The sequence below is a fragment of the Streptomyces sp. NPDC054849 genome, from assembly GCF_053610945.1.
Genome location: NZ_JBSGZI010000026.1, coordinates 1 through 57671 on the forward strand (window position 1 = coordinate 1; position 57671 = coordinate 57671).

A 57671-nucleotide genomic window follows, 5' to 3' on the forward strand; every position below is an offset into this window, starting at 1 on the left:
CCTTCCGCGTGGCGGGTCCGCCGCGGGCCCAGCCCGTGTCAGCAGCCGGGGAGCGAGCGTCAGCCGGGGAGGGTGAGGACCGTGCCCGGGCGGAGGAGGTCCGGGTTGGAGCCGACCACGCCCTGGTTCATGGCGTAGAGCTCGCGCCAGCGGGCTTCGTTGCCCAGCTCGCGACGGGCGATCGCGGCGAGCGAGTCGCCGGGCTTGACGGTGTACGTGCGCTTCTCCGCGGTGGCCGGCGGCTTGCGCACCGGGGCCGCCGGCACGGCCTTGTGCGCGGCCGAGTGCGGCGTGGGGGTGTGTACGGCTCCCGGCGCCGTGAAGGAGACGGGGGGCTTCGGCGTCGCGGGCGCCCCGGGGGTGGCGGGCGGCCTGGGGGTGGCGGGCACGGCCTTGTGCGCGGCGGACGAGGGCGTCGGGGTCGCGGGGGCGGGCTTGGGCGGTGCCGAGGCCGCCATCCGATCGGCGGCGGCCCGGGTGGCGGCGGCGGCATCGGCCGCCGAACTCCCGGGAGGCGTCCCCCGCGCGGCCGCCTGCTCCTGCACCTGCTGCTTCACCTTCTCGGCGGCCTCGTCCGCCTTCTTCTTGTCGGACTTCAGGAAGTCGAAGAGTCCCATGTGTGTACGCCTCCGGTGTCGACGCCTCCGGCGTGAGGGTGCCCCCTGGGCTCGGTGCCTTCCCCCACTGTCGGACACCGGGCGCCGGGAGGCCCAGCGACGGGGCCGTCCGGGGGATGCAAGGCCTGTACACCTATCCGGTACCGCAGCGGGAAGGGACCGGGAAGCCCGGGCGACAGCATCGAGGGACACGATGGAGGAGAATGCTGTGATCATCAGACAGGCCGCGGAACGGGTAGTGCTGGTCAGGCCCGGACCCGGACTCGTGAGAGCCGCGGTCGTGGCGGGCCTGGACGTCTGGGTGGTGTCGGATCTCGGACCGTGGCCACCGGACGCGCGGCTCCCGGCCGGACTGCCCCCGCAGCGACTCCTTCGGGTGGACTTCGACGATGCGGACGCGCTGCGCGCCCTGCTGACGGACACGGCCCTCAAGCACGGGATCGGGCACATCCTGTACCTCGCGAGCGATCTGGAGAAGGGTCTCGGATCCGGGTCGGCGGCCGCCGCCGAGGAGGTCCTGCGGGAACTCTCCGCGAGCCGGGAGCAGCCTGCGGGCGGGCTGCCGGACGTCGTGACGATCCGGCGCATCCTCAATCAGAGCCGGACCTCGGCGGTCCGCGCCGAGGAAGCGCGGTCCGTCGCCGAGGCCCGCGCTCTGGCGGAGGACTTCCCGCTGCCTGTGGTCATCAAGTCGGCGGATAAGAGCGGCTGTTGGTGGACCGTACCGGTGCACGACCGGCCCGGACTCGACCGGTGGACCGAACAGGCCGTCACCGCGCGGCACTCGGCCCCGTATCTGGTCGAAGAGCTCCTGACGGGAGCCAAGTTCCACGTGGAGACCCTCACGGTCGACGGCATGCACCTGGTCGCCGACATCACCCCCGAGGGGAACGCGGCACCGCTCCGCGACGCGGAGCAGGCCGGGATCCGCGCGACGGTGCGCGCCCTGCTGGATCTCGCGGGGTACGAATCGGGCACCACGCGGACGGACGTGCTGGTCAGCGCGCGCGGATCGCGGATCGCGGCGGCACGGGAACCGGACCGGGAACGGGGCGGGGAACGGGACCGGGAACGGGGCGGGAACGGCGGTTCCCAGGCCACGGCCACGAGCGGTATCGAGAGGGGAACGGACCGGTAAGGCCCTCGGCCAGTCTTTGTCTTGTCGAGAGCGGCCACCGCACCACACGGGAACCGCACACCGGGTACGCAACCAGGGGGTTCAACACATGCGCAGCAAGCTGGCCGGACTGATCGGGATCTTCGCCACGACCCTGGCGATCGCCGTCGGTGTGACGGTCTCCTCGGTGGACGCCGGTCAGCCCTCCGGCTACCAGGTGGTCGCGGACAACAAGGGTCCGGGGGCCCCCTCCCCGGTTCCCTCCCCGGTCCCCGCCCCGTAAGCCGGCCGTTCGCCGCGCAGGACGTGAATGTGCCCCGCACCGGAGATCCGGTGCGGGGCACATCCGCGTACGGGGTCAGTTCGCCCGGCGGTGCGGCGGCAGGCCCATGTACTCGAATAACTCCTCCGCTGCGGCGCGGTGGCCGGCCGCCGCCTCCGCATCACCGAGCGCTTCGGCCGCCCGGGCCAGCCCCACCAGCGCGAACGCCTCCTCCGAGCGGAAACTCATCGGCGCCGCGATCTTGTAGGCGTGGGCGTGCAGGGCCAGCGCCTCCTCGTACTCCCCCCACGTCATGTGGAGCTGGCCGAGGACGTTCTCGACCTTCGCCAGCCGGATCGGGGCACCGCTCGTGCGGCCGAGGACCAGGGCGCGCTCGGCGAACGCGCGCGCCTGCGAGCCGTCGCCCCGCTGCTCCGCGACCCGGGCGGACAGCGCGAACACGAGGGCGACGTCCCCGGGCGACCTGGTCTCGTCACACAGGTCGCGGGCCCGCTTCAGGCTCTCGTGGGCGTCCCCGTCCTCGCCGAGACCCACATGGGCGAAGGCCAGATCGGTGAGGGCCATGATGTCGTTGACGGGGTCGTGGCCGACCTCGAGCGCCTGGCGGGCGGCGGCGGCAGCTTCCGGGTAGCGGCCCCACCGCTCGTACAGCGTGCTGAGGATGGTCAGGCTTTCGGCCTCCGCGCGCGGGTTGCCCAGTTCCCGGGCCATGGCGACGGCCCGCTCCAGAAGGGGCAGCGCCTCTTCGTACCTCCCGAGCATCGACATCAGCAGCCCGATGGTCGACTCGCTGTGCGCCTCGGTGTGCCGGTCCCCGGCGCGCACCGCGGTGTCGCGCGCCTCCGTGGCCACCTCCAGCCCTTCCTCGAAGCGGCCGAGCTTCCAGCAGGCGGCGCCCAGATTGGCCAGGCTGATGCCCAGGAGCGCCGGATCGTCGAGCCGGCGGGCGGCCGCGACCGCGAGGTGCCCGACGCTCCAGAACTCGTCGAGCTGGCCGTGCGCGTGCAGGTGGAAGCCGACGTTGCGGCTCAGACAGGCCGCGTACCGGTCGTGACCGCACCGCTCGGCGAGCGACACGGCCGCCAGGAGCCCCGCCTGTTCCCGGTCGAACCAGGTCACGGCCTGGTCGGCGTTCCTGAAGGACGGCCGCTCACCCTGGTAGGGCGGGATACCGGTGGGCCGTCGCTCACGGCCGGGGAACATCATCTCGCACGCCGCGTTCGAGGTCGTCAGGTAGTAGCCGAGCAGCCGCTCGACCGCCGCCGCGTCGTCGGCCGCCGTCGCCGGGCCGCGCAGGCTCTGGGCGAAACTGCGCACCAGGTCGTGGAAGGTGTAGAGGCCGATGTCGGGCTGCTGCACGAGATGGACGTCGAGCAGGAACTCCAGGGCGTCCTCGGCGTCACGGACGGCCGTGCCGAGGAGCGCCGCCGCCGAGTGGACGTCCGTACCGGCGCACGGGTAGAGGCTCAGGATGCGGAACGCGGTCCGGTACTCCTCGTCCATCGCCAGGTACGACAGGCGCAGGGTCGCCGCGACGCTGCGCTCGCCCGAGCTCAGCTCGTCCATCCGGCGCGTCTCGTCGCGCAGCCGCTCGACCAGGTAACGCACCGTCCAACGAGGCCTGTTGCGCAGCCGTGCGGTGGCGATCCGCAAGGCCAGCGGCAGGTGGCCGCACAGCTCGGCCAGTTCGGCGGACGCCTCCGGTTCTGCGCCCACCCGGTTCGTGCCGAGCGTCTCGGTCATCAGGCTGGTGCTGTCCTCGGGCTCCATCATCCCGATGGACACCCACTCGACGCCGTCGAGGTCCAGCAGCCGCCCCCGGCTCGTAATCAGCACCAGACATCCGGGCGAGGCCGGCAGCAGGGGCCGGATCTGCGCCGCGTCGACCGCGTTGTCGCACAGGAGCAGCATGCGCCGGCCGTCCAGCTTCGAGCGCCACAGGCCGGTACGGCCCTCCAGGTCCTCGGGGATGAGGTCGCCCGGAGTCCCGACGGTCCGCAGCAGGCTGTCGAGCGCGGCGGCGGGCGTCACGGGCTGGCGGCCCGGGGTGAATCCGTGCAGGTCGATGTGGAGCTGCCCGTCGGGATACCGGGCGGCCAGGTGGTGGGCGGCGCGGACCGCCAGGGTGGTCTTGCCCATGCCGCCCATGCCGTCGATGGCGACGATCCGGGAGTGCCGCTCGCCGTTTCGGCCCTCGTCCTGGGCGTAGTCGAACAGCTCGGCCAGTTCCTTGGCGCGGCCGGTGAAGTCGGGCAGGTCGTACGGCAGGGTGCACGGGGCGTCGCCGGGTGCGGGAGCCGCGCCCCCCGGCGACGACTGCGTCTGCGTCTGGGACTGCGACTGCGGCTGCGGCTGCGGCTGCTCGGGAACCGGCTCTGCGAGGGCCGTGGGCTCGGAGGCCGCGGCCTCCGGGACCGGGTGCACGGGAACCACCGGCTCGGGCACCGGCCGTACGGGGGCGGCCGGTTCGGGGTCCGGTCGGACGGGCGCGGGCCGTTCGGGCGTGGCCAGTTCGGGGCTGTCCCGCAGGATCGCCTCGTACAGCCTGGCCAGCCGGGGTCCCGGATCGATCCCGAGTTCGTCCACGAGGAGCCCGCGGACCTCTCCGTACTCCTTGAGCGCCTCGGCCTGCCGCCCCGAGCGGTACAGGGCGAGCATCAGCTGGCCGCGCAGCGTCTCCCGCAGAGGGTGCCGGGTGATCAGTTCGCGCAGTCCGGCGATGAGTTCACCGCTCTCGCCCAGCGCGAGGCACAGGTCGAAGAACTGCTCGGCGGCGGCAAGCCGGCGTTCCTCCAGCGCCGTCGCCGCGGCCTCGATCACCGGTCCGCCCACGCCCGACAGGACGGAGCCCCGCCACAGCGCGAGCGCGGCCCTCAGCAGATCGGCGGCCTCGGACTGCCGGCCCGCCCTCAGGGACCGGGCCGCGTCCTTGGTCAGTGCATCGAACTGCAGCAGGTCGACCTGGTCGTCCGCCACCACCACGCGGTATCCGGGCCCGTCGGTGACGATCACCCCGGTCCCGTCCGGTATGCGCCGCCGCAGGTCGGCGACGGCCTTGCGGACCTGGTGGGCCGCGGTCACCGGCGGGTCGTTCTCCCAGGTCGCCTCCACGAGCCGGGCGACGGGCACCACCCGGCCGGCTTCGAGGAGCAACATGCACAGGACCCGTTCCTGGATCGCTCCCCCCAGCCGCAGCCGTTTCTCCCCGACCCAGCCCTCAAGTGACCCGAGCACGTTGAACCGCGTCCTGTCCCCCACAGGATCCACGCTCCGTCTCTCCCCGGAATCCGAATCCGCCCCCGGCATCGGGCATCCACCCCCAAGTGAACAGGGCCCCTGGCCAGGCCATGTCACCCGGATCATAGGGGTTCCCCCTAGCGCGCGGTAAGCATCCGGTAGCAGATCAGGAAGGGCGACATCGACAGTTCATGGGCAGGCCGCAGCAGGCAGCACACAGAGCGAGTGCCAAAGGAGCAGAGTCGTGGGAAGACTGGAGAGACCGCTGGCCCCCGATGCCGGACCAGTCACCGCGTTCGCCCGGGAGTTGCGCAGGCTGCGGGCAGCGGCCGGCAGTCCCGGCTATCGCGACATGGCCACACGCGCCATGTTCTCCGCCTCGGTACTGTCCGACGCGGCCGCCGGCTACCGCCTCCCGACCCTTCAGGTGGCCCTCGCCTTCGCGGAGGCCTGCGGTGGGGACCGCGCCAGCTGGGAGCGCCGCTGGCACGAGGCGGCGCGCGCCGAGGGCGATGACGGAACGGCCCGCCCCGCGGCCAAGGCCGTCCAGCAGCACCAGGAGAACGAGCTGCGCGCCGCCGACGTGCGCGCCGTCCTGCCGCCGCCCGCCCAGCTGCCGATGGAGCCCCACCCGCTGGTGGGACGGGGTGCACTGCTCCGGCAGGCCAGGGCCATGACCGCCCCTTCGTACGGCGAACGGGGCCCCGTCGCACCGCTGGTGATCAGCGGTCAGGTCGGTGCGGGCAAGAGCGCCTTCGCCCTGCGGCTCGCCCACGAACTCGCCGTGAACCTGCCCGACGGACAGCTCTACGCGAACCTGGACCCGGCCGCGGACGGACGCAAGGACGCCGCCGGGATCGCGGGCGGCTTCCTGGAGGCGCTCGGCATCCCCGCCGACCGCATCCCGAACGACCCGGGGCAGCGGATCGGCCTGTACCGCTCACTGCTCAACCGGCGTCGGCTGCTCGTGGTGCTGGACGGCGTGCAGCACGAGCGCCAGGTACGGGACCTGCTCGTCGCGGCGCCCGAGAGCCGCATCGTCATCACCAGCCGCTCCCGGCTGCTGGGCCTCGACGGAATTGGCCGAATCCGGTTGCCCGCCCTGGACCGAGACGAGTCGATGGAGCTGCTCGCGCAGCTGCTGGGCGGCGACCGGGTCGGCACCGAGCCGCGCGCCTGCCTGCGCCTCGCCGAGGCCTGCGGGGACCTGCCGCTGGCGCTGAACCTGGCCGGCCGGCGCATCGCGGCCCGGCCCGAGTGGATGCTCCAGGACGCCGTCGCCGAACTGCTCGGTGACGGACGGCAGGAGCCCGGCCGGTTCCTGGGACGGCTGCAGGTCGGGGACGACGCCCTGAGCGCCCGCCTCGACGGCGCCTACCGGCTGCTGAGCCCGTGGGCCCGGCTGATGCTGCGCCAGTTCGCCGGCTCGGACAACCCGCCCTCCGTGGACAACGTCGTGTACGAGTCCGCGGACGCGCTCGCCGTCCTGGTGGAGCGGTCCGCCCAGCCGGTGGAGGACCTCCTCGAACGGCTCCTCGACGCGGGCCTGGTCGACCACTCCGACCTGCCGGGGCAGTACGGACTGACGCCGATGGCCCGGGCGTTCGCGCTGGCCCAGCCGGATCCCACGGAGGAGGCACCGGCGCACGCGGCCCGCCCCGAGGCGCACGCGCAGGCGCGGCTCCCGCGGTAGTCCCGGCCGCCCGCGGGTTCACGTCTTCCTCGCCTCGTAGGTGATCGTGAGATAGAGGTGTTCGTCGAGGATCTTCGACAGGGGTACGTCGGGCCGGCCGAGACGGGCGCACAGGGCCGCCTCGGGCGGACCGCCGGCCTCGGCGAGCGCCGCACGCGCCCAGCTCCGGCCGATCTGCAGGTGGCGGCCGAAAGCGGCCCCGTCCCGTTTCCCGTGGAGGCGGTCGGCGATGGCCGCGTCCCAGGGCATGACCGAGGCGGGGCGCATGGCGTACAGCGCCTTGGAGGCGGCGGTCGGGCCGAGGCTGCGGCGGCCGATCGGCAGAGCCGCCAGTTCCTCGTAGGCCCGGGCGAACCGGGCGATGTCGCGCGGCGTGAGCTCGGCCAGCGGTGCGTCCGGCAGCAGGTGTCGCCCCCACCACGCGGCGAGCCCCGCGCCGAACAGGTCGGGCTCGCCCTCGCGCGGATAGCGGATCCGGCAGCCCCAGGAATTCAGCCAGCGGTGCAGGGCCGTGCGGTGCCCGGCGTCGGAGAGGTCGAGGGCTCCCGCCGTCTCCTCGCGCAGCGCCAGCCAGCTGCGGTCCACGTCGGCGAAGCCGTTGAACACATCGGCCGACGCCTCCAGTTCGGCCAGGGACGGGGCCGGCGCAGGGGCCGGGGCGGCGGGCGGGTCCAGGTGCTCGCGGGCGACGCGGGCCGGCACCACCATCCGCCAGGCCTCGGTCACCAGCTCCGTCAGCTCGTCCGGGTCCAGGGCCGCGAGTTTGGCCTGCGCCCAGTGGAACCGTAGATCGGACGCACGGGGCAGGAAGAACTTCTCCGGCTCGGCGGCGACGAGCGCCTCCCGCTCCTCCTTGGGGAAGGCGAAGCCCAGTTCGCTCTCGTCCCGGGAGAGCGCCAGATAGACGATCTTGCCGATCCGGAACTTCACCCGGTCCCGGACGAGGTGCTCCTCGGTCCTCGGCAGGGCGAGCGCGAGCCGCCGTACGTCGTGCACCGTGACCACGGTGTCCTCCTCCACTCCCGGCCGCCGGCTCACAGACCCGCGAGTTGCGGGGCATGGACGTCCAGCGGTGGCCCGTCGAGCGCACCGAGGCCGATCAGCGACGGACTCCTGCCGGTCAGCCGGTCGGCCAGCGACCGCGCGATGAGCGGCGCGAACTTGAAGGATGTGCCACCACAGGCCGCGTACGCGTATCCCGCGCCGCCGAGGGAGACCAGCAGCGGGCCGCCGGTCTCGGTGAAGGACGTGTAGTAGGCGTCCTTCGCGGCGGTGACCCAGGCCGGGCCGAAGCCGGGCAGCAGGTCGCCGAACTCCTTCTCCAGCCGGCGCTGCCAGTACGGGTCGGTGCCGTGGTCGGTGAGCTCGTCCACCACCCGGCAGGCGGTGGCCGAGGTGAGCTTGAGGGCCGTGCCCGCCACCGGCGGGATCAGCCAGGCTCCGCCCTTGGTGCCGAGGGCCGGGATGGCCGGGGTGGCCGCCCAGGCCTGCGCCTGGCCGCGCGGCACCCGGCAATACAGGAGGGACTGCCGGTACAGGGTCAGCCGCTCGGCGACTCCCTGCGGCAGCAGGTCCCGCGACCAGGGCCCCACCGCGACGAGCACCGCGTCTGCGCGCAGCACCCGTCCGTCCACCAGCCGTACGCTGCCGCTCTCGCCGTCCACGGCGGTCACGGCCCGGTGCTCGATCAGCTCGATGCCCCGCTGCCACTTCAGCCAGCCGACACAGGCGGCGAGGACGCGTTCGGCGAGCAGGACCCCCGCCTCGTCCTCGAGCACCGCGCCGAGACCGCCGTCCACGTGCAGGTGCGGATAGCGGTCCGAGAGGCCGGCCGCCGTCAGCTCCCTCGCGCTGCCCCCGGCGTCGCCGAGCATCGCCGCCCCGTCTGCGGCCGCCGCGGGCGGCAGGACGGTGAGGGCGCCGACCTGCTCGTAGAACCGCGTGAGGAAGAGCTCTTCCAGTTCGACCCAGCGGCGGTGCGCCCGCAGCGCGGCCGCCGTGGTCTGCGGATCCGCGGGGTGCAGGGCCCGCAGGATCCGGTGCTGGTCGAAAGAGGTGGCTCTGCTGTGCGGAATGGGGCCTTGGTCCACGACCGTGACCGTGTGTCCTTCGAGCACGCACTCGACTGCCGTGAGCAGGGCGATCACACCGCCGCCCACTACCGTCACCTTCGCCGACATCACACACCTCCTTTCAGTTTTCCGATGACCGACGGGTCAGCTGTCCAGGACGATCGTGGTCAGTGCTTCCGCCTTGGCGAGGGACTCCTCGCAGCTCAGCAGGTCCTCGCCGGCGCAGATCACGTTGGCGTACCGGCTGAGGTATCCCTCCGGCGGCAGCAGCAGCGAGGCGCCGGGCCGGACCATGACGTTCGCCTCCAACAGCCCCGGGCTGTCCGGGACGGAGGGCACGTCGACCGAGCGGACAGTGCCGTTCCGGGTCGGGTAGAGGAAGCGGATGCCCACCGTGCGGGCCCTGGCCGGCGTCCGTTCGGGACGGGTGCCGGTCGCCACCTCCACGGCCACCTCTCCCGGCTCGATCCCGGTGGCGAGACTGCCGAGGTACGGGATGAGGTCGCCGCCCAGCCGGGCGTTCACCTCGATGATCACCGGGCCTCGGGAGGTCAGCTTCACCTCCGTGTGGGTGATCCCGTAGCCGACTCCCAGCGCGCGGTGGGCGTCCTTGAGGACACCGAGCAGCTCCTCGTCGGCCAGCAGCGGATCGGTGGCGCTGACGATGTGCCCGGTCTCCTCGAAGTAGGGCTCCAGGCCCACTTCCTTGTGCGCGAGGAAGAGCGGGGTCCAGCCGCCGTCGAAGACCACTCCGTCGATGCTGATCTCGGGGCCCATGACGCATTCCTCGACCAGCACCCCGCCCTCGTAGGCGCTGTTCCCGCCGTGGCTGGCGGTGTCCGCGACCTCGAAGGCCGCGCGGACCGCCTCGGGTCCGTCGACCCGGATGACGCCGATGCTCGCCCCCATGCCACGCGGCTTGAGCACGACCGGGTAGCCGAAGGAGTCGGCCGCCGCGAGCGCCTCCTCGGCGTCGGTCACATAGGCGAAGTGCGGCTGGGGCAGCCCGGCGGCGGTCAGCAGCTGCCGGGTGTTGTGCTTGTTGCGGCAGTTGTCCGCGCCCCGCGAGGTCAGCCCGGGCAGTCCGAGCCGTTCGGCTATGAGCGCGGTGGTCACCACGAGGGTCTCGTCATAGCTGAACACCCCCACCACCCGGTGCTCGGCGGCCACCGCCTCGGCGGCCGCGATCAGCGCCTCCTGGTCGGGCACCAGGCGTTCGCGGTCGAGCAGTTCGACGGTGGTGGAGCCGATGACGTAGTCCGTCTGCCAGGTCGGCGCTGCCGCGTCCAGGATCCAGACGGGGCGTCGGCGGGACGCCCCCGCGAGCAGGTACTCGCGGTAGGCCTGCTGCCCGCTGCCGACCAGGATCACCACGCCGTCATCGGTCGTGTGGGCGTCTTCAGTCATGTTCGTCACCTCGCGGAGTGGGTCAGGACCCGGTCCCCGGCCGCCGCGATCGCCGCGACCTGCGGCGTGGCGATGGCGAGGTAGTCGGGGGTGGACAGGGCCACGGAGCGGTCCAGGCGGGCCGCGTTGAAGTAGATCTCTTCGGTGAGGATCAGACCCTCGTCGACGACGAGGTGCAGATCGGGATGGAAGCTCAGCGGCATCACCGTGCCGCAGACGCTGCCGGCCAGCCGCTCGGCGATTTCGGGGGTGGCGAAGGCCGTGCGGCCCCCGCCGAACAGTGCGGCGACCGCCTCCAGGTCGACCTGCCGGTCGCCGGGCACCACCGCGAGCACGTACTTGCCGACCCGCTTGGTGATGCTGACGCGGACGATGATGCACTTGGCGGCCTGCTCCAGCGGGTGACCGCGCAGGACGCTCGCCAGGTCCGTCCGGCCCTCGGCCGGGTGGTCGATCAGGCGGTAGCGGGCCTGGTGCCCGTCGAGGAGGTCGATCAGCCGCTGGTACATCACCGCACCTCGCCGACGTAGTGCCAGTCCTCGGGGTTGATCAATCCGAAGGGGTTGACCGGGGCCACGCCCTGGAGGTTCTTGGCGACCTCCAGCAGTCGGAAGGGGAAGTTCGGCATCCAGATGACCGGGACCTGCTGTGCGATGTAGTCCTGGTAGGCGTAGAGGTCCTCCAGGTCGTCGCTGACCACCGTGCGGGCGATCAGCTCGTCCGCCTTCGGGTCGCTGTAGCTGCCGAAGTTGACCGAGGAACCCGTCGAGTAGAGGGCCTCGCCGGTCGGGTAGAAGCCGGGGCCGTAGCCCCACCCGCCGTTCCAGTCGCTGAACTCCCACAGGCAGGGGCTGTCGGGGCCCGGCGTGCAGGTGGTGTCCTCCAGGACCAGGACGCTCGCCTCGACCTCGGTCAGCACGATCTCGATCCCGGCCTCGGCGGCGTCGGCGGCGAACTTGCGCATGACCTCGGTCAGCGTCTCGTGCCCCTTGGCGTACCGCATCGAGAACCGCAGCGGGGTGCCGGCGGGAATGCCCTCGCCCGCCTCACCCGGTCCGGTGCCCTCCCGGACGCAGACGCCCGGGGTGGAGCCGATGTCCCAGCCGTTCTCGCTCAGGAAGCGGCGGGCCGCGCCGACGTCGAAGGGGTACGGGTCCCCGTGCGCGGCGGGCGAGAGCAGCGGGCTGTCCGGCAGCGCCGGGATGGGCCCGGTGGTCGGGTAGCCGTACCCCTTGTAGACGTCGCGGATGGCGCCCCGGGAGTCGAGGCAGGACTGCAGGGCCTGGCGGAAGTAGAGCTGCTTGAAGATCTTTCCGGCGACCGTCGGGTTGTTGAAGTTGATCGGGAAGTAATGGATCTTGTAAGTGAGCTGGGGCACGAGGTCGTAGTGCTCGCCGAGCGGGTTGGGCCCGCCGAGCTGCGGGTCCTCGGCCGGCTCGGTGACCTCGTCGAAGGGCAGGAACCCGATCTGCACGCCGTCGGCCGCGTCCGGGCCGCGGCGGAGCATCTCGTACTGCTCGGTGTCCGAGGCGGTGGGCACCAGCCGGAACTCGTCCAGGTAGGGCTTGTTGGGGCCGGAGTAACTTTCGTTGGGCACCAGGACGGCCTCGCCCGAGACGCCGTCGATGGTGTAACTGCTCAGCTTCCAGGGTCCGTTGACAACACTCCAGACGGGGCTGGTGTCCCAGCTCTTGCGCTCGTCGTTGCAGGCCCGAAGGTAGGCGTAGACAGCGGAGGCCTGGGCCGGGTCGTGCGTGGCGTCGGCCGGCCGGTCGTCGCCGGTGCGGTCCCAGGCCCTGGGCAGCGGGGTGATGGTGCTGAACTGGTTCATCAGCACCCAGTTGTGCGAGTAGGCGCGGTCGAAGGTGAAGCTGACCTTGTCCTCGGCGACCTTCTCGTAGCCGGCCAGGTTGTCCGGGAAGAAGCCCGGCGTGTAGCCGCCGAAGCTGTCCTTCTCGGCCTCCAGGAGGTGCATCCACAGCATCACGTTGTCGGCGTTGACCGTCTCGCCGTTCGACCACCGGTAGGGCTTGACCGTGATCGTCGCCGTGAGGCCGTCCTCGCTCCACACCGGGGGCTCGGCGAGGCTGCGCTCGTAGTCGACCGTCGGCTGCCCGCCGCTGCCGTACCAGTACAGCGGGCGGTACATCAGCGTCTGGAACTCGTGCAGGTTGGCCACCCCGTAGTACTCGCCGGGGGTGAACGGGAAGATGAAGACCGGGCTGAAGCCACTGGTACAGGCCCAGGTCACGCTGCCCCCGCGGAGCGCGGTCGTGGTCGTCGTGGTCGTCGTCGTGGTCGTCGTCGTGGTCGTGGTCGTGGTCATCTCGGTACCTCCTCCAGTGCGGATTCGCCGCTGTCCGCATGGGCTCCGTAGCGCTCCCAGCGCTCGTTGAGCCGGATCCGTCCGTCGTCCAGGAACTCGGGGGTGCTCCAGCACCGCCCGGCGACCACCTCGCCGTCCGCGAGGACCATCGTGTAGGCGAATTCGAGGTTCCCGTCGGGCTCCACGCGCCCGTTCAGCGAGCCCCGGCGGACCGGGCCTCCGTCGAAGTCCGCCCAGAGCAGGTCGCCTTCCTGCCGGTAGTGGCCGACGGGGGCGTCCTGGTCGGACGGGTAGCCGGTGTTGCGGAAACTTCTGCCGTCGTAGTCGATCACCGGTGTCGTATCTCCTGAGTGCAGCATTTGACCGCGCCGCCGGCCTTCAGCAGTTCCGACATGTCCACGCCGTGCGGCTCGAAGCCGCGGGCGCGCAGCTCGTCGATCAGGTGCGTGGCGGTCTCCGTGATGACCACGTTCAGTCCGTCGCTCACCGCGTTCAGACCGAAGGCCTCGGCGTCGTCCCGGGTGGCGAGGATCGCGTCCGGGTACAGCTCCCGCAGCACCTCCTGGCTCTCGTCGGAGAACGCGGCGGGGTAGTACGCCACCAGGTCGTCGTCGAGAACGCAGAGCGCGGTGTCCAGGTGGTAGAAGCGGGGGTCGATCAGCTCCAGGCCGACCACCGGCAGACCGAAGAACGCACCCAGCTCCTCGTGCGCCACGGGGTCGCTGCGGAATCCCGCGCCGGCCAGGACGCGCCGGCCGGCCGGGGCGAAGTCCCCCTCGCCCTCGTTGACGTGCTCCGGGACGAGCACCTCGGTGTAGCCGTGGCCCTCGAACCAGGACCGGTACGCATCGGCCTCGGCGGCCCGCTCCCGGTGGCGGAACTTCGCGATCAGCACCTTGTCGTCGATCACCGTGGCGCCGTTGGCGGAGAACACCATGTCCGGCAGGCCCTCGACCGGGTCGATGTACGAGACCTCGTGTCCGAAGCCGAGATACAGGTCCCGGATCCGCTCCCACTGGGCCAGCGCCAGCCCGGCGTCCATCGGCTTGTCCGGGTTCATCCACGGGTTGATCGCGTAGCTCACCTCGAAGTGGGTGGGCCGGCACATCAGGTAGTGCCGCTTCGTGGACCGCCGCTTCGTGGACTCAGCCATGCTCCGGCCTCATCTCCGTACGGATGCGGGTGGCCAGGACGTGGGCCGTGGTCAGCGCCTCCGTCAGGGAGGTGCCGGTGGCCCCGAGGAAGCCGAGGATGGTGTTGCCCGCCGGCGGCCGCTTGACGACGGTCCCCGGCCCGGCCGTGATCTTGAGGAAGAACACCGCGGGGTCCTCGGTGACATCGGCCGGCACCTCGATCGACTCGACCGTGCCCGCCCCGCTGATCAGGCACATCGCGGCGGTGTGCACGGACGTCGGCGAGTAGTGCGAGACGTCGGGCCGGGTGCCCCGGGCCACGTCCACCACGCACTGGATGGGGTCGTGGCCGGCGCTGATCCGCGCCATGTGGTCGAGCCCGCCGCCGCCGGGACGGATCGCGATCTCCAGGATGAACGGCTTGCCCTGGTGGAACCTCACCTCGGCGTGCAGCACGGACCGGCGCAGTCCCTGGGCGTGCGCCGCGTCCCGGACCACCGCGTGGACGGCGGCCACCTGCTCGGGGGTCAGGGAGCTCGGCGCGTGGTGGACGTCGTCGTCGAAGGTCCCGCTCTCGACGGTGATCCGGTCCACGATGGAGCCGAGGTACACCTCGTCGTCCCAGGCCAGCGCCTCGATGAGGTGCTCGTGCCCGTCGAGGTAGCCCTCGACGATGATCCCGTTCGGCCCCAGGTCCAGGCCGTCCGCCTCCATCAGCGCCCAGGTCATGGTCTCGATGCCCCGGGTGGCGTCCTCGAAGCGGGCCCGCATCTCCTCGGCGTCGTCGACCTTGAACACGAAGTTGCTGGCCGCGCCCAGCGTGGGCTTGAGGATCAGCGGGTAACCCAGCTCCGCGCCGGCGGCCAGCGCGGCCTCGACGTCGGGGGCGTGGCGGAAGCCGGGGTGCGCCGCGCCGCCGCGCTCGTGCGCCTGGCGCATCAGCAGCTTGTTACGGCTGGTCCGGGCGGCTTCGAACCCGATGGTCGGCAGTCCCAGCGCGTCGGCGACGACCGCCACCGTGACCACCCCGGACTCCGAGAAGGTCAGGACCCCCTCGAACTCCTCCTCCGCGTGCCAGACCTTGGCGGCCGTGACGATGTCCTCGATGTGCTTGGATCCGGCGATCCGGTACCGCTCCGCGTCCCAGAAGTCCTCGGTGCCCATCCCGTTGAGCACGTAGACCTGTGCTCCGCGGTCCTGGATCTGCTGGTAGCGGGAGATGTAGTAGGTGGCGTTCTGGCTGGCTTCGATGGCGAGCAGCTTCATCGTGGCTTCCCCCTCAGACCTTGGCCGGGACGGGCTCGGCGGCCTCGGTCTCGGAGATGGTCGCGGCGACGGGCTCGGGCTGGGCGGCGGCCGCCGCGGCCGCGGTCTCCCGGTCGTGCTGACGGAGCGAGATGACGGTGACGGTCGCGAGGACGGCGACGAGCACGCCCAGGGCGTAGAAGCCGTTCCGTACGTCGGTGGCGTCGACCAGGAGCGAGATCAGCACCACGGCGACGGTGCCGGCGGCGAGGCCGAAGGCGTTGGTGGCGCCGAACACGAAGCCCGTACGCTCCTCCGGCGCCGCGCTCATCAGGGCCGTACGGGCCGAGATGCGGGCCATGCAGAAGGCGATCGCGGCGAACGGGATGACGGCCATCATCATGTAGAGGTGGACCGACTCCAGGACCAGGAGGACGGAGAACGCCAGGTAGCCGATGAGAGCCGTCTTCAGCATGGTGGCCTTGGAGCTGACCTTCTTGAAGACAGCCGCGGCGAACAGCGCACCGATGCCGAACAGCGCGTCGACGATGCCGAGGTAGCCGGCGTTGGACTTGAAGCCTTCGATGACCAGGACCAGCATGATGCTGTTGCCGACGATGATGACGATGTTGCCGATGATGTAGAGCACCGCGAGGCGGGCCAGCGGGGCTCGGCTGCCGGCCAGCTTCGCTGCGGCGGCCGCCGCGGCCTTGGCCGCGGCCTCCGGGGCGCTGAGGACCACGTCGGCGGGACGGCGTCCCATGAAGAACAGCAGGGCGGCCGAGAGGAGGAACGTGATGGCGTTGAAGTAGAACAGCGAGGTCGTGCCGACCCAGACGATCACCCAGCCGCCGAGGGCCGCCGAGGCGAGCGTGCCGCCCTGGATGGCGATCTCCGCGTTGCCGTTGAACTGGGCGAGCCGGGACTCCGGGATGCGCTCCTTGATCAGCGCGTTGCTCGCCGGGAAGAAGAGCGCCGCCGAGATCGACAGCACGAAGCTGGCGACGTAGCTGACCGTGGACGGGTCACCGCCGAAGGCCAGCCAGATCGGCAGGGCGATCGCCGCGGCCGCGCTGACCAGGTCGGAGACCATCGCCAGCGTCCGGCGGTCGAAGCGGTCGGCGAGCTTGCCGAAGAAGAGGGAGAGCGCCACCTGCGGGATGGTGACGGCGATCATGAGCCAGCTGACCGCGAGCATGGTGTTCTCCTCGGAGAACACCAGGTACGAGGCGGCGGTGAGCTGGATGCCGTTGCCCAGGTTGGTGATGAACGTCGCGGGGATGAGCAGGCGTTCTGCCCGATTGGGGCGGTGTGGGGCGATCGTGGACACAGTTGCTCCTCGGAGGTCAGGCTCGGATGTCGACCGGCACGGCCACGGACTCGAAGGCCCCGACCTCGGTGGACAGGAGGGGAAGTCGCAGGGGAGCGACGGGGCCGGCCGCGACGGGGCCGGCCGGAAGGGTCAGGTCGACGCCGGCCTGCTCGGCACGGGCGGCGAGGTCGACGAGCAGCGGGGCGGCGCACGCGGTCAGCGTCCTGACGGCGAGGAGCAGGTCCCCAAGGTCGCCAGGTGCGGTCGCCGCGAGGCGGTCCGCCTGCTTGACCAGCCGGTCGAGGTGGACGACCACCAGGTCAGCGGCCCGGTGGAGGCTGAAGCTCTCCAGCTCGTAGTGGGACCGGAAGCGCTCGACGACGACCGCCGCGTGGGCGGCGCCGGTCTCGGACACCGGCAGCAGCGCGTCCGACGGGACCGCGGCCTGCAGCTCGTCCAGACGACCCGCGAGCCGGTTCCACGGCTCGACCAGCCGGGAGAGCGCCAGGGTGTCGAGCGCCTCGCGGCTGAAGTTCGTCCGGGAGTGCTCCGGCGCGGTGAGCGCCAGATAGAAGCGGACCAGGTCGCGTGGTACCTCGGCCACCAGATCGGCGGCCCAGACCACATGGCCCTTGCTCGTGGAGAACTTCTGGTTCTCCAGCTCGTAGAACTCGTTCGACACGATGGCGTGCGGCTCGACGTACCGGTCGCCGTGCGCCATCAGCAGGGCCAGGTGCGTCATTCCCCAGAAGTAGACGTTGTCGAAACCGAGGAAGTACACGAGCTCGATGCCGTGCTCGGACAGCCAGTGCTCGTCGAACCGGTCCGCGTGCTCTCCGAGCTGCTCGGCCGCGTACCAGGTGCAGTACATCGAGGCGGCCATGCCCTCGGCCCAGGCGTTGAGGACCTGCCCCGGGGTCTCGGTGAACGGCGCCGGGATGCCCCATCCGGTGGGGTAGGTGATCGGGAAGTCCGGCAGCGGACGCTCCAGCGCCTCGCGGACCAGCTGTGCGGTGTGCGGCCGCAGCACGTCCCGGTGCCGGACGTAGTAGTCGGCGAGGCGGTCGCGGTACTCCTCCATCGGCAGCACGAGGATCTGCGCCTCGCGGTGCGTGACCACGGCGTCCGGGTCGACGGTGGAGCGCGGGTGCAGCAGCTCGTCGAAGTTGTTGGGGTGACCGCACGACTCGCAGAGTCCGCCGCGGCTCTCCAGAAGGCACACCGGGCAGTCGCCGGCGACCAGGCCCTCCATGAGGTACTCGTCGGTGGCCTCGACATACGGCAGGCGCACGGTCTTGAGCCGGAAGGCGCCGTCGCTGTGAAGGTCGGTGACGAAGTCGATGACGGTCTGCCGGTAGCCCTTGTCGAAGGGGGCGAAGCCGTCCACGGAGATCCCGGCCGCCTCCAGCGTGGCGCGGATCTGCGTCGCGGAGCGGAGCGCCAGCTCCTCCGGCGTCAGACCGGCGCGCGCCGCGCTGGACACCACATAGGTCTGGCTGTCGTCGGTGCCGCTGGTGAAGATCACCGGACGGCCGGACGCCCGCAGGTAGCGTGCGTGGACGTCCCCGGCCAGGTACGGGCCTGCCAGGTGCCCGGTGTGCAGGTCCCCGTTGGGGGTCGGCGGCGGCGCGATGATGACCGTACGGCGTGTCATGCCTGGGCTCCTTCGTGTCGTGCTGCGAACCGCTGGGTCATGTCGAGGTCCCACCACACGCTGTACATCTCGAAGTCCTCCGCGGACTCGTTGATCACCCGGTGCTCGGAGCCGGGGGTGAAGTGGACGATGTCCCCGGTCGTGAAGGGCCTGCGGACGCCCTCCGATTCCAGGACCGCGGAGCCGGCGACGGCGATGAAGATCTCGTACTCGTGATGGGCGTGCGCCGTCGACGCGGTGCCGGGCCGGATCACGCACCAGGACCCCTCGAAGGGGGCGTTGAGCTCGGGCCAGGGCAGCAGGCGCTGGGCGTCCAGGCCGTTCTCGTGTGTCAGTCCGTCGCGGTCGAGTTGCTTGGTGAGCATGGGGGTCGTTCTCTCCTCGTCAGGCTGGTACGGCTCGTGAGGGGTACGCGGCGGCGGTGCTCAGACCGCGCCGGCGAGCGCGAGCTCGCGCTCCGGGGCCGGGATCTCCACCGCTCCCGCGCGGCGGTGCGCGACGATGTCCCGGGTGATCTCGGCGGAACGGCCCGCGAGCACGCTGAGCAGCGAGTCGGCGATGCCGTGGGTGGCCTCGTTGACGCCCTGCAGGTAGCAGGCGGCGGTCGCGGGGCGGCCCAGGTCGAGCCGGTAGTGCCGGCTCACGTTGATCTCGTCCAGTCCGATCGACTCCGCGAGTGCCTTGACGGCCCACGGCATGTCACGGACGAAGCCGGTGCCCAGCAGCACCAGGTCGGTGCGCATCTCCCGCTCTGCGCCCGTCTTGCGGTCGGCGAGCGTGAGGACGATCTCCTCGCCGTCCATCCGCGCGGCCCTGACGTCGGTCATGGCGTGGAGCGCCAGGCGCTCCTGTCCGGTGCGGCGGTCCTGGTAGAACTGCCGGTAGAGGGCGTCCAGGGTGGCGGGGGACAGGCCACCGTAGTTGGAGCGGTACATCTCGCCGAGCAGCTGCTGGCGGGCCTCGGGCGACGCGTCGTAGAACTCGTCGATGAAGGACGTGTAGTACAGCTCGTTGGTGAACTTGCTGCTCTCGTAACCGTTCAGGCCGATGGAGCGCATGATCATGGTCGGCTTGCACTCGGGCAGGTCCCGCAGCGCGGCGCCGAACAGTTCGGCCGCGCTCTGCGCCCCGCCGATCACAGCGACCCGGTGCGGCAGGTCGGCCCGCACGTCGGCGATGCGCTGCGTGTACTGCGTGCTGTGGATGACGCGCTCCGCCGGCAGACCGTCGAACACCGCGGGGACGTGGGCGTCCCGGCCGGCGCCGATCACGAGGTAGCGGCAGCCGATCGTGTCGCCGTCGGCGAGCGTGACCAGCCAGCCGGCGACCTCGCCGTCCTCCCCGATCGTCGCCTCGACGGCGGTGCACTCGCGGCCGTATTCGACCTGGACCGTCGCGAGTTCATCGGCGACCCACTGCAGGTACTCGGATATCTCGCTGCGGTATGGAACGAAACTGGCCAGGTTCACGAAGGCGTCGAGGCGTTCCTGGGCGTGCAGGAAGTTGACGAAGGAGAAGCGGCTGCACGGATTGCGCATGGTGACCAGGTCCTTGAGGAAGGAGACCTGGCTCAGCGCGTCGGGCAGCAGCATTCCGCGCTGCCACACGATGTCCTGCTCGCGCTCGATCAGCAGGGTGTCGCCGGCCAGCTCGGGAGCGAGCTCCTCGACGGCGACCGCCAGGGCGAGGTTCGCCGGACCTGCACCGACTGCGAGCAGTTCGACGTTGCGATGCGCCATGGAAGTACCTCCAGATGGAACAGGTGGACGGGTTTGTACGGTCGTTCAGGACGGTTCTCGCCACTGTTCCCGTACTTGCGTTGCCTCCCGAAAACCGGGTGATGACCACATTCGACGGGAGCGCCCGATTGCCCGGAAGGCGTCTCGGACACGAACAATCAACTCGGCCCCGGACCCTGGTCAGGGGGTTGATTGGCCGGTGTCCCGCAGTGCTTCCGGTCAATGCGGAGCGCCCTTTCCATGGGGCCTACGTGATCAGTTGCGTCACACGCATCCGGCCCGCCCGAACCATCCCCCGGGCGGCCGGGCTTCCATCGAAACCCCATGAGAAGGAGCCCTCGTGCCGCTCACCGAGCCCATCACCCCTGCCGGCGCGCTCTACCGTTCCGACAGCCCCACCCGGGTCGCCACCCGCCGCCGTCTGCTGATGTGCCGGCCCCGGCACTACGACGTCACGTACTCGATCAACCCGTGGATGAACCCGCAGCACAGCACGGACAACGCGCTCGCCGTCAGCCAGTGGGAGGGTCTGCGCGACCTGTACCTCGAACTCGGCCACGTGGTCGAGGAGATAGATCCCATCGAGGGCCTGCCCGACATGGTGTTCGCGGCCAACGGCGCCACCGTCGTCGACGGCAAGGTCTTCGGCGCCCGCTTCCGGCACGCGGAGCGCACGGCGGAGGGCCCCGCGTACCTGCGGTGGCTGGAGGGCCGCGGCTACAAGGACACCCTGTGGCCCGAGTACGTCAACGAGGGCGAGGGCGACATCCTCACCGTCGGCCGCCGCCTGCTCGCCGGCACCGGTTTCCGCACCGACCCGCGCTCACACGCGGAGGCCCAGGAGTTCTTCGGCCTCCCGGTCACCTCGCTGACGCTGGTGAACCCGGACTACTACCACCTGGACACGGCCCTGTCCGTGCTGTCGGACGACGAGATCATGTACTATCCGGCCGCCTTCTCCCAGGGCAGCCAGGCCGTGCTGCGGACCATGTTCCCCAACGCCGTCCTGGCCTGCGCCGAGGACGCCGCCGTCTTCGGCCTCAACGCCTTCTCCGACGGCCGCCACGTCCTGCTGCCCGCCGCGGCCACCGGCCTGCACGCCAAACTGCGGGCGCGGGGCTTCGAGCCGATCGGGGTCGAGCTCTCCGAACTGCTCAAGGCCGGCGGCAGCGTCAAGTGCTGCACGCTGGAGCTGCGCGACCGCTGACACGGCAGGATGGCAGCCGGCAGTCGGCAGCGAGCAGCACGGCGGCGCCAGCAGCACCAAGGCAGAAAAAAGACCCTCCCGACCGCGTTTCCGCAGGTCAGGAGGGTCTTATCTGTGGAGCCTAGGAGATTCGAACTCCTGACATCTGCCTTGCAAAGGCAGCGCTCTACCAACTGAGCTAAGGCCCCATGGAACTGGACGCACCCCTCCCGCGCGGGAGAGTGGTCGTTCCGCAGAACAGAGTACCGGGTGTACCCCCTCATCTCGCAAAATGATAGGGACTCCCGCGGTGCGACCACTCTCCGTAAGATGCTCGCGAGGTTCGCACCAGCGAAGGGGAGTAGTAAGAGTGGACGCAGTACAGCAAGAGGCCACGGCCAGAGCCAGAGAGCTTCAGCGCAGCTGGTACGGGGAGCCGCTGGGGGCCCTCTTCCGCCGGCTCATAGATGACCTCGGCTTGAACCAGGCCCGCCTCGCTGCCGTCCTCGGACTGTCGGCGCCCATGCTGTCCCAGCTGATGAGCGGCCAGCGCGCCAAGATCGGCAACCCGGCCGTGGTACAGCGTGTCCAGGCCCTCCAGGACCTCGCCGGCCAGGTGGCCGACGGAAGCGTCAGCGCGGCGGAGGCCACCGACCGGATGGACGAGATCAAGAAGACCCAGGGAGGCTCCGTCCTCAGCAACAGCGGCCAGACCACCACCAGCTCCGGGGCGCCCACGGTCAAGCGGGTCGTCCGCGAGATCCAGTCGCTGCTGCGCTCGGTCTCCGCGGCCGGTGACATCATCGACGCGGCGAACAGCCTCGCCCCCAGCCACCCGGAACTGGCAGAGTTCCTCCGGGTGTACGGCGCGGGCCGCACCGCCGACGCGGTCGCGCACTACGAGGCCCACCAGAACTGACACGTACGAGGGCGGACGACGGGTGACGGGGGACGGGCGCAGCGATGGGTGAGGTCTTCGCCGGTCGGTACGAGTTGATCGATCCGATCGGGCGCGGTGGCGCGGGTGCCGTGTGGCGGGCCTGGGACCACCGCCGCCGCCGGTACGTCGCCGCGAAGGTCCTGCTGCAGAGCGATGCCCACACGCTCCTGCGGTTCGTGCGCGAGCAGGCCCTGCGGATCGATCACCCGCACGTGCTGGCCCCGGCCAGCTGGGCGGCCGACGACGACAAGGTCCTGTTCACCATGGATCTGGTCGGCGGCGGATCCCTCGCCCACGTGATCGGGGACTACGGGGCCCTGCCGCCCCGTTTCGTGTGCACGCTGCTCGACCAGCTCCTGTCGGGGCTGGCGGCGGTGCATGCGGAGGGGGTCGTCCACCGTGACATCAAACCGGCCAACATCCTGATGGAGGCCACCGGAACCGGGCGGCCGCACCTGCGGCTGTCCGACTTCGGCATCTCCATGCGCAAGGGCGAGCCCCGGCTGACCGAGACCCATTACGTGGTCGGTACTCCGGGCTATTTCGCCCCGGAGCAACTGCTGGGCGCCGAACCCGACTTCCCCGCCGACCTCTTCGCCGTCGGGCTGGTCGCCCTGTACCTCCTCCAGGGGAGGAAGCCCGATTCCCAGGGCCTGGTGGAGCATTTCCTCGCCCATGGGACCCCGAGCGCCCCGGAAGGCGTTCCCGCACCGCTCTGGGACGTCATCGCAGGCCTCCTGCAGCCGGACCCGCAGAGCCGGTTCCGCACGGCCACGGGGGCGCGCAAGGCCCTCGCCGAGGCCGTGGAGCTGCTGCCGCCGCCCGCCCCGGACGAGGATCCGGTGGAGGTGTTCGACCAACTGGGCCCGCTCCCGCCCGGATTCGGTCCGCAGGGCCCGGTGACCGCCACCGCGGCTGCTCCGCATGCGCCCGGCATCGCCGCGGCGGCGCCGCCGCAGGGTCCGGCCTCGGTGACGGTGACAACGGAGCCCACCCGTACGGATCCGCGCGGTACGGCTGCGACGGCGCCGATGGCCCCGGGCGCGACGACGACCCCCGGTACGACGACGACCCCGGGCGCGACGACGGCCCCCGGTACGACGACGACCCCGGGCGCGACGACGACCCCGGTGACGTCGGCGGCCCCGACCCCGTACCCGGCGGTCCCGGCCCAGGTGTCCGCGTTCGGGCCCTCGGAGACGGGCAGCTTCCACCTGCCGCCGCCCACGGTGCCCACCGCGCCGGCTCCGCCGGTCCCCGCCGCCGCCCCGCCCGCCCGGGCGGCCGGCGGGATCGCCCCGCCTCCGGCGAAGGCGGTGGCCTCGCTCCTCGCCGCGGCGCTGCTCTGCTTCGCGGTGGGAGTCTGGGCCCTCACGCAGATGTAGCGCCGCGTCCCCGCCGGCCGAGCAGGATCCAGCCGCCCAGGACGAGCAGCAGCAAGGTCCCGGTGCCGAGGCCGGCGCCCGCCACGACCCGCATCACGGAGCGGTGCCCGGCGGCCTCGGCGGCCTCAGGGGCGGTGAGCCCCTCCTCGGCGGCGGTCCGGTCCTCGGCGCCGACGCCGAAGCCGCCCGCGGCGAGGCTCCCCTTGTACGCGGGCGCCTCGGCGGGGGAGCCGGTGACCTCCATCCGCAGGGTCAGCGGCACGGGCGTAGCGTCCTCGGTGAACTCGGCGACCTTCCCGCCCATGGTCACCGCGACGTAGTACCAGCCGGCGATGGCGACCGGCTGGACCGCCCGGTCGGCGGCGAAGCGGTTCTCATAGGCGACGGGCGGGGTCTTCCCCAGGGTGATCCCGGCCTGCTTGCCGTCGTACGAGGTGTCCTTGTCGGAGATCAGGCCCCGGTAGGGGTTGTAGAGGGAGACGGTGAGACCGCCCGACGCGGAGCCGAACGTCTTGGTCATCTTCGCGGCGGAGAGCTCGGCGCCGAACCCGAGCTGCTGCCCCCAGTCCAGCGGGACCCGGTAGAAGCGGGTCTGGCCGGGCCGCATCTCGTCGCGCCACACCCCGGCGCCCAGGGCACGCGCGTCGTTGAAGCCGGTGCCCCCGGCGCGGGGCACCGCCTCGGTCCCGGGCAGGGACGGGGCCCCCGAGGGCCAGGTGGCGGGCGCGGTCGTCGGGACGGCCGCACTGCGGCCGGGTTCCCGCTGGACCTTGATCTCCAGCGGCCAGGGGCTCTGGTCGTAGCCCTTGGCCGACGTGCGGGTGACCTTGGCGTAGTACACGCCGGCGGGCGCGCAGTCCGTGTCCTCCGCTCCCCAGCGGACGCCGGCCGCGCTGATGGGATAGGCGTCGTAGCCGAAGTTGGCGCGGCCGGTGCTCCCCGGGCAGGAGCGGCCGGCGGTGGTCATGAGCTCCACCTCGACGCCGTCGCCGCCGGAGACCTTCGCACCCGGTGCGGGCCGCACCACGGCGGACACGTAGACGTTGGACTCGTCCTTGTCGAGGACGAGCCGGTACACGCGCTCCCCCGGGGCGAGCGTGTCCGTGTAGACGCTCCCCGCCTCGATCTGCGGGGCGTCCGCCGTCGAGGGCTTGCCCTCGACCGGCTTCGCGCCGTCGGCGGCGCGGTACGTCGGGACGGGCGCGGGCGCGGCCCCTTCGGCGAGCGCCGCCCCCGGCAGGACCGCCACGAGACCCAGGGCCGCCGCCCCCGCCACGGCTCCCGTCCGCACTGTCGTCCGTACCCGACCCATCACGTCCACCCCGAGTTTGCTAGCGCAAGCCAAATCTTTGCATAACGTAAGTTTTCGTCACAGAACAGCACAAAGCCCCGGCCGCAGCGGCAGCCGGGGCTTCATGAGATCAGCTTTCGGTCTCACACACCGGAACCAGAGGGCACGGAGTCAGTTGCCTCCGTCCACAGGTCCTGCTCGGCGCGGTCCGCCTGGATCTGGCGGTACACGAGGAGCCCGCCGATGGCGGCCAGTGCGACCAGGAGCAGCTTCTTCACCGCGCGACCTCGTCTTTCATTGACGTAGGGGACTTCTGGCAGCCAACAATACACACCGACCGATACCGATCGGTGACCTCACGGCTCCCCAACTGGCCCTATGACAAAGACCCCCAGGCCTGTGGCCTGGGGGTCTTCGACACTGTGGGGCTAACAGGATTTGAACCTGTGGCCTCATCCTTATCAGGGATGCGCTCTAACCAACTGAGCTATAGCCCCATCCGCGCTGCGCGCTGACTCCTGAAGATTAGCGCACAGACCCGGTCAGGCCAAAATCCGTTGCCGGGCGACGTCTGCGCAGGTCATCCGACCTCGTCCGAGCGTCACTCGTCCTCGGCGAGCGTCAGCTCCACACCGCCGACGAAGCCCGCCGACAGGTTGTAGATGAACGCGCCCAGCGTCGCCAGTGCCGTCGCCAGCACCACGTCGATGACCGCGATCACCGACGTGAACGTCAGCACGCGCGGCAGCGACATGAACGACTGGAGGTCGAAGCCGTTGCTCTCGTTCGAGCCGGTCGCCTCGCTGATGGTGCCGCCGACGGTCGAGAAGACGCCCATCGCGTCCATGACCATCCACAGCACCGCCGCCGCCACGATCGTGCAGATGCCCAGCGCGATCGACAGCAGGAAGCTGACCTTCATCACCGACCAGGGGTCGGCCTTGGCGACCCGCAGCCGCGCCTTGCGCGTCCGGGGGGCCGTACGGACCCCAGGACGCGGCTTGCGCTGCGCTGTGGCTCCGGTGCCGCCCCGCGGCGACCCCGGGCCCGAGGGGGCCGCGTAGGCCTGCGGCGGGTGGTACGGCTGCGCCGGCTGCGCGGGCCGGTCCTGGCCGGCGTCCGCGTCGGCCGACGGCTGCGGTCCTCGGGTGTCCGTCACGGTTCCCCCCTGGGAGTCCGCGGCGGGGCCACGGGCACCGTTCGCTCCAGTCTTGGCCGGTCCGGCGCCCGTGGCTCCACTCACGACTTACTCCTCGTGCTCCCCGGCCGAAGGCTGCGTGCCCTCGGCGGCCTCGGCGGCCTGTCCGTCGGCCACCTCGGTCTCGTTCTCGTCGGCCTCGACCTCGTCAGCTTCCTGACCGGCCTCGGCGTTGCGGGCGATGCCGACCACGGCATCCCGCTTGCCCAGGTTGATCAGCTGGACGCCCATGGTGTCACGGCCGGTCTCCCTGACTTCGTTGACGCGCGTACGAATCACACCACCGCTGAGCGTGATGGCGAGAATCTCGTCCGTTTCGTCCACCACGAGCGCCCCTACGAGCGACCCGCGGTCCTCCACGATCTTCGCGGCCTTGATGCCCAGACCGCCACGCCCCTGGACGCGGTATTCGTCCACCGGCGTCCGCTTGGCGTAGCCGCCGTCGGTCGCGGTGAAGACGAACGTACCGGGCCGGACGACGCTCATGGAGAGCAGTTCGTCTCCTTCGCGGAAACTCATGCCCTTCACGCCCGACGTCGCACGGCCCATCGGGCGCAGCGCGTCGTCGGTCGCCGTGAAGCGGATCGACTGCGCCTTCTTGCTGATCAACAGCAAGTCGTCCTCGGCGGACACCAGCTCCGCGCCGATCAGCTCGTCGTCGCTGCCATCCCCCGTCTCCCTGAGGTTGATGGCGATCACACCACCTGAACGGGGCGAGTCGTAGTCCTTGAGCGCCGTCTTCTTCACCAGGCCGCCCTTGGTGGCCAGGATCAGGTAGGGCGCCGCCTCGTAGTCGCGGATGGCGAGGATCTGCGCGATCTTCTCATCCGGCTGGAAGGCCAGCAGGTTCGCCACGTGCTGCCCGCGCGCGTCACGGCCGGCGTCCGGGAGCTCGTACGCCTTGGACCGGTAGACCCGGCCCTTGTTCGTGAAGAACAGCAGCCAGTGGTGCGTGGTGGACACGAAGAAGTGGTCGACCAGGTCGTCCTGCTTCAGCTTGGTGCCGCGCACGCCCTTGCCGCCGCGCTTCTGCGAGCGGTAGTCCTCGGTCTTGGTGCGCTTGACGTAGCCGCCGTGCGTGATCGTGACGACGATGTCCTCTTCGGCGATCAGGTCCTCGATGGACATGTCACCGTCGAAGGGCACCAGCTTGGAACGCCGGTCGTCGCCGAACTTCTCGACGATGGCCGCCAGTTCCTCGCTCACGATGGAGCGCTGACGCTCCTCCGAGGCCAGGATCGCGTTGTACTCGTTGATCTTGGACTGGAGCTCGTCGTGCTCGGCGACGATCTTCTGCCGCTCCAGTGCCGCCAGGCGGCGCAGCTGCATCTCCAGGATCGCGTTCGCCTGGATCTCGTCGATCTCCAGGAGGCCCATCAGGCCCTCGCGCGCGATCTCGACGGTGTTGCTGCGCCGGATGAGGGCGATGACCTCGTCGATCGCGTCCAGCGCCTTGAGCAGGCCGCGCAGGATGTGGGCGCGCTCCTCCGCCTTGCGCAGGCGGAAGCGGGTGCGCCGGACGATGACCTCGATCTGGTGCGTCACCCAGTGGCGGATGAAGGCGTCGATCGACAGCGTGCGCGGCACGCCGTCCACCAGCGCCAGCATGTTCGCGCCGAAGTTCGTCTGCAGATCGGTGTGCTTGTAGAGGTTGTTCAGCACGACCTTGGCGACGGCGTCGCGCTTCAGCACGATCACCAGGCGCTGGCCGGTCCGCGACGAGGTCTCGTCACGGACGTCGGCGATGCCGCCGACCTTGCCGTCCTTCACCAGATCCGCGATCTTCTGCGCGAGGTTATCGGGGTTGGTCTGGTACGGAAGCTCCGTGACCACCAGGCACTGGCGGTTCTGGATCTCCTCGACCTCCACCACCGCGCGCATCGTGATGGAGCCGCGACCGGTCCGGTACGCCTCCTCGATGCCCTTGCGGCCCACGACCAGGGCACCCGACGGGAAGTCAGGACCCTTGATCCGCTCGATGAGCGCGTCCTGGAGCTCCTCGTGGGAGGCCTCCGGGTGCTCCAGCGCCCACTGCGCACCGGCCGCGACCTCACGGAGGTTGTGCGGCGGGATGTTGGTCGCCATGCCGACCGCGATGCCGGCGCTGCCGTTGACCAGCAGGTTCGGGAAGCGCGCCGGCAGGACCGTCGGCTCCTGGTTGCGGCCGTCGTAGTTGTCCTGGAAGTCGACGGTCTCCTCGTCGATGTCCCGGAGCATCTCCATGGCCTGCGGCATCAGCTTGCACTCGGTGTAGCGCATCGCGGCCGCCGGGTCGTTGCCCGGAGAGCCGAAGTTGCCGTTCGAGTCCACAAGCGGCATGCGCATCGACCACGGCTGGGCCAGGCGGACCAGGGCGTCGTAGATCGAGCTGTCACCGTGCGGGTGGTAGGTGCCCATGACGTCGCCGACGACGCGGGCGCACTTGTAGAAGCCCTTCTCGGGCCGGTATCCGCCGTCGTACATCGCGTACAGCACGCGGCGGTGCACCGGCTTGAGGCCGTCGCGCACGTCCGGCAGGGCGCGCGAGACGATGACGGACATCGCGTAGTCGAGGTAGGAGCGCTGCATCTCCGTCTCGAGCCCGACGGGCTCGATGCGCAGCACGGGCTGCTCCTCCGCGTTGTTCTCAGCGGTGGGGGTGGTTTCGTCGGCCATTGCTGGTCAGAAGTCCTTTCAGGCGGCCATCAGAGCCGACTCAGATGTCGAGGAAGCGGACGTCCTTGGCGTTGCGCTGGATGAAGGAGCGCCGCGCCTCGACGTCCTCACCCATCAGCACCGAGAACAGGTCGTCGGCCTGCGCCGCGTCGTCGAGCGTGACCTGGCCGAGGACGCGGTGGTCCACGTCCATGGTGGTGACGCGCAGCTCCTCGGCGTTCATCTCGCCCAGACCCTTGAAGCGCTGGATCGAGTCTTCCTTGATCCGCTTGCCGTTCTGCTTGCCGAGCTCCACCAGCGCGTCGCGCTCGCGGTCCGAGTACGCGTACTCGAAGTCGTCCCGGCCCCACTTGATCTTGTAGAGCGGCGGGCGCGACAGGTACACGTGACCGGCCTCGACCAGCGGCCGCATGAAGCGGAACAGGAAGGTCAGCAGCAGGGTGTTGATGTGCTGACCGTCGACGTCGGCGTCCGCCATCAGGATGATCTTGTGATAGCGGAGCTTCTCGATGTCGAAGTCCTCGTGCACACCGGTACCGAAGGCACTGATCAGCGCCTGGACCTCGGTGTTCTGGAGGATCTTGTCGATGCGGGCCTTCTCGACGTTCAGGATCTTGCCGCGGATCGGCAGGATGGCCTGGTACATCGGGTTGCGGCCGGACTTGGCCGAGCCGCCGGCCGAGTCGCCCTCGACGATGAAGATCTCGCACTGGGTCGGGTCGTTCGACTGGCAGTCGGACAGCTTGCCCGGCAGCGAGGCGCTCTCCAGCAGACCCTTGCGACGGGTGAGGTCACGGGCCTTGCGGGCCGCGACGCGCGCCGTGGCCGCCTGGATCGACTTGCGGACGATGTCCGCGGCCTCGTTCGGGTTCCGGTCGAACCAGTCGTTGAGGTGCTCGTGCACGACCTTCTGGACGAAGGTCTTCGCCTCGGTGTTGCCCAGCTTGGTCTTCGTCTGGCCCTCGAACTGCGGCTCGCCCAGCTTCACCGAGATGATCGCCGTCAGACCCTCGCGGATGTCCTCGCCGGCGAGGTTGTCGTCCTTCTCGCGCAGCAGCTTCTTATCGCGCGCGTACCGGTTGACCAGACCCGTCAGCGCCGCACGGAAGCCCTCCTCGTGCGTACCGCCCTCATGCGTGTGGATCGTGTTCGCGAAGGAGTAGACACCCTCCGTGTACTGCGAGTTCCACTGCATCGCGATCTCGACCGAGAGCATGCGCTCCTTGTCCTCGGCCTCGATGTCGATGACGGTCGGGTGGATCATCTCGCCCTTGCGCGAGTTGAGGTACTTCACGAAGTCGACGATGCCGCCCTCGTAGTAGTACTTCACCGTGCGCGCCTCGGGCTCGGCCGCGTCCGCGTCCGGGTCGTCGGCGCCCACCGTCGCCTTGGCCGACTCGCGCTCGTCCGTCAGCGTCAGGGTCAGGCCCTTGTTCAGGAAGGCCATCTCCTGGAAGCGCCGCGAGAGCGTCTCGAAGGAGTACTCGGTCGTCTCGAAGATGTCGCCGTCGGCCCAGAACGTGACCGTCGTACCGCTCTCGTCGGTCGCCTCGTTCTTCGCCAGCGCGGCGGTCGGGGCGCCGAGCTTGTAGTCCTGCGTCCAGCGGTAGCCGTCACGCCGGACCTCGACCGCGACGCGCGTCGACAGCGCGTTCACGACGGATACGCCCACGCCGTGCAGACCGCCGGAGACGGCGTAGCCGCCGCCGCCGAACTTGCCTCCGGCGTGCAGGACGGTCAGCACGACCTCGACGGCCGGCTTGCCCTCGGACGGCACGATGTCGACGGGGATGCCGCGGCCGTTGTCGACGACCTTGACCGCCCCGTCGGCCAGGATCGTGACGTCGATGGTGTCGGCGTGCCCGGCCAGGGCCTCGTCGACGGAGTTGTCCACGACCTCGTAGACGAGGTGATGGAGTCCACGCTCGCCGGTGGAGCCGATGTACATGCCGGGCCGCTTGCGGACCGCGTCCAGACCCTCCAGGACCTGGATGTTGCTGCCGGTATACGTAGACCCACCTGCCTCGGCGGCCTCGCCGTCGGCGGTGGACTCGTTCTTGTCGTTGGGGTTGCCGGAATCGGCCACGAAGCGCCCTTTCTGGCACAGCACAGGCCGTACTCCGGGCCAGCAGGCATGCAAGCAGGAGCGGCTGCGTCGATCTGCGTTGTCAGCGTTTGTCAGCGGGATCCCGCAAGCGGGCGGGATTTGCTTCAGTCTACCGGTACCACCGACATGAATGGGGGTTTGCCGGTACCTGAGTCCGCATGTGCCGCCCTGAACCTCCTCTCTCCGACTCCCCACATCCGGGAAGGGGCTCAAAGAGGCTCACACGGGCACCCAGCGCTTCGGCCTGTCAACCTCCCACTACCGTGAGGGACGCCACCAAAGTCCCCCCGAATCCAGCCCCGCCGCTCGCCGCCGCATGAAGCGCGGAGCCGGGGCCGAAGCCCCGCTCAATCCAGCCCCGCCGCCCCTCCCAGCCCCGCCGCCGCCTGAAGCGCGGTCCGGGGCGGAGCCACACGCAATCCAGCCCCCGTCGGCGTTCGAGGCGCGGGGTCCCGGGCGGAGCCACGCCCAATCCAGCCCCGCCGGCGTTTGAGGCGCGGGGTCCGGGGCGGAGCCACGGGGTCCCGCGGAGCGGGCTGCATGTACCCGCACCCCCGCACCCCACCAGCCCCAGCCCCAGCCCCAGCCCCAGCCCCGCAGGGAACCGGCTCAGCCGTACGTGTCGCCCGGACCCTTACTCCCCGGCGCCCGCCAGGGGCCGTACCCCTTGGGCCGCCCACCCGGCCCCTGCACCTTGATCATCCGCACGGTCCCCTGCCCCAGATCCGCGTTCAGCCGCGCCACCAGCTGTGGAGCCAGCAGCTTCAGCTGCGCCGCCCAGGCCGAGGAATCGCACCGCACGACCAGCTCGCGGTCCTCGTACCGCTCCGGTACGCAGTGCGCCGCGATCTCCGGCCCGACGATCTCCGGCCAGCGCTCCATCACGCCCGCCACCGCCATCGGCATCTCCCAGCCGCGTTCGGTCCGCAGCCGGTCCAGCGCCGCCATCAACGGCATCGGGTCCCGCCCGTCCGCCCGCGCACCCGAGCGCAGCCCCGGCTGCTGCTGGCGCTTCCTGCCGCCCGCCGCATTGCCCCGGGCCCGCGCCTGCTCCCGCGCCGCCGCGAGGGCCTGGCGCGCGAGGTCCACCCCGGAGGCCTCCGGGGCCTTGCGGCCCTGCTCCTGATGCGGGTCCTTGCCGTGTTCGTTCACAGCCGGGTCACCTCACCGCCGGACACCCCGAACCGTGTTCCCGCCAGCACCCCCGGGACGTCGTCGTCCACCGCCGCCGTCACCAGCACCTGCTCGCCCGGAGCCACCAGCTCCGCCAGCCGCTCGCGGCGCCGCACGTCCAGCTCCGCGAACACGTCGTCCAGGATCAGCACCGGCTCGCTGCCCTCCGAGCGCAGCAGCTCGTACGAGGCCAGCCGCAGCGCCAGCGCGTACGACCACGATTCGCCGTGGCTCGCGTACCCCTTCGCGGGCAGCTCCCCCAGCCGCAGCAGCACGTCGTCGCGGTGCGGTCCCACCAGGGTCACACCGCGCTCGATCTCCTGCTTGCGCACGTCGGCGAGCGCTGCCGTGAGCACCTCGTAGAGCGCCTCGCGGGTGCGCGACGCGCCGCTGTCCACCGCCTCGCCGGCGGAGGACTTGTACGACAGCCCCAGCGGGCCGCCGCCGGGTGCGAGCTGCTCGTACGCCTTGTCCGCGAGCGGCAGCAGCGTCGCGATCAGGTCCAGCCGCTGCGCCAGCAGCTCCGCGCCCGCGCGCGCGAGGTGCTGGTCCCACACGTCGAGCGTGGAGAGGTCCCCTCCCGAACTCCGTCCGGCTGTCGCCCCCTGGCGGCCGCCGTGCCGGCGAGCCATCGCCGCCGACTTCAGCAGGGTGTTGCGCTGCTTGAGGACCCGCTCGTAATCGGAGCGGACCGCCGCCATCCGCGGCGAGCGCGCCGTGACCAGCTCGTCCAGGAACCGCCGCCGTTCCCCCGGGTCGCCCTTGACCAGGGCCAAGTCCTCCGGCGCGAACAGCACCGTCCGTACGATCCCCAGCACGTCCCGCGGTCTGACCTGCGAGGACCGGTTGATCCGGGCCCGGTTCGCGCGCCCCGGGTTCAGCTCCAGCTCCACCAGCTGCTGACGCTCGCCCTGGGTGACGGCCGCGCGGATGATCGCCCGCTCCGCGCCCATCCGTACGAGCGGGGCGTCCGAGGAGACCCGGTGGCTGCCGAGCGTGGCGAGGTAGCCGATCGCCTCGACGAGGTTGGTCTTCCCCTGCCCGTTGGGACCCACGAAAGCGGTGACGCCCGGATCGAGGGGAACCTCGGCCCGGGCGTACGAGCGGAAGTCGGCCAATGAGAGATGCGAAACATGCATACGGCGCCGACCTCCCCCGGCTTTCCCACTACTCGCTGTCCTGCTGTCCTGCTGACGTGCCGTGCAGCCACTCCGAGCTGCGCGGCCGTCCTGTCGACTACTTCTTCTCGACCGCGTGGCCGCCGAACTGGTTGCGCAGCGCGGCGATCATCTTCATCTGGGGGGAGTCGTCCTGACGCGAGGCGAAGCGCGCGAAGAGCGACGCGGTGATCGCAGGCAGCGGCACGGCGTTGTCGATCGCCGCCTCCACCGTCCAGCGGCCCTCGCCCGAGTCCTGCGCGAAGCCGCGCAGCTGCTCCAGGTGCTCGTCCTCGTCGAGGGCGTTCACGGCCAGGTCGAGCAGCCAGGAGCGGATGACGGTGCCCTCCTGCCAGGAGCGGAAGACCTCGCGGACGTCGGTGACCGAGTCCACCTTCTCCAGGAGCTCCCAGCCCTCGGCGTAGGCCTGCATCATGGCGTACTCGATGCCGTTGTGGACCATCTTGGCGAAGTGGCCCGCGCCGACCTTGCCAGCGTGCACGGCACCGAATTCACCCTCGGGCTTGAGGGCGTCGAAGATCGGCTGGACGCGGCCGACGTGGTCCTTGGCACCGCCGTACATGAGCGCGTAGCCGTTCTCCAGGCCCCACACGCCGCCCGAGACACCGCAGTCGACGAAGCCGATGCCCTTCGTGGCCAGCTCCGCCGCGTGCTTCTCGTCGTCGGTCCAGCGGGAGTTGCCGCCGTCGACGACGACGTCGCCGATCGAGAGCAGCTCCCCGAGTTCGTCGATGGTGGACTGCGTCGCCGCACCCGCCGGGACCATCACCCACACGACGCGGGGCGCCGGCAGGCTGTCCACAAGTTCCTGCAGGCTGTGGACATCGGCGAGGTCCGGGTTGCGGTCGTATCCGATGACGGTGTGGCCTGCGCGGCGGATGCGCTCGCGCATGTTGCCGCCCATCTTGCCTAGACCGACGAGACCAAGCTCCATCAGGTGGTTCCTTAAGCGTTGTGGCCGTGTTTGCCGGGGTGCCCGTGGATCCCGGGGAACCCCCGGCCCCGAGCCTACGCCGGGCCGCGCCGCCCGGCTCCATGGGGCGCGCGCTGCCGCACCGTGTCCCCGTGACGTGGTGAGGCCCGGTCTCGCGGTCCGCGAAACCGGGCCTGACCTGCGAAGAATCAGCCGGAGAGACGCACCGGCATGATCAGGTACTTGTAGGTCTCGTCCGCTTCCGCGTCGATCGCCGGGCGGCCGCTGAGCAGCGCGGGCTTGGTCGACGTGGTGAAGCTGAGCTGGGCCACCGGGGAGGCGATCGCGCTCAGGCCGTCCAGCAGGAAGGTCGGGTTGAAGGCGATCGAGATGTCGTCGCCGTCCAGCTGGGCGTCGACCCTTTCCACAGCCTGTGCATCGTCGGAGGAGCCGGCCTCCAGGATGAGCACGCCCTGCTCGAAGCTCAGGCGGACCGGGGTGTTGCGCTCGGCCACCAGGGCCACGCGCTTGACGGCCTCCACGAAGGGCGCCGTCTCGATCACGGCGATCGAGTTGAACTCGGTCGGGAAGAGTGTGCGGTACTTGGGCAGGTCGCCCTCGAGCAGCCGGGTGGTCGTGCGGCGGCCGGCGCCCTCGAAACCGATCAGGCCTTCGCCCGCGCCGGAGCCGGACAGCGCCAGGGTCACGGTGTCGCCGCTGGTCAGCGAGTTGGCGATCTCCTGGAGCGTCTTGGCGGGCACCAGGGCCACGGCCGAGGCGTCCGGGTTCTCCGGCTTCCACAGGAACTCGCGGACCGCGAAGCGGTAGCGGTCGGTGGAGGCCAGGGTGACGCGGTCGCCCTCGATCTCGATGCGGACACCGGTCAGCACGGGCAGCGTGTCGTCACGGCCGGCGGCGGTGGCCACCTGCTTGGCGGCGGAGGCGAAGACCTCGCCGGGCACGGTGCCCGTCGCGGTCGGCATCTGCGGCAGCGCCGGGTACTCCTCCACAGGCAGGGTGTGGAGTGTGAATCGCGAGGAGCCGCAGACCACGGTCGCCCGTACACCGTCTGTGGAAATCTCCACCGGCCGGTTGGGGAGGGCGCGGCAGATGTCGGCGAGCAGCCGACCGGAGACCAGGACGATCCCGTCCTCCTCGACGTCCGCCTCGACGGAGACGCGGGCCGAGACCTCGTAGTCGAAGCCGGAGAGGCTCAGCTTGCCGTCCTCGGCCTTGAGCAGCAGGCCCGCGAGAACGGGCACCGGCGGCCGGGCCGGGAGGCTTCGGGCCGCCCAGGCCACCGCCTCCGCGAGTACGTCGCGCTCCACCCGGATCTTCACCGGAACCGCCTCCTGCTGTTGCTCGCTCGTCTGCCGGCCTTCGTCGTCGGCTCGTCGATGCCTCGACCGATGCCGGGGACCAGTCTGACGTACGGCGCCGACAGTCGGTGCGGCCGGCGGTCAAGTCGGGAGCGAGGCGTCGGGGCGGGCGATCGACGAGTTGTGCACAGGACCCGCTTGAAAACCGAAACCGGCCTAACTCTCTATGGGGGTAGTAGTAGGGCCTGTGGAAACGGTGGATAAGCCCGTTTTCGCAGGTCAACCCGCGTTTTTTATCCACCGACCCTGTGGGTGACACCGGTGGACAACACGGTGTCCCTGTGGAGAACGAAAAGTTCTGCACAGGCTGTCCCCAGGGGAGCCCCATTACTCCACAGGTGTGTCCCCAGCTTTCCCCCGGTACTCCACAACCCAAACGTCTACTTCCGTGTGACCGCTTTCACTCCGGGCGGTGAGAGGGGGTGGCGCGTTGCCGAACAGTGGACAAGGCTGTGGAGAAGGCGCCGGATCCTGTGCACAGGACGCGGAAACCTGTGGGGCGGCGGTGGACAACGCCGTGGACAGGCCTGTGGACGAAATATTTGTCCACAGCCTGTGGATGACGCTTGCGCACAAATCCACAGGCACCTGACCTGGCCTGATGAAGCCTCACCCGGCATGCCTGTGGACAGATTGTGGGTGACGGGATCCGTCCCCAGGGTGTGGACGGAAGAAAGTCCGCGAATCTGTGGATGAGTTGGTCCCGAGGGGGCGTATTCGAACAGGTCAGGGGCGCGCGAACCAAGAAGGGCGCCCCCGTTGTGTACCGGGAGCGCCCTCTGACTGGGTGTGAAGGGGCCCTGGCGCGGCCTCCGCCGCGCCCTTTGGGGCCGAGCTCAGGCGTTCTTGATGCGGTTGGTGAGTTCCGTGACCTGGTTGTAGATGGAGCGGCGCTCGGCCATCAGGGCGCGGATCTTGCGGTCCGCGTGCATGACGGTGGTGTGGTCGCGGCCGCCGAACTGCGCCCCGATCTTGGGCAGCGACAGGTCCGTGAGCTCCCGGCACAGATACATGGCGATCTGCCGGGCGGTGACCAGGACCCGGCTGCGCGAGGAGCCGCACAGGTCGTCCACGGTCAGGCCGAAGTAGTCGGCGGTGGCCGCCATGATGTCGGAGGCGGTGATCTCGGGCGCGCTGTCCTCGCCGCCCGGAATCAGGTTCTTCAGGACGTCCTCGGTGAGGCCCAGGTCGACCGGCTGCCGGTTCAGGCTCGCGAAGGCCGTGACCCGGATCAGCGCCCCCTCCAGCTCGCGGATGTTGCGCGAGATGCGGGAGGCGATGAACTCCAGTACCTCCGGCGGGGCGTTGAGCTGCTCCTGGACCGCCTTCTTGCGCAGGATCGCGATGCGGGTCTCCAGCTCGGGCGGCTGGACGTCGGTGATCAGGCCCCACTCGAAGCGGTTGCGGAGCCGGTCCTCCAGCGTGACGAGCTGCTTGGGCGGCCGGTCGGAGGAGAGGACGATCTGCTTGTTGGCGTTGTGGAGCGTGTTGAAGGTGTGGAAGAACTCCTCCTGCGTCGACTCCTTGCTCGCGAGGAACTGGATGTCGTCGACGAGCAGGATGTCCATCTCGCGGTAGCGCTTGCGGAACGCGTCGCCCTTGCCGTCGCGGATGGAGTTGATGAACTCGTTGGTGAACTCCTCGGAGCTCACGTACCGCACGCGGGTGCCGGGGTAGAGGCTGCGCGCGTAGTGCCCGATGGCGTGCAGCAGGTGCGTCTTGCCGAGGCCCGACTCCCCATAGATGAAGAGGGGGTTGTAGGCCTTGGCCGGCGCCTCGGCGACGGCCACCGCGGCGGCGTGCGCGAAGCGGTTGGAGGCGCCGATGACGAAGGTGTCGAAGAGGTACTTGGGATTCAGCCGGGCGGTCGGCTCCAGCGGGCCCGAGGTGGAGCCGCCGGACGGGGCCGGGGGCGCCGCGGGCCGGCCGGGGGCCTGACGCGGCGCGGGCTGCTCGTACTGCTGCTGCTCGTATGGACGCGACTGATGCGGCTGGTGGGACTGGTGGGACTGGTGCGACTGTTGGGATTGCTCGTACTTCTGCTGCTCGTAGGAGCCCTGGTCGTAGTTGCCCTGGTCGTAGCCGGAGGGCTCGGACTGCTGGAGGTAGCCCGGCTGCGGGGAGGCGTACGGGTCGCGCTCGGGGAAACCGCCGAGGCGCTGCTGCTGCCAGCCGTAGTCGTCCTGCTGGCCGCCGCGGGGCCATGCGCCGGGCTCGGGGCGCGGCTGCTGGTAGTCCGGATAGGCGGGGCGGGCGGTGGGGAGCTGGTCGTCGGAGGGGCCGCCGCCGGAGCGCTGGCCGCCGTACGGCTCGTATCCGCCCGGCTGCTGGCCGGTCGGGGCGGGGGGCGCGGGCTCGCCGGCGGAGTCGTCCACGGTGATGGCGATCCGGATGGGGCGGCCGCACTCACGGCTGAGCGCGTCACTGATGAGCGGGGCGAGGCGGCCCTCGAGGACGCGCTTGCCCCATTCGTTGGGGACGGCGAGCAGTGCGGTGTCGGCGACGAGTGCCAGCGGCTGGCACCTCTCGACCCACTGCTTGTCCTTGGGCTCGATCCCCGGCTGTCCCTCCCCGAGGAGCTTTTCCAGCACCCTTGGCCACACTGCGGCAAGATCGGCAGGTACGTCAGCCACAGAGCACGCTCTCTCACAGGGGTCCCACGAATGTGTGGTTCTTTGGGACGGTCGGGACAAAAAATCCGGGATCAGACAACGGTAGTCAGGCCAACGGGTACGGTTCAAGTCGTTGTCCACAGCCTGTGCACAGTGTGGGCCACGTCAGCTCGGTTTGACCGGATGGCGTAGCCGCGCGTACCGTAACGAGGTCGAGTTGTCGATGGCTGCTGCCGCCTGCCTACCGATGGGCGAAGGTCACTGATAGTGATCATTTAGCGGTGCCACTCGGGCGAACACGCGAGTTTCCTCGTGGGCGCACGGTGACAGCCAGGCGATGTCCCGCCACAACGATTCATTCTCTGGAGCCCCCGAGTGAGCAAGCGCACCTTCCAGCCGAACAACCGCCGTCGTGCCAAGACCCACGGCTTCCGCCTGCGGATGCGTACCCGTGCCGGTCGCGCGATCCTCGCGAACCGTCGTGGCAAGGGCCGCGCCGCCCTTTCCGCGTAACAACACGCAGGTCGTGACGTCGTGCTGTCTCCCGAAAATCGGCTGAGGCGGCGCGAGGACTTCGCGAGCGCGGTACGACGAGGTCGTCGGGCTGGTCGCCCACTCCTCGTCGTCCACCTACGTACAAGCGGTGCAACGGACCCGCACGAGTCGGGGGAGATCGATCCCTCGACGCGTGCGGGTTTCGTCGTCAGCAAGGCTGTCGGCAACGCCGTCGTACGGAACCGGGTGAAGCGCCGTCTGCGCCATCTGATCCGCGAGCGGCTCTCGCAGCTGCCCGCCGGTAGCCTGGTGGTGGTACGTGCGTTGCCCGCAGCGGGTGACGCCGGCCCCGACGAACTGGCCCGGGACCTGGATGCCGCTTTGATGCGGCTCCTGGGAGGCGTCGCTCGATGAAGTACCCGCTGCTCGCTTTGATCAAGCTGTACCAGTGGACCATCAGTCCGCTGCTCGGCCCGGTGTGCCGCTACTACCCGTCGTGTTCGCACTACGGGTACACGGCCATCGACCGGCATGGTGCGGTGAAGGGGACGGCTCTGACCGCCTGGCGGATCCTGCGGTGCAATCCGTGGTCCCCGGGTGGCGTGGACCACGTCCCACCCCGTAAACGCCCGCGTTGGCACGAGCAGCTGCGCAGTGCGTTGCGTAGATCTCGCAATGCTCAAGGAGCCTGATTAGTGGACACGATTGCCGGTCTGTTCAGCTTTATCACCACACCCGTCTCATGGATCATCGTCCAGTTCCACAGCCTGTACGGGGCGATCTTCGGGGCGGACAGCGGATGGGCCTGGGGCCTGTCCATCGTGTCCCTGGTGATCTTGATCCGTATCTGTCTGATCCCGCTTTTCGTGAAGCAGATCAAGGCGACGCGGGGCATGCAGGCGCTCCAGCCGAAGATGAAGGCGATCCAGGAGCGCTACAAGAACGACAAGCAGCGCCAGTCCGAAGAGATGATGAAGCTCTACAAGGAGACGGGCACCAACCCGCTCTCCTCGTGCCTTCCCATCCTGGCGCAGTCGCCGTTCTTCTTCGCGCTGTACCACGTGCTGGCGAACATCGCCGATGGCAAGACCATCGGGGTGATGGACCAGCAGCTGGTCGACAGCGCCCGTGAGGCCAAGATCTTCGGCGCGCCGATCGCCGCCAAGTTCATGGACAGCTCGGAGAAGGTCGCGGCCCTGGGGGCCACGCTGACGGACGTCCGGATCGTGACCGCGGTCATGATCATCATGATGTCGCTGTCGCAGTTCTACACCCAGCGCCAGCTGATGCAGAAGAACGTCGACCTCTCGGTCAAGACGCCGTTCATGCAGCAGCAGAAGATGCTGATGTACATCTTCCCCGTGATCTTCGCGGTCATGGGCATCAACTTCCCCGTCGGTGTCCTCGTCTACTGGCTGACCACGAACGTGTGGACCATGGGTCAGCAGATGTACGTGATCAACCAGAACCCGACGCCGGGCAGCAAGGCGCAGGACCAGTACCTGACCCGCGTGCTCAAGCACGTCAGCTCGCACGGTGAGCTCAAGGGTCGGGGCAGGAAGAAGGTTGTCGCGGCGATCGTCGCCAAGGGCCCGGACCGCAACGACAACGAGCGCAAGTTCATCACGGCTCTGTCGAAGCAGGGCATGGCCGCCCAGCCGGACGGCTCCGTGATCAAGAGTGCCGTGGCCACGGCAGACTCGGATGCGGCGAGCGGCGGTGCCGCGAAGCGGCAGCAGCCGAAGCGGCAGTCGAAGTCGCAGCGTCAGACGCCCAGCAAGCCCTCTCCCAAGAAGTAAGAAGGAGTCCCTCCCGTGACGGAAGGCACCACCACCGCCGCCGCTGAGAGTGGCGACACCCTGACCCGCCTCGAGCAGGAGGGTGAGATCGCGGCCGACTACCTCGAGGGTCTGCTGGACATCGCCGACCTGGACGGCGACATCGACATGGACGTAGAGGCCGACCGGGCCGCGGTGTCGATCGTCAGTGACTCCGCCGGCCGCGACCTGCAGAAGCTCGTGGGTCGCGACGGTGAGGTTCTGGAGGCTCTGCAGGAGCTGACCCGTCTCGCCGTGCACCGGGAGACCGGGGACCGCAGCCGGCTGATGCTGGACATCGCCGGTTTCCGCGCGAAGAAGCGCGAGGAGCTGGCGGCGCTCGGCGCTCAGGCCGCGGCGGACGTCAAGGCGTCCGGTGAGCCGATGAAGCTGGCTCCGATGACCCCGTTCGAGCGGAAGGTCGTCCACGACGCCGTGGCGGCCGCCGGTCTGCGGAGCGAGTCCGAGGGCGAGGAGCCGCAGCGCTTCGTCGTCGTGCTCCCGGCCTGACCGCCGACGCGAGTATCCGGCCCCGTCTGTCTCGCAGGCGGGGCCGATGTTTGTCAGCCTGGCATGTGAACGACGCGGCATGTTCGAGACGTGGTTTTCAGAACCATGCGGTACGGAAGGACGGTCCCCGTGACGGAGGCAGCTGAGCTTCCCCCGGCGCCGGAAGAGGCGCGCGCGGTATTCGGTGAGTTTTTCCCGGAAGCTGTGCGGTATGCGGAGCTGCTGGCGGATGCGGGAGTCAAGCGAGGCCTGATCGGGCCGCGTGAGGTGCCGCGACTGTGGGAGCGGCACCTGCTGAACTGCGCTGTGCTGTCCGAGGTGGTGCCCCAGGGTGTCACCGTGTGCGACGTGGGTTCGGGTGCGGGTCTTCCCGGCATCCCGCTGGCTCTGGTGCGACGCGATCTCAAGATCACCTTGCTTGAGCCGCTGCTGCGGCGGACGACCTTCCTCCAGGAGGCCGTGGAGCTGCTCGGCCTGGACCACGTCACGGTGATGCGCGGGCGTGCCGAGGAGGTTCTCGGCACGCTGCAGCCGGTGCACGTGGTGACGGCGCGCGCAGTGGCTCCGCTGGACCGGCTGGCCGGCTGGGGTGTGCCCCTGCTGCGTCCCTACGGCGAGATGCTGGCGCTCAAGGGCGACACCGCCGAGGAGGAGCTGGTGTCGGCGAAGACGGCGCTGGCGAAGCTGGGTGTGGTGAAGACCTCGGTGCTGCAGGTGGGCGAGGGTCTGGTGGATCCGCTGTCGACGGTGGTTCGGGTCGAGGTCGGCGAGAGCCCCGGTGGGGTGAGGTTCGCGGCCAAGCGGGCTAAGGCGGCACGGGTGGGTCGCACCCGTCGGCGTCGTTGATCTTCCGAAGTGCAGGGTTCACGGGGAGATTTCGTCTGCGTTGGGCCCTATAGGTATGGATTTCGGAGTGTCGTAGCGGCCTGAAGACTCCGTCCGGGCATCGTGTTTCACGTGAAACGTCGCTCTCTGCTGCACGGAATCATCAGCCGCGGTCGTGCGGCTGCGACCCCCCTTCACCGCAAGGACGCAAGGGGGACGGAGTTGTCCACAACGGTGGATTCATCCACAGGAGTACGGGCCCCGCTGGTTCGCGACCCGGGTGACATGGGAGGCTCTGTTCATCGCGAGCCTGATGTCGAGGAGAGTGACACCGTGCGGTCCGACGCCAACCTCGCGGGGCCGATGGCCGATCCGGTCCCCGGTCCCCGCTCTGAAACGGCGGGGGAGGATGTTTCACGTGAAACATCGCCTCCGCCCCTTGTAGACAACGACACCCCCATCGGTCGATCCGCCCAGCTGGCGGTCGAGGCGCTGGGGCGCGCCGGTGAGGGCCTGCCCCGGCCGCAGCAGACCCGGGTCATCGTGGTCGCCAACCAGAAGGGCGGCGTGGGCAAGACCACGACGACCGTGAATCTGGCGGCCTCACTGGCGTTGCACGGGGCACGCGTCCTGGTGGTCGATCTCGACCCGCAGGGCAACGCGTCCACGGCGCTGGGCATCGACCACCACGCCGATGTGCCGTCCATCTACGACGTGCTCGTGGACAGCCGGCCCCTGCTGGAGGTCGTCCAGCCGGTGGTGGACGTGGAGGGACTCTTCTGCGCTCCGGCCACGATCGACCTGGCGGGTGCCGAGATCGAGCTGGTGTCGCTCGTGGCGCGGGAGAGCCGTCTGCAGCGGGCGATCCAGGCGTACGATCAGCCTCTGGACTACATTCTGATCGACTGTCCTCCCTCGCTCGGGCTGCTGACGGTGAACGCGCTGGTGGCCGGTGCGGAGGTGCTGATCCCGATCCAGTGCGAGTACTACGCGCTGGAGGGCCTGGGTCAGCTGCTGCGCAATGTCGATCTGGTGCGCGCCCACCTCAACCCGACGCTCCATGTGTCGACCATCCTGCTGACGATGTACGACGGCAGGACCCGGCTGGCGTCGCAGGTGGCCGAGGAGGTGCGCAGCCACTTCGGCAAGGAGGTGCTGCGGACGAGCATCCCCCGGTCGGTGCGCATCTCCGAGGCGCCGAGCTACGGGCAGACGGTGCTCACGTATGACCCGGGTTCCAGTGGTTCCCTCTCCTATCTGGAGGCGGCGCGAGAGATCGCGTTTCGGGGGGTCGGAATGCAGTACGAGGCTCGGCACCCCCATCTGGGACCGGGCATGAACAGCACGCAGAGTGTGGCGGAGGGGATCCAGTGAGCGAGCGACGTAGAGGCCTTGGGCGAGGGCTCGGTGCGCTGATCCCCGCGGCTCCACAGGAGAAGACGCCGCCGGTGATCAATGCCGGGTCGACGTCTCCGTCGGCGGTTCCGGTCATGACGTCGGAGCGCGGGATCGCGGCGGCGAAGCTGGCTTCGCTGGCGCAGGCGGATGTTTCACGTGAAACATCGCTCGCGGTCGTCCCGGTGGCCGAGCCGGAAGCGGTGGTGGCCGAGACCGAGGGAGTGGCGGGAGCAACGTTCGCGGAGCTTCCCATGGACGCGATCACGCCGAACCCGCGGCAGCCGCGTGAGGTGTTCGATGAGGACGCGCTCGCCGAGCTGGTCACCTCCATCCAGGAGGTGGGTCTGCTCCAGCCCGTGGTGGTGCGGCAGTCGGCCCCCGGCCGCTATGAGCTGATCATGGGTGAGCGGCGTTGGCGTGCCTGCCGGGAAGCCGGGCTCGCGGCCATTCCGGCGATCATTCGGGCGACGGATGACGAGAAGCTGCTCCTGGACGCTCTGCTGGAGAACCTGCACCGGGCGCAGCTGAACCCGCTGGAAGAGGCTGCGGCCTACGACCAGCTGCTGCAGGACTTCAACTGCACCCACGATCAGCTGGCCGACCGGATCGGGCGCTCGCGTCCGCAGGTGTCGAACACGCTGCGGCTGCTGAAGCTGTCGCCGTCGGTGCAGCGCCGGGTGGCTGCGGGCGTGCTGTCGGCGGGCCATGCGCGGGCGCTGCTCTCGGTGGACGATTCCGAGGAGCAGGACCGGCTGGCGCACCGGATCGTGGCCGAGGGCCTGTCGGTGCGTGCGGTCGAGGAGATCGTGACGCTGATGGCGTCGGAGCCCTCGAGCGCGGTCAAGCCGAAGGGTCCCCGCGCGGGCACCCGGGTGGCGCCGGCGCTCAGTGAACTGGCGACGCGGCTGTCGGACCGCTTCGAGACGCGGGTGAAGGTGGATCTGGGCCAGAAGAAGGGCAAGATCACCGTTGAGTTCGCGTCGATGGAGGACTTGGAGCGCATTCTGGGGACGCTGGCTCCGGGCGAGGGCCGGGTTCTGGAACAGGGTCTTTCCGGGGAGTGATCCCCGCGCCGCCGAGGGGCGGATCGTACTGGTGCGAACCGGTGCGGTCCGCCCCTTCGCTTTGCTGTCGAAGAACGCTGGACCAGTGGATACGATGCGGTCATGGGTCGTCGGCTGGTACCGCTCACGCTGGACAACCTCCAGGACTTGCCCCGTCGTTGCCGGTCCTGCGTGTTCTGGGAACTGGATCCGGTCAGTGGCGAGGCCGCCGTGAAGGCGGGTAACGCGGCACTGGAGAAAGAGGCGTGGATCTCCGCTGTGCTGCTGGAGTGGGGATCCTGCGGCCGAGTGGTCTATGTGGACGACGTCCCGGTGGGGTTCGTGCTGTACGCGCCGCCGGCGTACGTTCCGCGGGCCACGTCGTTTCCGACCAGTCCGGTCTCGCCGGACGCGGTGCAGCTGATCACCGCGTGGATCATGCCGGGGTATCAGGGGCAGGGGCTGGGACGGGTCATGGTCCAGACGGTGGCGAAGGATCTGCTGCGGCGGGGTTTCCGGGCGATCGAGGCATTCGGGGACGCGCGCTGGGACGGCCCGGCGTGCCTGTTGCCCGCGGATCATCTCCTGGCGGTGGGCTTCAAGACGGTGCGTCCGCATCCGGCGCATCCGCGGTTGCGGCTGGAGTTGAGGTCGACGCTGTCGTGGAAGGAAGACGTGGAGCTGGCGCTTGACCGCCTGCTGGGCGCGGCGCGCAAGGAGCCGGCGCTGCGTCCGCTGTGAGCGGGACGCGCGAAACGGGGCCGCCCCCTGGGAGGGGACGGCCCCGTTTCACGTGAAACTCACCCAGCCACCGCTGGATGGGGCCCCGGAAGTCAGGCGGTCTTGACCTCGACGAAGTCGGAGAGGTCGCGCAGGATGGCGGCCTTCGGCTTCGCACCGACGATGGTCTTGGCGACCTCGCCACCCTGGTAGACGTTCAGGGTCGGGATGGACATGACGCCGTACTTGGCGGCCGTGGCCGGGTTCTCGTCGATGTTCAGCTTGACGATCTCGATCTGGTCGCCGTATTCGGCGGCGATGGCCTCGAGGGACGGCGCGATCTGGCGGCACGGTCCGCACCAGGCGGCCCAGAAGTCCACCAGTACGGGCTTGTCGCTCCTGAGGACCTCGGCATCGAAGTCAGCGTCGGTCACATTCTTGAGGGTGCCGGCCACAGCGGCCTCCTTCTTCATTCCTGCGGGGTGTGGGGCGGGGAGTGGTGCGTGGGTCAGACCGGTCAGACCGTCGCGTGGGCCTTCTCGGCGTCCGCGAGGGCGGCGAGGAAGCGCTCCGCGTCGAGGGCGGCGGAACAACCGGTGCCCGCGGCTGTGATGGCCTGACGGTACGTGTGGTCCACGACGTCACCGGCGCCGAACACGCCGGTGACGCTGGTACGGGTGGAGGGGGCGTCGACCTTGAGGTAGCCCTCTTCGTCGAGCTCCAGCTGGTCCTTGAACAGCTCGGTGCGCGGGTCGTGGCCGACGGCGATGAACAGGCCGGTCACGGGCAGCGCGGAGGTCTCACCGGTCTTGGTGTTGCGCAGGGTGAGGCCGGAGAGCTTCTGCTCGCCGTGGATCTCGGCGACCTCGCTGTCCCAGGCGAAGGTGATCTTCGGGTCGGCGAAGGCGCGGTCCTGCATGGCCTTGGAGGCGCGCAGGCTGTCGCGGCGGTGGACGATCGTGACGGACTTGGCGAACCGGGAGAGGAAGGTGGCCTCCTCGATCGCGGTGTCGCCGCCGCCGACGACGGCGATGTCGTGATCCTTGAAGAAGAACCCGTCGCAGGTGGCGCACCAGGAGACGCCGCGGCCGGAGAGGGCGTCCTCGTTGGGCAGGCCGAGCTTGCGGTGCTGCGAGCCGGTGGTGACGATGACGGCCTTGGCCCGGTGCACGGTGCCGGCGGTGTCGGTGACGGTCTTGATCTCACCGCTGAGGTCCACGGCCACGACGTCGTCCGGGACCAGCTCGGCGCCGAAGCGCTCAGCCTGGCCACGCATGTTGTCCATCAGGTCCGGGCCCATGATGCCGTCCTGGAACCCGGGGAAGTTCTCCACCTCGGTGGTGTTCATCAGGGCGCCACCCGCGGTGACGGCACCTTCGAAGACCAGCGGCTTGAGCGAAGCGCGTGCGGTGTACAGGGCGGCGGTGTAGCCGGCCGGCCCGGATCCGATGATGATCACGTTTCGGACGTCGCTCACGGGTTACTTCCTCGTCTCTGCGGACTGCGTGCTGCCTACCGGGGGCCGGTGCGGACTCTCACCCCACCCAACGGATCCTACGGCGCATGCATTCCCCCACTCGCCCGTGTGGAACGGAACGTCTCAGCTTCGGGGATAGGTGTGCGTCAGGAGGACCTTGCCGGGAGTGGCCGGGGCGGCGCTCTCGCATGTGGCGTCGACGAGGTAGGCGTCCACCCGTGAGGAGTCGCCCGGATGCGGCAGGACGAGGAGGTACACGGCGGTGCCCTGGTAGCTGCCGCGCTCGGAGGCGAGCGGGGCGTCGGGGCGGCCGGTGGCTTCCTGGACACAGGCGGGCACGGCCGGCGCCGCGCGCTTGTCTCCGGGGGCGACCCCGGAGTCGGGAGTGGTGTTCTCCATCCCGTAGGTGTTGTTCTGCTCGCCGGGGGCGGTCTTGGCGGCCGGGCCCGCGGTGATGAGCTGCCGGACGCTCTCCTGGAGGCCCCGAGCGGTGTAGTGGGCGCCGCCGGTGGTTCCGATCGGCGGCTGGGCGGCGGAGACCGAGGCATCGCCGCTGGTGGCGGCGTCGCGGTTCGGGGTGCCGGAGAAGTCTCCGAAGAGGAAGAGGCCGAGGGCGCAGGCGGCGGCTCCGGCCATGCCTCCGAGTACGGCGATCCGCCGGCGGGCTCGGCGCCGCCCGGGCCCGGTAGGGCCACTCGGGTGACCGGCAGGCGATGTTTCACGTGAAACATCGCGGTCCGCCGTGCGGGGCCGGGCGGCCGGGGGGGCCTCGGCCCGGGGCTGGGTGGCGTCGAGGAGGGCCTCGGCGGCGAGGGCCGCGTCGATGCGGCCTGCGATGTCGCCGGGCATACGGGCCGGCCCCGGGAGGGTGCCGAGGAGGGAGCGGATCTCCTCCAGGGAGGCGCGGACGTCGGCACACAGGGCGCAGTCGCCGAGGTGGCGCCGTACTTCGGCGGTGCGGGACGGGGAGAGGAGTCCTTCGGTCAGGTCGGAGATCTCCGAGACGTCCGGGTGCCGGATCGTTCCGGTCGTGCCGGGCCTGCCAGTCGCCGGGGTCATGGTCGTCCACCTCCGCCCTTCACAGCGTCTGGGTCTGAGTGCCTGCGTTCTGCCGCTGGTGGGACGGGCGTCCCCGGCGTCCGGTTCCTTCCCCGCTCGGTGGCGCTGTTATCCACGGCATTCGAGCGCAGATGAGTGAGGAGGGGGACGAGTTTCGCCCGACCGCGTGCGCAGCGGCTCTTCACGGTGCCGGTGGGAACGTCGAGGATGCGGGCGGCCTCGGCGACGGGATATCCCTGCATGTCGACGAGGACGAGGGCGGCCCGCTGGTCGGCCGGGAGGGTGCTGAGAGCCCCCAGGAGCTCGCGGTGGAGGTCCTGGCGCTCCGCGGGGGCCTCGGCGGACTCGTGGGGCTCCAGGAGCCGCTCCAGGCGGTCCGTGTCGTCGAGGGGCGCGGTCCTGCGGGAGGCTGCCTTGCGGGCACGGTCGAGGCAGGCGTTGACGGTGATGCGGTGCAGCCAGGTGGTGACGGCGGATTCCCCGCGGAAGGTGTGGGCGGCCCGGTAAGCGGAAACCAGAGCGTCCTGCACGGCGTCGGCGGCCTCCTCGCGGTCGCCGAGCGTACGCAGCGCCACGGCCCACAACCGGTCGCGGTGCCGCCGCACGATCTCCCCGAAGGCGTCGGGGTCACCGGCCACGTGCAGCGCCAGCAGGTCCGAGTCGCTGGCATCCTCGGCCTTGGCCTTGCGCATCACACCTCGCCTCCCGGGGGGAGATTACGGCTTGAGTGGGGGAAACACGCGGGTCCGCCGTGCCGGTGGCGCAGCGGACCCTGCGGGATCGGATGTCTAGGAGACCTGACCAATGACCTTGATCTCGTTGACGCCTCCGCGGTAGCCCCCCTCGCCGTCCGAAGGCAGATCGGTGATGTGGATCAGTACATACCGCGTGCGTACCGGGGTTTCGAGGGTGGTTTCCAGCTTCTTCTGCGCGACCTCCAGCTTGGTGAGCTGCTGGGAGAAGTCGGAGAGGGAGTCCGGGTCGGAGGCCTCCTGGGGCGCGGCGAGAACCTGGATCTTCTGCCCGGCGACGTAGAGGTCCACGTCGAGACCGGTCACGTTCTGGACGCTGCCGAGGTCCACGACGATCCCGCTGCCGTCCTTGCGGCCGGGGAGGTTGCCGAAGTTCGAAAAGCCCAGGTACTGCGGGGTCACCCACCCCGCTTCCCCGCTGCCGTCGATGGTCTTCGAGGCGAGTTCGGGCTTGACCTGGTCCTCGCCGCCTATGGCGAGGACCCTGGCGTGAGACAGCTTCAGAGGCTTGCCCGGCTCACTCGTCGGGCTGTCGTCCGTGCCCGTCTTGGTGTTGCTGGTGCCGCTGTTGCCCTTCTGGGTTCCGTGGTCCAGGAGGGTGTCGGCCAGCTGCCAGCTGCCCAGCCCGAGGGCGGCGATGAGCAGGGCCGCAACACCCCACTTCAAGGCCCGACCGGTACGGCTCTGCAGTGGCGGCGGAGGAGGCGCGACAGCTCGGCTCTGGGCGGTGGCCACGCCGGGAGGCATGGGACGGCCGTAGGTGCCCTGCTGGTAGGTCGTGTGCTGGTACTCCGGCGGGGCCGTGAAGGCGGGCTCCGGGGGCCGGATACGGGGCATCGCGGCCACGGCCTTGGCCAGCTCGTCAGGGGTGGTGAAGGCGGGCTCCTGACGGGAGGCGGTGGCCCCGTCGTTGGCGAGTGCGCGCATGGCGAGTTCGCCCAGGCCCCGGTGGACGCCGGCGCGTACCTGGTCGGGAGGGATCAGGCCCACGCCCTTGGGCAGGCCGGTGAGACCGTACGCGTCGTTCTCGTACGGCCAGCGCTGGGTGAGGGCGGCATACAGGAGGGCGCCGATGGCCTCGGTGTCGGCACGCTGCGGGGTATCGCTGGTGATGCCGCGCAGGGCGGCGTTCACGGCGAGGCCGCGGATGCGGTACTGGCCCGTGGAGGTGCGCAGTATCGCGCTGGGTGTCAGTCGCAGATGGGAGAGGCCTTCGCGATGGGCGGCGGCCATCGCCTGGGAGATCTGGGTGACGAGCTGGTAGGCCTCGTGGGCCTCCAGCGGACCTGCGGCGAGGAGCGCGGTGAGTTCGGTCGCGTCGGGGAGCCACTCGTGGACGACGTAGACGAGGTCGTTCTCCTCCACCGCGTCGAGGACCTGGACGAACCGGGGGTCACCGAGGAGGGCGGAAGAGCGCGCGGCGGCCAGGACGGATCGTGCCCGCGCGTGGTCGGCGGGCATCAAGTGGACGCCCACGGCCCGGCGCAGTTTTTCGTCCATGGCGCGCCAGCTGCTGAATCCGTCCACACGGGTGACGCACTCTTCCAGCCGATAGCGTCTGGCGAGCTTGTGGCCGCTGTGGAGTTCGGGTGCGGCCGCAGGGGCCGCGTTCGTGCGTTCGCCGTCCTTGTCGGGCATGGGTCCGTCCGCGGCTCGTCCGTTCTGGGTGTCCACCCCGTCGGACGTGGCCTGTGCCGCCTGAGCGGCCAGCGGCTCATCGCCACTGTTGTCGGCCACGTCGACGGCAGCCGTGCTACGTTCCGCCACCGTCGTTCCTGCCTCCCCATCCGTTGCGCGCTGTAGGCCAGTCTGCGAAGCCATGCCAATTGTGCCCACAGTCCGACGCTATGCACGACACACGAAAGGGGGCGACGGTTGTGCGCATCAGCGCCCCAAACGTCCGCGGACCATTCCGACCATCGCGTTGAGCTCTTCGATCCTCATCCGCTTGGCGGCGATGAGGAACACGGCGGCCAGGGCGATCCCGCCGGCGAGGAGGGCGGTGGCGGAGCCCAGGACTCCGCTGCCAAGCCACTGGGTGACTCCGTAGGCGGCGCCACCGGCCACGACGGCGGCGGGGACACAGGCGCCGATGAGGCGGGTGTAGGTGCGCATCACGTGGGCGCCGTCGAGGTCACCGCCGAGCCGGGTGCGCAGGCGGCGCCAGGCGACGCCGACGCCGACGGTGTAGCCGAGGCCGTAGGCGGCGGCCATGCCGACGACCGCCCACCGGGCGGGGAGCACGAAGAAGGATGCCGCGGAGACCGCCGCGTTGACGGCGGCGACGATGACCGTGTTGTAGAAGGGCGTTCGGGTGTCCTCGTAGGCGTAGAAGCCGCGCAGGACGACGTACTGGACGGAGTAGGGGATCAGGCCGAGGCCGAACGCCATCAGGATGTAGCCGATGTTCTGGGCGCCGGAGCCGGAACCGGCGTAGAGCAGGGTGGCCATCGGTACGCCGAGCGCGAGGAACGCGAAGGCGCAGGGAACGATCGCGACGGCCGAGGTGCGCAGTCCGTAGGAGATGTCGTCGCGTACCGCGGCGGCGTCCCCGTCGTGGGCGGAGCGGGAGATGCGGGGCAGGACGGCCGTCATGACGGACACGGTGATGATCGCCTGAGGCATCTGCCACAGCAGCAGCGCGTAGTTGTATGCGGTGATACCGGTACCGGGGTGCCCCTGCTTCTCGGCGACGGATCCGGCCCAGGTCGCGAGCTGGGTGACGACGACCAGGCCGACCTGGTTGGCGAGGACGAAGAAGAACGTCCACTTCGCCAGGCGGGCTGCCTTGCCGAGGCCGTGGCCCTTCCAGTCGAAGCGAAGGCGCGGCTTGAATCCCGCATCGCGCAGATAGGGGAGCATCGCGAGGGCCTGCACGGTGAGGCCGAGCAGGGTGCCCAGGCCCAGCAGACGCACGCCGTCGGCGGTGACGGTGGCGGCGTTCACGCCGGAGGTGGTGAAGCCGCCGAAGGCCCAGATGAAGGCGCCGAAGGTGGCGATGACGACGATGTTGTTGAGGACCGGGGTCCACATCATCGCCCCGAACCGGCCGCGGGCGTTGAGGATCTGACCGAGGACGACGTGGATGCCCATGAAGAACATGGTGGGCAGGCAGTAGCGGGCGAAGGCGACCGCGACGTCCATCTGCTGGGGGTCGGAGGCGATCTTCGGCGACATCATCGTGATGAACACCGGTGCGGCCAGGACACAGATGGTGGTGATGCCGGCCAGCAGGACCACGACGAGGGTCAGCAGCCGGTTGGCGTACGACTCTCCCCCGTCGCTGTCGTTCTTCATGGCCCGGACCAGTTGCGGGATGAAGACGGCGTTGAGGGCGCCGCCACCGACCAGCACGTAGATCATCGTGGGCAGGGTGTTGGCGATCTGGTACGTGTCGTTGAAGGTGCCGACGCCGATGGCACCTGCGATGACCAGCGTCCGCAGGAAGCCGGTGATGCGGGAGACGATCGTGCCGGCGGCCATGAGCGCGCTGGACTTGAGGAGGCCGGCGGCGCGTCCGGCGGGCTTGCTCGGTGCCGGGGCGGCGACCGGGGCGTCCTCGACAGGGGTGCGGGGCGCCGCCTCCTGATCGCGGTAGAGGTGTGCGAAGGCGTCGGGTTCGGGCTGGTCGTCCGAGGCCTGGGTGACCAGGGAGTCCACGCCGACGAACTGGGTGGTGGTGGCGCGGTCGCCGTACGGCAGGTGGCGCGACGGGCCGTCCGGCTCCGGCGGCGGGGTCTGGGCCCAGACACGCGGGTCGGGAGAGTACGAGGGAGCGTCCGGTGCCGCGTAGAGCGGGCCGGGCTCCTGGTAGGTACCGGGCGGCGGCGGGGGGTGTGAGGCCCGGTCGTAGAGGACCTCGGCGACGGGGTCCTGGGCGGACAGGTCCTGAGACCGGTACGGGTCGTAGTCGTAGGCATCCTGGACATACGGGTCGCGGTCCGGCGCGGGCGCAGGCGCGGGAACCTGCCCGGGCACCGGGGTGCCCGGGGCAGTGCCCTGGGAGGGCGCAGGCCCACCAGTGCCCTGCGCGCGGTCACCGTCGTACGGCGCGTTCATCGAAACCCCACCTCATCGTCCCCAGGCCGACCGGCCACGGCATCGCTCAACGGTCCACTGTCTCACCCGTCCCGGACCCCTCGGTGCTTTGCGGTCCGGTGTCCGGGGACTCGTCACTCTGCTGCGTGCTCTCCTCGGCGGCCGCGCGTGCCGCCACGCGCTTGCGGCTGGCGTACATCTTGATGCCTGCCAGGACCAGGAGGAACACACCGCCGGCGATCACGAGCATGACCGTGGGGGTGATCTCGGTGGCCTCGATGGTGAACTTGCGTTCCTTGCCGTAGGGGACGCCGTCCTTGGTGAAGAGCTGCGCAGTGACCTCGACGGGACCGCTCGCCGTGGCGTTCGCGGGGAACTTGACCGTCTGCGTGTGGTCGCCCTGGACCGTGACCTGCTCCTCGGCCTGGCCGCTGGCGCCGAACATCAGACGGGTCGGATTGGCGGACTTCACCCGCAGGACGAGGTGGTGGACGTCCTGGACGAGGCTGTTCTGGACGCTGACCGGGATGGTGGCGCTGTGTCCGGACAGGGTGGCGTCTGACTTGGGGATGACCTTGACCTTCTCGGTCAGACCGATCAGGTAGTCCTGCACCTGGTCCCGGTAGAGGCGGGCCTCCTCGGGACGCCCGCGCCAGGACGTGGACATCTCCCGGTTGGTGGTGTTGCCGAAGGGGATCTCCACGCGCTCGGGCGCGGCGAGGATGACCTTGAAGTGGTCGAGGGTGTTCTGCGTGGTGCGGATCTTCTCGAAGGCCGATACCGGCAGTTCCTGCTTACGCAGGGCCTCGGGGTACTGCCCGGCGCCGGGCACCTGGGTGGTGGCCCGGGGATCGGGCTTGGCGGCGGCCGCGGCCTCGAGGTCCGCAGGCTGCGTCCAGCGGCCCGCCTGGAGCCCGCGTACGGCGGCGGCCATCGTCTGCACCTGGCTGACCGTGGGCCTGCGCTGCGGGGCGACGACGAAGCTGCGCTGCTCGTCGGTCTTCTGCAGGTTCAGGGCGAGGCTGTGGGCGAGGAACCGCTGTACGGCGAGGGTGGAGCTGCCGGCGTTCAGCATGTCGCCCTCGAAGGCGGTGGACAGCTCTGCGTCCGCCACGACGGCGGTGGTGCCGGCGCCGATGGGCCGGGCGGCCGAGGGCGTGTAGCCGAGCGCTCCGCTCTCCACCAGGCTGTCGCTGCGGGTGAGGACGTTGTGGGCGCCGGCCGAGGTGGCGACGTTGACGATCGAGGGGTCGATGGCGCCGTCCACAGGCCAGGAGAAGTCGGTGGACGCAGGCACGTGCAGGACCGTCTCGACGGCCTGCTTGGCCTTGTCGGTGGCGGGGCGCAGCTGGCCCAGGGTGCCCGAGACGTCCTTGCCCTGGTGGGCGAGTGAGGCGAGGTCGGGATCGGCGAAGGGCAGGGCGACGACCTTCTTGCCCTGCACGGCGGCTTCAAGTGAGCTCAGCCACTGCTCGGCGACGGCCTTGTTCTTCCCCTGGACGGACTTTCCGCCCGGTCCGCGGACCCGGTAGCCCTTGGTCATCGCGTCGACCGTGTAGAGCAGGTCGGGATCGATGACCCAGGTGATCGGCAGGTCCTTGCCGAGGGTGACCATCTGCTCCAGGCGGCCGCCCGAGCGGAGTTCCTCGGCGAGGGAATCGTCGAGGAAGACCGGGGTCTGAAGTTCGTCGGAGCCGGTCTCCGCCGTCACGCGCGTGGTGGAGATCAGCGGCCAGGCGTAGGTGAGCTGGGACCGCTTGGCGGCTGCCTCCGGCTGCCACGGCAGGAAGGTCCGCTCGATGCCCAGAACCTGTTCGGACGGTCGGCTCTCGGTGACTCCGGACAGGGAGACGCCGAGCTGGTAGACGCCGTCCTTGTCCAGCTCGAGCTTGTTCACCGGGATCGTGAGGGTGAAGGGGTGGCTGACCTTCGACGGCAGGGAGGCAATCTTCACCGCGTGGGCCGGGTCGATCTCGCCCGGGTCGGTGCCGGCCCGGAAGCCGTTGCGCTCCGCCGCATCGTCGATGGAGGCGCGGTCCGCCAGGGCCGGCCCGACGCGCAGGCCGACGTGTGCCTCGGTGATCGTCTCGGGGCCGGTGTTGACCACGGTGCCCTGGATGGTGAGGGTGTCGCCCTTGACCGGCGCGCTGGGGGCCAGGGAGACCAGCTGGACGTCGACGGAGGAGGCCTGCGCGGCCTCTGCCTTCGTGGCGGGCGAGTAGACCAGCCCGGCGAGCACGGGCGTCCCGGCGAGCAGTACGATCGCGCGCCGCAGCCATCGACGCCGGACAGGAGCGGGGGTCGCCCCCTGGATGTCTGCCGCCTCGGCCACGCGTTAGCCCGTTCCTCGAAGTGTCAGTGCTCGTCTTTTGTGCGTCCACGCATGGTAACGAGGCCCGCTGTGTGCGAGTGCCGCACCTTGCTCCACATGATCGGCTCGGCGCCGGGGCGGCCGGGTCCCGGGGTGGCCGCAAAACGGGGCGACCCCCGGCGGGCGGGGCACGTACCCTTTTCAGTTGTGCCGAACGCCAACGAAGACAACCCCAGTGCCCTGAGTCAGGTGCAGCGCCGCGCGGTCAGTGAACTGCTGCGGGTCGCTCCTGTCGCCGACGAGCTCGGCCGCCGATTCCAGGAGGCGGGCTTCCGCCTCGCCCTGGTCGGCGGGTCCGTCCGCGACGCGCTGCTGGGGCGTCTCGGCAACGACCTCGACTTCACCACCGATGCCCGACCCGAGGACGTTCTGAAGATCGTCCGGCCGTGGGCCGACTCGGTGTGGGACGTCGGCATCGCCTTCGGCACGGTCGGGGCGCAGAAGAGCGCCCGCGTCGCAGACGCGGCGCGGAACTTCCAGATCGAGGTGACGACGTACCGGTCGGAGGCCTACGACCGGACGTCGCGCAAGCCCGAGGTCTCCTACGGCGACTCCATCGACGAGGACCTGGTCCGGCGTGACTTCACGGTCAACGCGATGGCCTTGGCCCTGCCGGAGCAGGAGTTCATCGACCCGCACGGCGGCCTGGAGGACCTGGCCGCCGGCGTGCTGCGCACTCCCGGCACCCCGGAGGACTCCTTCTCCGACGATCCGCTGCGCATGCTGCGCGCGGCCCGGTTCGCCGCGCAGCTCGACTTCGAGGTCGCCCCCGAGGTCGTGGTGGCGATGAAGGCCATGTCCGACCGCATCGAGATCGTTTCGGCGGAGCGGGTCCAGGCCGAGCTGAACAAGCTGATCCTGTCCGCCCACCCTCGCCAGGGTCTGGGACTGCTGGTGGACACCGGGCTGGCCGACCGTGTGATTCCCGAGCTGCCCGCGCTGCGGCTGGAGAGTGACGAGCACCACCGGCACAAGGACGTCTACGACCACTCGCTGATCGTGCTGGAGCAGGCGATCGCCCTTGAGGAGGACGGCCCGGACCTGGTGCTGCGGCTCGCCGCCCTGCTGCACGACATCGGAAAGCCCCGCACCCGCCGCTTCGAGAGTGACGGCCGGGTCTCCTTCCACCACCACGAGGTGGTGGGCGCGAAGATGACCAAGAAGCGGCTCACCGCTCTGAAGTACTCCAACGACATGATCAAGGATGTGTCCCGGCTGGTGGAGCTGCATCTGCGCTTCCATGGATACGGCGACGGGGAGTGGACTGACTCCGCCGTACGGCGCTACGTCCGCGACGCCGGTCCGTTGCTGGAGCGCCTGCACAAGCTGACCCGGTCCGACTGCACCACACGGAACAAGCGCAAGGCCAATGCCCTCTCCCGTACCTACGACGGTCTTGAGGAGCGCATCGCGCAGCTGCAGGAGCAGGAGGAGCTGGATGCGATCCGGCCCGACCTGGACGGCAACGAGATCATGCAGGTGCTGGACGTCGGGCCGGGTCCGGTGATCGGCAAGGCCTATGCCTTCCTGCTGGAGCTGCGGCTGGAGAACGGCCCGATGGGGCGTGACGCCGCCGTCGCCGCGCTCAAGGAGTGGTGGGCCGCGCAGGCCTGACCTCCGCACGCCGGGGTCGATGTTTCACGTGAAACATCGACCCCGCGGCCTTTCGCGGCGATGTTTCACGTGAAACGTCGCCCGTGACGCGACAGCAGCACCGCGGTCACGGCGTAGAGGGCGGCCACTCCGACGATGAGGACCGCAGAGCGCCCGTCGGCGGGCAGCATCAGGGAGGCCACCGCCGCCGCGCCGACGAAGGCGACGTTGAAGAGCACGTCGTACACGGAGAAGACGCGGCCGCGGTAGTCGTCGTCCACCCGGAACTGCACTTCCGTATCCGTGGCGATCTTGGCGCCCTGGGTGGCGAGACCCAGGACGAAGGCGGCGGCCAGCATCGGGCCGGGGGTGAAGGACAGGCCCAGGGCCGGGACCAGGACCGCAGCCCCCGCGGAGCAGGCGGTGATCCAGCCGAGGGTGCCCAGCCGGCCCACGAGCCAGGGGGTCACGACGGCGGCGGCGAAGAACCCGGCCCCGGAGGCACCGACCGCCACGCCCAGCAGAGCCAGCCCGTCGGACTCGTTGTCCGACCAGGCGTAGCGGCAGAGCATCAGCAGCATGACGAACAGGGCCCCGTAGCAGAACCGCATCATGGTCATCGCGGTGAGCGCCCGGGCCGCCTCACGCCGGTGGGCGAGATGCCTGAGACCGTCGGCCATGCCCCGCACGGTGAGCGCGACCCCTTCGGCGACCGAGGGGTGTGCCCGGCCGGCGGGATGATCGGGCCCGAGGAGGCCGATGGCCAGGCGCAGGGAGACGAGGGCGGCGCACAGATACAGCCCGGCCCCGAGCAGGACGACGAGGGCGTTGGAGCCGGAGGCCAGCAGCCGGACGAGGAAGGCCAGCCCTCCACCGGCGACCGCCGCGAGGGTTCCGGCGGTAGGGGAGAGCGCGTTGGCGGTGACCAGCTGATCGGACCCCACTACGTGGGGCAGCGAGGCGGCCAGCCCGGCCAGCACGAAACGGTTCACGGCGGTCACGGAGAGGGCTGATGCGTAGAACAGCCAGTCGGGGACCTGGGCGACGATCAGCACCCCGGTGACACAGGCGAGGAAGGCCCGCAGCAGGTTGCCGTAGAGGAAGACCTGGCGGCGGCGCCAGCGGTCGAGCAGCACACCGGCGAAGGGGCCGATGACCGAGTAGGGCAGGAGCAGAACCGCCATGGCGGAGGCGATCGCTTCCGGCGAGGTCTGCTTCTCCGGGGAGAAGATGACGTAGGTGGCGAGTGCGACCTGGTAGACGCCGTCCGCCGCCTGGGAGAGCAGCCGTACGGCGAGCAGGTTGCGGAAGTCCCTCAGGCGCAGGAGTACGCGCAGATCACGTACGACAGGCATGAGGGCAAGGGTCACATACGCGGAGGGTCCCCGGGCACATTGCCCGGGGACCCTCCGCGGAAGAACAGCCGAAGTCCAGGTGTCCACAGGACCCTTGGGGTTCGACTAGCGCTCGACCTCGCCCTTGATGAACTTCTCGACGTTGGCGTAGGCCTCGTCGTCGAAGTACTGCACCGGCGGGGACTTCATGAAGTAGCTGGACGCCGACAGGATCGGGCCGCCGACACCGCGGTCCTTGGCGATCTTCGCGGCGCGCAGGGCATCGATGATGACACCGGCGGAGTTCGGGGAGTCCCACACCTCGAGCTTGTACTCGAGGTTCAGCGGGACATCGCCGAAGGCGCGACCCTCGAGGCGGACGTAGGC

49 protein-coding genes and 2 tRNA genes (1 of these 51 running past the window's edge) are annotated in these 57671 nt (G+C 70.1%); 16 read left to right on the forward strand and 35 right to left on the reverse strand.

The genetic code is table 11. The features are described from left to right. Positions 1-59: 59 nt before the first annotated feature. Entirely contained in the window at positions 60-617 is a 558-nt protein-coding gene (locus ACWGIF_RS14405) for a LysM peptidoglycan-binding domain-containing protein (protein ID WP_453496184.1), read from the reverse strand. Positions 618-825: 208 nt separating this feature from the next. Between ACWGIF_RS14405 and ACWGIF_RS14410 the strand changes: the two genes are divergently transcribed. Together ACWGIF_RS14410 and ACWGIF_RS14415 are read left to right on the forward strand one after the other, a co-directional pair. Continuing rightward, entirely contained in the window at positions 826-1755 is a 930-nt protein-coding gene (locus ACWGIF_RS14410; RefSeq protein ID WP_453496187.1) for a hypothetical protein, read from the forward strand. 88 nt (positions 1756-1843) lie between these two features. Beyond that, a complete protein-coding gene (locus tag ACWGIF_RS14415; RefSeq protein WP_453496190.1) occupies positions 1844-2017 on the forward strand; it encodes a hypothetical protein in 174 nt (57 codons plus the stop codon). Positions 2018-2092: 75 nt separating this feature from the next. Here the strand turns inward: ACWGIF_RS14415 and ACWGIF_RS14420 are convergent, their stop codons facing one another. Next, on the reverse strand, positions 2093-5275 hold the full coding sequence (locus ACWGIF_RS14420) for an AfsR/SARP family transcriptional regulator (protein WP_453496192.1): 3183 nt from the start codon (positions 5273-5275) through the stop codon (positions 2093-2095). Positions 5276-5498: 223 nt separating this feature from the next. Here ACWGIF_RS14420 and ACWGIF_RS14425 point away from each other — a divergent pair, with 223 nt between their 5' ends. Continuing rightward, complete coding sequence (locus ACWGIF_RS14425; RefSeq protein ID WP_453496195.1) at positions 5499-6947, forward strand: NB-ARC domain-containing protein; 1449 nt, start codon at positions 5499-5501, stop codon at positions 6945-6947. Positions 6948-6965: 18 nt separating this feature from the next. Here ACWGIF_RS14425 and ACWGIF_RS14430 read toward each other — a convergent pair whose 3' ends face one another. The 12 genes from ACWGIF_RS14430 to ACWGIF_RS14485 are packed head-to-tail and all read right to left on the reverse strand — an operon-like array spanning position 6966 to position 19835. After that, positions 6966-7952 (reverse strand): MmcQ/YjbR family DNA-binding protein, encoded by a 987-nt coding sequence (locus ACWGIF_RS14430; RefSeq protein WP_453496198.1) that lies wholly within the window; start codon positions 7950-7952, stop codon positions 6966-6968. Between the two features lie 29 nt (positions 7953-7981). Beyond that, positions 7982-9127 carry an NAD(P)/FAD-dependent oxidoreductase gene (locus tag ACWGIF_RS14435; RefSeq protein WP_453496201.1) on the reverse strand — a complete coding sequence of 382 codons (1146 nt, stop codon included), beginning with the start codon at positions 9125-9127 and terminating at the stop codon, positions 7982-7984. A gap of 36 nt (positions 9128-9163) precedes the next feature. Next, positions 9164-10426, reverse strand: coding sequence for an ATP-grasp domain-containing protein (locus ACWGIF_RS14440; protein WP_453496204.1), 1263 nt, complete (start codon positions 10424-10426; stop codon positions 9164-9166). A gap of 5 nt (positions 10427-10431) precedes the next feature. Continuing rightward, the gene (locus ACWGIF_RS14445; protein WP_453496207.1) at positions 10432-10935 is read right to left on the reverse strand and encodes a YbaK/EbsC family protein; all 504 of its coding nucleotides are present in this window, start codon (positions 10933-10935) and stop codon (positions 10432-10434) included. Then, positions 10935-12752 (reverse strand): ABC transporter substrate-binding protein, encoded by a 1818-nt coding sequence (locus ACWGIF_RS14450; protein ID WP_453496210.1) that lies wholly within the window; start codon positions 12750-12752, stop codon positions 10935-10937. The genes ACWGIF_RS14445 and ACWGIF_RS14450 overlap by 1 nt, the downstream gene beginning before the upstream one ends. Next, the gene (locus ACWGIF_RS14455; RefSeq protein ID WP_326589113.1) at positions 12749-13084 is read right to left on the reverse strand and encodes a hypothetical protein; all 336 of its coding nucleotides are present in this window, start codon (positions 13082-13084) and stop codon (positions 12749-12751) included. The genes ACWGIF_RS14450 and ACWGIF_RS14455 overlap by 4 nt, the downstream gene beginning before the upstream one ends. Continuing rightward, positions 13081-13905, reverse strand: a complete 825-nt coding sequence (ddaH, locus tag ACWGIF_RS14460) for a dimethylargininase (protein ID WP_453496213.1) — start codon at positions 13903-13905, stop codon at positions 13081-13083. Before ddaH (ACWGIF_RS14460) ends, ACWGIF_RS14455 begins: the two co-directional genes overlap by 4 nt. Beyond that, positions 13898-15151, reverse strand: a complete 1254-nt coding sequence (locus tag ACWGIF_RS14465) for an ATP-grasp domain-containing protein (protein WP_453496216.1) — start codon at positions 15149-15151, stop codon at positions 13898-13900. Before ACWGIF_RS14465 ends, ddaH (ACWGIF_RS14460) begins: the two co-directional genes overlap by 8 nt. Positions 15152-15164: 13 nt before the next feature. Further along, positions 15165-16460, reverse strand: coding sequence for an MFS transporter (locus ACWGIF_RS14470; RefSeq protein ID WP_453496219.1), 1296 nt, complete (start codon positions 16458-16460; stop codon positions 15165-15167). A 16-nt stretch (positions 16461-16476) separates the two neighbouring features. Continuing rightward, positions 16477-18096 (reverse strand): class I tRNA ligase family protein, encoded by a 1620-nt coding sequence (locus ACWGIF_RS14475; RefSeq protein ID WP_453496221.1) that lies wholly within the window; start codon positions 18094-18096, stop codon positions 16477-16479. Then, entirely contained in the window at positions 18093-18461 is a 369-nt protein-coding gene (locus tag ACWGIF_RS14480; protein ID WP_453496222.1) for a cupin domain-containing protein, read from the reverse strand. The genes ACWGIF_RS14475 and ACWGIF_RS14480 overlap by 4 nt, the downstream gene beginning before the upstream one ends. Before the next feature lie 60 nt (positions 18462-18521). Continuing rightward, the gene (locus ACWGIF_RS14485; protein WP_453496224.1) at positions 18522-19835 is read right to left on the reverse strand and encodes a SidA/IucD/PvdA family monooxygenase; all 1314 of its coding nucleotides are present in this window, start codon (positions 19833-19835) and stop codon (positions 18522-18524) included. 340 nt (positions 19836-20175) lie between these two features. On the opposite strand from ACWGIF_RS14485, the gene ddaH (ACWGIF_RS14490) reads away from it, so the two are divergent. Continuing rightward, a complete protein-coding gene (gene ddaH / locus ACWGIF_RS14490) occupies positions 20176-21042 on the forward strand; it encodes a dimethylargininase (protein WP_453496227.1) in 867 nt (288 codons plus the stop codon). Between the two features lie 115 nt (positions 21043-21157). On the opposite strand, the gene ACWGIF_RS14495 is transcribed toward ddaH (ACWGIF_RS14490), so the two are convergent. Then, a tRNA-Ala gene (locus ACWGIF_RS14495) sits at positions 21158-21230 on the reverse strand. Between the two features lie 161 nt (positions 21231-21391). On the opposite strand from ACWGIF_RS14495, the gene ACWGIF_RS14500 reads away from it, so the two are divergent. Next, on the forward strand, positions 21392-21940 hold the full coding sequence (locus tag ACWGIF_RS14500; protein WP_453496230.1) for a helix-turn-helix domain-containing protein: 549 nt from the start codon (positions 21392-21394) through the stop codon (positions 21938-21940). Between the two features lie 44 nt (positions 21941-21984). After that, positions 21985-23346 carry a serine/threonine-protein kinase gene (locus ACWGIF_RS14505; protein WP_453496233.1) on the forward strand — a complete coding sequence of 454 codons (1362 nt, stop codon included), beginning with the start codon at positions 21985-21987 and terminating at the stop codon, positions 23344-23346. On the opposite strand, the gene ACWGIF_RS14510 is transcribed toward ACWGIF_RS14505, so the two are convergent. From ACWGIF_RS14510 to dnaA, 11 genes are all read right to left on the reverse strand, one after another. Next, positions 23333-24658: a hypothetical protein gene (locus ACWGIF_RS14510; protein WP_453496373.1), complete on the reverse strand. Its 1326-nt coding sequence runs from the start codon at positions 24656-24658 to the stop codon at positions 23333-23335. The two genes, ACWGIF_RS14505 and ACWGIF_RS14510, sit on opposite strands and share 14 nt — an antisense overlap. Before the next feature lie 122 nt (positions 24659-24780). Further along, positions 24781-24915, reverse strand: a complete 135-nt coding sequence (locus tag ACWGIF_RS14515) for a DLW-39 family protein (protein ID WP_208809277.1) — start codon at positions 24913-24915, stop codon at positions 24781-24783. 145 nt (positions 24916-25060) lie between these two features. Continuing rightward, positions 25061-25134: transfer RNA gene (locus ACWGIF_RS14520), tRNA-Ile, on the reverse strand. 104 nt (positions 25135-25238) lie between these two features. Then, on the reverse strand, positions 25239-25796 hold the full coding sequence (locus ACWGIF_RS14525; RefSeq protein WP_453496236.1) for a DUF3566 domain-containing protein: 558 nt from the start codon (positions 25794-25796) through the stop codon (positions 25239-25241). An 87-nt stretch (positions 25797-25883) separates the two neighbouring features. Next, positions 25884-28490, reverse strand: a complete 2607-nt coding sequence (gyrA, locus tag ACWGIF_RS14530) for a DNA gyrase subunit A (RefSeq protein WP_453496238.1) — start codon at positions 28488-28490, stop codon at positions 25884-25886. A gap of 40 nt (positions 28491-28530) precedes the next feature. Next, positions 28531-30600: a DNA topoisomerase (ATP-hydrolyzing) subunit B gene (gyrB, locus tag ACWGIF_RS14535; RefSeq protein WP_453496241.1), complete on the reverse strand. Its 2070-nt coding sequence runs from the start codon at positions 30598-30600 to the stop codon at positions 28531-28533. Positions 30601-31206: 606 nt separating this feature from the next. Further along, a complete protein-coding gene (locus ACWGIF_RS14540) occupies positions 31207-31749 on the reverse strand; it encodes a DUF721 domain-containing protein (RefSeq protein WP_453496244.1) in 543 nt (180 codons plus the stop codon). Then, positions 31746-32909, reverse strand: a complete 1164-nt coding sequence (gene recF, locus ACWGIF_RS14545; protein ID WP_453496247.1) for a DNA replication/repair protein RecF — start codon at positions 32907-32909, stop codon at positions 31746-31748. Before recF ends, ACWGIF_RS14540 begins: the two co-directional genes overlap by 4 nt. Before the next feature lie 97 nt (positions 32910-33006). Next, positions 33007-33882, reverse strand: a complete 876-nt coding sequence (gene gnd, locus ACWGIF_RS14550; protein WP_453496250.1) for a phosphogluconate dehydrogenase (NAD(+)-dependent, decarboxylating) — start codon at positions 33880-33882, stop codon at positions 33007-33009. Positions 33883-34070: 188 nt separating this feature from the next. After that, entirely contained in the window at positions 34071-35201 is a 1131-nt protein-coding gene (gene dnaN / locus ACWGIF_RS14555; RefSeq protein WP_453496253.1) for a DNA polymerase III subunit beta, read from the reverse strand. Positions 35202-36076: 875 nt separating this feature from the next. Then, on the reverse strand, positions 36077-37993 hold the full coding sequence (gene dnaA / locus ACWGIF_RS14560) for a chromosomal replication initiator protein DnaA (RefSeq protein WP_453496255.1): 1917 nt from the start codon (positions 37991-37993) through the stop codon (positions 36077-36079). 234 nt (positions 37994-38227) lie between these two features. On the opposite strand from dnaA, the gene rpmH reads away from it, so the two are divergent. The 9 genes from rpmH to ACWGIF_RS14605 all read left to right on the forward strand — a co-directional run bounded on the left by rpmH (position 38228) and on the right by ACWGIF_RS14605 (position 44681). Then, positions 38228-38365, forward strand: a complete 138-nt coding sequence (rpmH, locus tag ACWGIF_RS14565) for a 50S ribosomal protein L34 (protein WP_008741645.1) — start codon at positions 38228-38230, stop codon at positions 38363-38365. A 21-nt stretch (positions 38366-38386) separates the two neighbouring features. Continuing rightward, positions 38387-38761, forward strand: coding sequence for a ribonuclease P protein component (gene rnpA / locus ACWGIF_RS14570; RefSeq protein ID WP_453496258.1), 375 nt, complete (start codon positions 38387-38389; stop codon positions 38759-38761). Continuing rightward, positions 38758-39039, forward strand: coding sequence for a membrane protein insertion efficiency factor YidD (yidD, locus tag ACWGIF_RS14575; RefSeq protein ID WP_076043740.1), 282 nt, complete (start codon positions 38758-38760; stop codon positions 39037-39039). The genes rnpA and yidD overlap by 4 nt, the downstream gene beginning before the upstream one ends. A gap of 3 nt (positions 39040-39042) precedes the next feature. Continuing rightward, the gene (gene yidC / locus ACWGIF_RS14580; RefSeq protein WP_453496261.1) at positions 39043-40146 is read left to right on the forward strand and encodes a membrane protein insertase YidC; all 1104 of its coding nucleotides are present in this window, start codon (positions 39043-39045) and stop codon (positions 40144-40146) included. A 15-nt stretch (positions 40147-40161) separates the two neighbouring features. Further along, positions 40162-40674 (forward strand): Jag family protein, encoded by a 513-nt coding sequence (locus ACWGIF_RS14585; protein ID WP_326589132.1) that lies wholly within the window; start codon positions 40162-40164, stop codon positions 40672-40674. Positions 40675-40803: 129 nt separating this feature from the next. Next, positions 40804-41520 (forward strand): 16S rRNA (guanine(527)-N(7))-methyltransferase RsmG, encoded by a 717-nt coding sequence (gene rsmG / locus ACWGIF_RS14590; protein ID WP_453496264.1) that lies wholly within the window; start codon positions 40804-40806, stop codon positions 41518-41520. 264 nt (positions 41521-41784) lie between these two features. Next, positions 41785-42873, forward strand: coding sequence for a ParA family protein (locus tag ACWGIF_RS14595; protein WP_453496267.1), 1089 nt, complete (start codon positions 41785-41787; stop codon positions 42871-42873). Continuing rightward, the gene (locus ACWGIF_RS14600; RefSeq protein WP_453496270.1) at positions 42870-43961 is read left to right on the forward strand and encodes a ParB/RepB/Spo0J family partition protein; all 1092 of its coding nucleotides are present in this window, start codon (positions 42870-42872) and stop codon (positions 43959-43961) included. Before ACWGIF_RS14595 ends, ACWGIF_RS14600 begins: the two co-directional genes overlap by 4 nt. Positions 43962-44063: 102 nt before the next feature. Then, the gene (locus ACWGIF_RS14605) at positions 44064-44681 is read left to right on the forward strand and encodes a GNAT family N-acetyltransferase (RefSeq protein WP_453496273.1); all 618 of its coding nucleotides are present in this window, start codon (positions 44064-44066) and stop codon (positions 44679-44681) included. Between the two features lie 92 nt (positions 44682-44773). Here the strand turns inward: ACWGIF_RS14605 and trxA are convergent, their stop codons facing one another. From trxA to ACWGIF_RS14640, 7 genes are all read right to left on the reverse strand, one after another. After that, positions 44774-45115, reverse strand: coding sequence for a thioredoxin (trxA, locus tag ACWGIF_RS14610; RefSeq protein ID WP_030025741.1), 342 nt, complete (start codon positions 45113-45115; stop codon positions 44774-44776). A 62-nt stretch (positions 45116-45177) separates the two neighbouring features. Beyond that, complete coding sequence (trxB, locus tag ACWGIF_RS14615; protein ID WP_453496276.1) at positions 45178-46137, reverse strand: thioredoxin-disulfide reductase; 960 nt, start codon at positions 46135-46137, stop codon at positions 45178-45180. Between the two features lie 123 nt (positions 46138-46260). After that, on the reverse strand, positions 46261-47196 hold the full coding sequence (locus ACWGIF_RS14620; RefSeq protein WP_453496279.1) for an anti-sigma factor family protein: 936 nt from the start codon (positions 47194-47196) through the stop codon (positions 46261-46263). Next, on the reverse strand, positions 47193-47888 hold the full coding sequence (gene sigM / locus ACWGIF_RS14625) for an RNA polymerase sigma factor SigM (protein ID WP_453496282.1): 696 nt from the start codon (positions 47886-47888) through the stop codon (positions 47193-47195). The genes ACWGIF_RS14620 and sigM overlap by 4 nt, the downstream gene beginning before the upstream one ends. A gap of 96 nt (positions 47889-47984) precedes the next feature. Continuing rightward, positions 47985-49715 (reverse strand): protein kinase family protein, encoded by a 1731-nt coding sequence (locus ACWGIF_RS14630; protein ID WP_453496285.1) that lies wholly within the window; start codon positions 49713-49715, stop codon positions 47985-47987. 117 nt (positions 49716-49832) lie between these two features. Further along, positions 49833-52007 (reverse strand): murein biosynthesis integral membrane protein MurJ, encoded by a 2175-nt coding sequence (murJ, locus tag ACWGIF_RS14635; RefSeq protein ID WP_453496288.1) that lies wholly within the window; start codon positions 52005-52007, stop codon positions 49833-49835. A gap of 46 nt (positions 52008-52053) precedes the next feature. After that, on the reverse strand, positions 52054-54318 hold the full coding sequence (locus ACWGIF_RS14640) for a DUF6049 family protein (RefSeq protein WP_453496291.1): 2265 nt from the start codon (positions 54316-54318) through the stop codon (positions 52054-52056). Between the two features lie 186 nt (positions 54319-54504). On the opposite strand from ACWGIF_RS14640, the gene ACWGIF_RS14645 reads away from it, so the two are divergent. Next, a complete protein-coding gene (locus tag ACWGIF_RS14645; RefSeq protein WP_453496294.1) occupies positions 54505-55971 on the forward strand; it encodes a CCA tRNA nucleotidyltransferase in 1467 nt (488 codons plus the stop codon). 65 nt (positions 55972-56036) lie between these two features. Here the strand turns inward: ACWGIF_RS14645 and ACWGIF_RS14650 are convergent, their stop codons facing one another. Both ACWGIF_RS14650 and ACWGIF_RS14655 read right to left on the reverse strand, forming a co-directional pair. Further along, positions 56037-57305, reverse strand: coding sequence for an MFS transporter (locus ACWGIF_RS14650; RefSeq protein ID WP_453496297.1), 1269 nt, complete (start codon positions 57303-57305; stop codon positions 56037-56039). 105 nt (positions 57306-57410) lie between these two features. Then, a protein-coding gene (locus ACWGIF_RS14655; protein WP_453496300.1) for an inositol-3-phosphate synthase crosses the window boundary here: on the reverse strand, positions 57411-57671 show its 3' end. Its footprint extends 822 nt past the window's final position; only the last 261 of its 1083 coding nucleotides appear in the window; its start codon lies off the right edge, out of view; its stop codon occupies positions 57411-57413.

Coding starts and splice junctions, on each gene's coding strand:
- ACWGIF_RS14465 (WP_453496216.1), bottom strand. CDS start 15,151: ATGAAGCTGCTCGCCATCGAAGCCAGCCAGAACGCCACCTACTACATC.
- gyrA (WP_453496238.1), bottom strand. CDS start 28,490: ATGGCCGACGAAACCACCCCCACCGCTGAGAACAACGCGGAGGAGCAG.
- ACWGIF_RS14485 (WP_453496224.1), bottom strand. CDS start 19,835: ATGGCGCATCGCAACGTCGAACTGCTCGCAGTCGGTGCAGGTCCGGCG.
- murJ (WP_453496288.1), bottom strand. CDS start 52,007: ATGAACGCGCCGTACGACGGTGACCGCGCGCAGGGCACTGGTGGGCCT.
- ACWGIF_RS14415 (WP_453496190.1), top strand. CDS start 1,844: ATGCGCAGCAAGCTGGCCGGACTGATCGGGATCTTCGCCACGACCCTG.
- yidD (WP_076043740.1), top strand. CDS start 38,758: ATGAAGTACCCGCTGCTCGCTTTGATCAAGCTGTACCAGTGGACCATC.
- ACWGIF_RS14480 (WP_453496222.1), bottom strand. CDS start 18,461: ATGCTCACCAAGCAACTCGACCGCGACGGACTGACACACGAGAACGGC.
- ACWGIF_RS14505 (WP_453496233.1), top strand. CDS start 21,985: ATGGGTGAGGTCTTCGCCGGTCGGTACGAGTTGATCGATCCGATCGGG.
- gnd (WP_453496250.1), bottom strand. CDS start 33,882: ATGGAGCTTGGTCTCGTCGGTCTAGGCAAGATGGGCGGCAACATGCGC.
- recF (WP_453496247.1), bottom strand. CDS start 32,909: ATGCATGTTTCGCATCTCTCATTGGCCGACTTCCGCTCGTACGCCCGG.
- ACWGIF_RS14435 (WP_453496201.1), bottom strand. CDS start 9,127: ATGTCGGCGAAGGTGACGGTAGTGGGCGGCGGTGTGATCGCCCTGCTC.
- ACWGIF_RS14405 (WP_453496184.1), bottom strand. CDS start 617: ATGGGACTCTTCGACTTCCTGAAGTCCGACAAGAAGAAGGCGGACGAG.
- ACWGIF_RS14650 (WP_453496297.1), bottom strand. CDS start 57,305: ATGCCTGTCGTACGTGATCTGCGCGTACTCCTGCGCCTGAGGGACTTC.
- ACWGIF_RS14510 (WP_453496373.1), bottom strand. CDS start 24,658: ATGGGTCGGGTACGGACGACAGTGCGGACGGGAGCCGTGGCGGGGGCG.
- sigM (WP_453496282.1), bottom strand. CDS start 47,888: ATGCGCAAGGCCAAGGCCGAGGATGCCAGCGACTCGGACCTGCTGGCG.
- ddaH (WP_453496213.1), bottom strand. CDS start 13,905: ATGGCTGAGTCCACGAAGCGGCGGTCCACGAAGCGGCACTACCTGATG.
- ACWGIF_RS14440 (WP_453496204.1), bottom strand. CDS start 10,426: ATGACTGAAGACGCCCACACGACCGATGACGGCGTGGTGATCCTGGTC.
- ACWGIF_RS14620 (WP_453496279.1), bottom strand. CDS start 47,196: ATGACCCCGGCGACTGGCAGGCCCGGCACGACCGGAACGATCCGGCAC.
- ACWGIF_RS14450 (WP_453496210.1), bottom strand. CDS start 12,752: ATGACCACGACCACGACCACGACGACGACCACGACGACGACCACGACG.
- ACWGIF_RS14445 (WP_453496207.1), bottom strand. CDS start 10,935: ATGTACCAGCGGCTGATCGACCTCCTCGACGGGCACCAGGCCCGCTAC.
- ACWGIF_RS14605 (WP_453496273.1), top strand. CDS start 44,064: ATGGGTCGTCGGCTGGTACCGCTCACGCTGGACAACCTCCAGGACTTG.
- ACWGIF_RS14595 (WP_453496267.1), top strand. CDS start 41,785: ATGGGAGGCTCTGTTCATCGCGAGCCTGATGTCGAGGAGAGTGACACC.
- ACWGIF_RS14475 (WP_453496221.1), bottom strand. CDS start 18,096: ATGACACGCCGTACGGTCATCATCGCGCCGCCGCCGACCCCCAACGGG.